Here is a 57,671-nt window from a genome sequence, read left to right as displayed (position 1 = left end):
CCGATTTCCCCCAAACCACCAATCGCATAAACCCCAACTTCTTCAGGTTTTAGATTGATTTTTGATGCCATGGTCTTAGAACTCCGTTACTTCAAAAACGCCTGTTTCTTTTTCGTATTCAAGGGCTTTTTCTGAGAGGAGCTCGATGAATTCGATGTTATAGGCAGTGTTTTTTTCGATGATTTGACGAGCTTGGATACGTCCCTCAAGTTCAGTTTCTGCATCGATATCTAGGTAGAGTGATTTTGTCTGTTCACGGCGTGGATTACGCTCTTTAGTTTCTTGGTAAAAGACTTTATAAATCATGGTTTTCCTTTCTTTCCAAAAGGCTCTGCCATTCTATAAAAAAACCGGTCAAGTTAATCTTTCTTTGATTTACTTGACGTTATGATATTCACTTTATGAGTAATAGCTAGTAGCCTTGATTCGTTTAACAATTACTATTATTGTACCATAAGATAAGGGCTAGATAAAGAAAATGGCGGAAAAAGTTGGAAAATGTTCGTTTCTGGGAAACAGTGACTTGTGTTATAATAGAAAAGCATAAAAGGAAACAAGGAAAAAAGATGAAAATATTAGCATTTGATACTTCTAGCACTGCTTTATCAGTAGCCTTGTTGGAAGAAGAGAAACTAGTGGCAGAGACAACTGTCACAGTAAAAAAGAACCACAGTATTAGTTTAATGCCCACCATTGATTTTTTAGTTGCTCAGGCAGGCTGGCAGCCGTCTGATTTAGAACGTATTGTGGTTGCACAGGGGCCTGGATCCTACACCGGGCTTCGTGTGGCTGTCGCAACAGCTAAGACGTTAGCCTATGCGCTTGACATTGATTTAGTGGGGGTTTCAAGTCTACAGGCGCTGACAAACCTTTCGGTTGTCGGTGTTGTGATTCCTATCATGGATGCCCGTCGTAATAATGTTTACGTTGGTTTTTATGAAAATGGTCAGGCTATCGTCCCTGATTGTCATGCTGCCTTTACAGATGTTCTTGAGCAAGCTAAAGTTTATGAAAAGGTGACATTTGTCGGTGAAGTGGCTAATTTTGCGGATCAGATTAAGGAAAATCTTCCAGAGGCAACGATCTTGTCTAGCCTTCCATCAGCTCAGTTAATTGGTCGTTTAGGCTTGTCCTTGCCTTCTGTTGATGTGGATGCCTTTGTTCCACATTACTTGAAGCGGGTTGAGGCAGAGGAGAATTGGCTTAAGACGCATGAGGAGATTAACCGTGACAACTACATCAAGCGCGTCTAGATTGAGTAGTCAGGAGCAAGCTCAACTGATTTATCAGATTTTGTCGGATGTTTATGACAAATCTCCGTGGACGATAGAACAAGTGGTAGCAGACTTGGCTTTGGATACTACGGAGTATTTCTATGTTTATGATCAGGAAGAAGTTGTTGGTTTTTTAGCCCTTCAAAATTTGGTGGGTGAGCTTGAGGTGACCAATATCGCTGTTTTAAAAGCTTATCAGGGGCGTGGTTATGCTAGTCAGCTGATGAAGCATTTGGAAGAGCGTAGTGAACCTATATTTTTAGAGGTGAGGGCTTCAAATCAAGTCGCTCAGGCACTTTATAGAAAATTTGGTTTTGAAAGTCTAGGAATTCGGAAAAATTATTATCATGAGCCTCAAGAAGATGCAGTTATCATGAGGCGAGAGGAAGTCTAATGGTAGATAGATATATTTTGGCAGTGGAGAGCTCGTGTGACGAGACTTCAGTTGCCGTTTTGAAAAATGAGAAGGAACTTTTGAGTAATATTATTGCCAGTCAGGTGGAAAGTCATAAACGTTTTGGTGGTGTTGTCCCTGAGGTGGCTAGTCGTCACCATGTGGAAGTGGTGACTCTTTGCATTAAGGATGCCCTTTCAGAGGCGGGCATTACTGCTGAACAACTAGATGCTGTAGCAGTAACCTATGGTCCTGGTTTGGTCGGAGCGCTCTTGGTCGGGATGGCAGCGGCTAAGGCCTTCGCTTGGGCACATGGATTGCCTTTGATTCCAGTTAATCATATGGCTGGGCATCTTATGGCAGCGCGTGAGGTACAAGAGTTGGAATACCCCCTCCTAGCACTTTTGGTGTCTGGGGGACACACAGAGTTGGTTTATGTGTCAGAACCAGGAAATTACAAGATTGTTGGTGAGACACGTGATGATGCAGTTGGTGAGGCCTATGATAAGGTTGGGCGTGTGATGGGTTTGACCTACCCAGCTGGGCGTGAAATTGATGAATTGGCTCATAAAGGGAAAGATGTTTATGATTTTCCACGCGCTATGATTAAGGAAGACCACTTGGAGTTTTCATTTTCAGGCCTAAAGTCTGCTTTCATCAATTTGCATCACAATGCAGAACAGAAGGGAGAAGTTCTAGTCAGAGAGGACCTTTGTGCTTCCTTCCAAGCTGCTGTGTTGGATATTCTCCTAGCTAAGACTAAGAAAGCCTTGGAGCGTTATCCTGTCAAGACACTTGTTGTTGCTGGTGGCGTAGCAGCTAATCAGGGCTTACGTGAACGTTTGGCTGAAGAAATTACGGATGTAGATGTGGTTATTCCGCCTTTACGTCTCTGTGGTGATAATGCTGGCATGATTGCCCTAGCAGCTGCCATTGAATGTGATCAGAAACATTTTGCTGAGTTGGACTTGAATGCAAAACCAAGTCTTGCCTTTGCAGGATTTGAAGAATAAGAAGAACCTCTTACTAGTCTGGTAAGAGGTTCCTTTAGAAAGGAATTGAGTATGTCTGCCTTTCGTTTAGGTGTAAAAGCTGCAGTACCGACAGCCCTAGGATATGTGGCTATTGGCCTAGCCTTTGGTGTTGTAGCGGCGGCTTCTGGTCTATCGGCCCTTGAGGTTGGCCTCATGTGTGCCTTAGTCTATGGTGGCTCGGCTCAGTTTGCTATGTGTGCATTAGTAGTTGCAGGAGCTGGCCTTGGTGAGTTAACCTTGACTGTTTTCTTAGTTAATTTGCGTAACATGTTGATGAGTTTACATGCAACGACGATTTTTACAAAAACAAGCCTCTGGAATCAGCTGGGAATTGGTAGTCTGATTACGGATGAAAGTTATGGTGTCTTGTTGGGAGAATATGTGCATCATAAAGATATTTCTGCGAACTGGATGCATGGGAACAATATTTTCAGCTATCTGGTTTGGATTGTATCATCAGTTGTTGGGTGTTTGATTGGTTCCATGATTCCTAATCCTGAGCTTTTTGGTTTGGATTTTGCCTTGATTGCCATGTTTATAGGTTTGTTAAGTAGTCAGATAGATGCTTTGTTAGGTGAAGGCGTGCGTAAGCTATTCTTGATTTTACTATCTATTGCTATGGCTTATCTGAGCTTTAGTGTCATCTTGTCGGAATCTTTGGCTGTTTTAGTGGCTACTTTAGTTGGATGTAGTGTGGGGGTGATGTGTGATGGCCGTCAATAAGTTTATTCTCATTGCCATTCTACTTGGATTTGTTGTTAGCTGGGTGCCCCGTATTCTCCCCTTTGTTTTAGTGAAATACAAGGGCTTACCAGATATCGTTGTTCGATTTTTGCACTACTTACCAGTTTCTATCCTCTTTGCTCTGATTCTCTCTAGTCTCACGACTGAGAAGATTGGTCACTTGCCACAGTTTAAGTGGATGGAAATACTGGCTACTGTGCCAACGGTAATTGTAGCATTTAAGAGCAAAAATCTGCTCTATGCAGTAATCGTCGGTATAGTGTCTATGGCCCTGATTCGTTTAGTGTTTTAGTAAATGAAAAGACTTGGAGTTGCTCTTAGTGAGTCGCTTTCCAAGTCTTTTTTAGTTATTGTTAAAAAAAGCAGCGATATCGTCTTCACTGAGACCAATCATTGGATCTATAGTTGACCAATTATCTTCAGTTAAACGATAGTTTTCTTCGGTTTGCACAGGTTTGTTAACAGACTTATCCACAGGTTGTGAATAAGTGTTAATAAGAGCTGGAGATGGATTTAGATTTCCCGAAATGTCTTTGTTTTCAAGGGGTTCTGAGGATTCGTTGTTTTCCTTTTTTGTTTGATTGGATGCGTCTGTTGCCTCGTTTTTAACAATCTTTTCGACAGACTTATCAACAGCTTGTGTATAAGTTTGTTCAAAACGTTGGATGAGATAAGTATTTCGTTTAGCTCCCTCGTTGTGAACAGCATAATCGAAGGCTACGATTTCCCCCAGCATGACTAGTTTACTCTTGGCGCGTGTGATTGCGGTGTAAATGAGGTTACGTTGTAGCATACGCCCACTTTGGCGTGTGATGGGAAGGATAACGACTGGGAACTCACTCCCTTGGGATTTGTGGATTGACATAGCATAGGCCAGAGTAATCTTATTCCATTCGTTACGAGGATAGATAACCTCATTGCCGTCGAAGGACATGTAAATTTCGTCCTGTTTGCTTTCAGTATATTTACCAGGAATGAGATCAGTAATGATTCCGATGTCGCCATTGAAGACATTGAGTTCTGTATCGTTGACCAGATGGAGAATCTTGTCGTTTTTGCGGAAGAAGATATCATTAAAGGCGAACTGATTGGCCTTTTCTTTAGGATTAAGTAGGTCTTGCATAATGGTATTGAGATTGTTAATACCAGCCTGTCCTCGGTACATGGGGGCTAGAATCTGAACATCCTGAGCTGCAATCCCACTCTTTATCGCAGCAGAGACGATTTTAGGAACCATCTGTGGAATATGGTTGGCATTGGCCTCAAAGTAAGAGCGGTCAGCCTTTTTCTCTGTGAAATCAGCGGGTAGTTGGCCTTGGCGCATCTGGCTAGCTAGGGTAACGATAGTGGAATCCTCGGATTGTCTGAAAATTTTGGTTAGGGAAACTTTAGGCAAGTTATCAATCTGCAAAAGGTCAGCCAAGACTTGGCCAGGGCCTACGGAAGGTAGTTGGTCTTGGTCACCCACAATGATAACTTGGGTTGAATCAGAGATACTTTCAAAGAGTTGATTGGCCAACCAAGTATCAACCATAGAGAACTCGTCGATGATAATCAAATCGCAATCGAGATAGTCCTCTAAGGTCTTAAAATCGTCCTCGCTATTGAGGCCTAAATGTCTATGAATAGTGGCGCTAGGGAGTTGGGTGAGTTCGTTCATCCGACGAGCAGCCCGTCCCGTTGGTGCTGCTAAAATAATAGGTAAATCAGACTTTTTGAGATCTAGGCCATGGAGGTCAGCATAGGTTTTAATAATGCCGTTAATAACAGTGGTTTTCCCTGTTCCGGGACCACCTGTCAGGATGAAGACCTTGCTTTGTAGGGCTTTGATAATGGCATCTTTTTGAACCTGATCATAAGTAATACCAAGCTCCTCTTCCACCCCTTCAAGGCTGTCTAAGATTTTGTCTTCAGAGCTGACGTCAGGTTGGTCCTTCATGATACGAGTTAGGTGGGTATAGATGCCCTGTTCCGCAAAATATAGGGTATTATCAAAGATTTTAGTCTCTACATTTTGCACCTTATCCTCTTGGATAAGATTGGTTAATTGGTTAGCGACCAAGGCGGGGTCAAGTTCAATCGGACGAGCACCTTCCAAAAGAATGATGGTACGTTCAAGCAAGGCTTTGGCTTCTATGTAGGTATCGCCTTCTTCCATACTGGCTTCTAGTAGACAATGAATCAAGGCAGCTCGTAAACGCTCAGGAGCATCGCTAGCAATTCCGAGACGTTCGGCTAGTTGGTCAGCCATTTTAAAACCGATTCCTTGAATCTCCTCTACTAATAGATAAGGGTGTTCCTCAATAAGATTTAGTGACTCTTCCTTATATTGATTGAAAATTTGTGAGGCGGCCTTTGGTGTGAGTCCATAGCTAGAAAGTTTGGACAGGATTTGCTCGGCTCCATAATTGATTTTTAACTTCGCAACAAAGGCTTCTCGATTGACCTTGGAGAGGTTGGGAATCTGCTCTAACTCGCTAGAATCCTCGAGAATCTTGTCAATAGGGTCTTCTCCGTAAATTTCGACAATACGCTCGGCCGTTTTCTTACCGATTCCTTTGAAATTGTCGCTGGCAAAATATTTGATAAGACCGCTGGCAGAAGGTTTTGAACGCTCGTAGCGGGTCATTTGTAGCTGTTCCCCATATTTAGGGTGATTGGTTAGTTGGCCCCAGAAGGTATAGTCTTCACCCTCCATGACATCCCCCATAGTTCCTGTGACAATGATTTCGTAGTCTTCAAAATCACTGTCCGTTTCGTCAATCTCTAAGAGTAAGATACGAAAAAAATTACTAGTGTTTTCGAAAATGACGCGTTCGATAGTTCCTGAAAAATAAAATTCTTGCATGTGTTTTTCCTAGATACATAATAAGGCTGGGTTTCCCCAACCTTATCTTATTTAGTGGTTTTAGTTGTCTTCAACGGTACCAATTTTATTAAGTGGCCAGAAGCGGAATTTGACTTCCCCTACAAGAGCACTCTTGTCAAAGTAACCAACTTCGCGGCTATCTTTTGAAACGATACGGTTATCTCCAAGTAGGAAATATTTGCCTTCAGGAACAGTGACAGAGAAAGTAGTGTTTTTGTCCGCGTTGACAGTGAAGGCCTTAGATTCTTTAGCCAGTTGTTGGAAGTAATCGCGGTATGCATACTCTTTTTGTAGCTTATCTTTGGCAAAGGCAGCCTGGAATTCTTTGAGGTATTCTTCCTTGACTTCTTTACCGTTGACAGTAAGTTTATCGTTTTGATAGGTAATGGTATCACCTGGCATCCCAATGACACGTTTTACGATTTGTTTCGTCTTACCATTTTCAACCTCTTTGGCAACGACAATATCAAAGCGTTCAATGGAAGTGTGTTTCAAAACAATAACACGCTGGTTATTGGCGAGAGTTGGATCCATTGAGTGGCCGTCAACCTGAACAGGAAGCCAGAGGAAGAGGCGAGTCAAGAGGAAGAATGTGATAAAGAGGATAAAGAGTCCCCATTCACGAAGGAAAATGAGAAAGTATTGGGTCCATTTGTTTTTCATAGTTAAGGCCTTTCAGGATTATTTTAAGCGTTGGTAGGCTTTTTTAGTATTGGCGAAATGATATTTAGCAGTAGCTTGGAGTGCCTGATCTCCGTAGGCTTGAAGAAGCTTGGCTGCGACCTGGTCGGACTTGGCACCAGCACCTGAAGGAAGAGTATAACCTACTTCTTGGCTGAGTTTATCCAGATTTTCCAGGAAGAGATTGCGGGCGATGATAGAGCTCACCGCGACAGCTAGGTATTTACCTTCGGCTTTTTCTTCTAAAGTAATAGGAAAGTCAAAGCGATTACGTTCGTTCTTGAGGTATTTTTGATAATTCTTCTCACTGGTAAAAGCATCAATGACAATCTTATCTGGTTTAGCACCTGATTGTAACAATAGGAAGATAGCCTGATTATGGAGGGCTACTTTAACGGACACAGCATTATGACTCTTACCGTCTCCAACCACTTCATTGTACTTTCTAGGCGAAAGAAGGAGTGCCTTGTGAGGAATTTTCTCCTCCAAAATAGGTGCAATCTGACGAATCTTGATATCGTTAAGATTTTTAGAATCATCAACTCCTAGAGATTTCAAAAAGGCATGGTCAGCTGGGGTAACTAGACTAGCTACAACAGCTAGACCACCAAAATAGGAGCCATTTCCGACTTCGTCTGATCCAATTAGGGCTAGGTTTTGCCCATCAGGTGAATGCTTAGGTTCAGCTTGGTATCCAAAACGGCTAGCTAGGATTTCTGGCTTAGCACCTTGGAAAGTTACCTTTCCTGAAGTATAGGCGATGACACTTATTCCATCGACCTTGGCTGAAAAACTTGCATAAGGATTTTTAGTCGCAGTCGCATAGCTTGAAAGGTCCTTCTGGAGTGTCGAAATCTGTTCTGCTGTCATTTTTAATACGATTGTGCCCATGAAATCTATTTTAGCACAAAAAAGGAGAATTGGTAGATATTTTACAGACTCGGAATCCCTGAAAATTATTTTTCTAGAGAAGTGCAAAGTCTAAAATTTACGAAAGTTAAAATTTAGGATATAATGATTAGAAAGAGAATGCCTAACCTTGCTCTTTTTTCCACAATTAGAAGAAATAGGTTGGCATTTAAGTGTCGAACACGCCTCAGAGTAAGTGTCTGAATCTTGCTAAAACATGGCGATATAAAAGCAATAAAATAAGGAGAAGCTGCGGTGGCGAATCCGTGACCACCATTGATTGGCAGTTAACAAGCAAATGGCAAATAAGAACCGTTACAAATTTCATTTTGGAGAGAAGAACCTCACGCTAACAACTGATAAGGATAACCTATTCATGGAAGAGGTTGAGCGTGTTGCCCACGAGAAATATAAAATTATCAAAGAGCAGATGAAAAATGCTGACAATGAAACGATTGCTATCCTAATGGCTATCAATTCTTTGTCGACTCAGTTGGAACGTGAAATCCAAGTTGAAGATATGGAAAAAGAGTTGGAAACGTTGAGAGCTAAGCAACTTGAACAACTTAAGGTCAAGGCGACAGCTACAAATGACGATGAGGATGACGCATGATTGGATTCCTTGTCTTAGCTATCGTGGCTTGGAATTTCTACATTGGCTACCGTCGAGGCCTTTTTATGCAAGCTTATTACGTGGTTTCAGTCATTATTGCCATGTGTGTGGCGGCCTACTTTTACCGGTCGCTAGGAGAGGCTATCAATCTTTGGGTACCTTATACCAATCCAACCAAAGATGCTAGTATAGCTTTCTTTAAAGATCAGAACATCTTTTCGCTTGACCGTGTCTATTATGCAGGTGTGGCTTATTTTGCCATTTACTGTGTGGCTTATTATGGTTTGCGCTTTCTTGGGATTTTCTTCCATTTTGTGAGAATTGAGCGACTTGATCAGAGACGTTACCAAGTGGTAGGTGGTGTCTTGGCCTCCTTAGTGAGTCTTGTGCCTTTGACTATGTTGGGGAATATTCTTGCGACTGTTCCCATGAATAACATTCAAACGGTCTTGTCATCTAGCTGGGTTTTGCGCCTTTTGATTAATTGGAATTTTCCAGTTAGTCAGATTATCCAGCACTTGTGGACAAGTGTGATATAGAAAATAGAAGTCTTCCTTGATTAAGGGAGGCTTTTTTGTTCTTTGTTTTGGTAACATATGAAAAAAGACTGAACACAAGGTCTCAGTCTTTCTTATCTATTTTTACCCTAAGGTTGCAATGGTACATCCGGAACCACCGGCACTTTGTGGGGCATATTCAAAACTTTTAACATGGCGATGACGGCGGAGATATTTGGTAACAGCATCACGGATGACACCTGTACCAATACCGTGGATGATGTCCACCTGACTCATGTTATTAAGTAGGGCTTGGTCAATAAAGGCATCAAGCTCTTGCATGGCTTCTTCGTAACGTTTCCCACGAAGGTCTAGACGGGCACGAGGACCGCCAGATGTCTTCTTGGCTTTTTTAACCACGTTAATCTGTTTCTTCTTAGGTTGTTGGGCTTCAGCTTGGGCACGAACCAGAGTGAATTCGTCTGCCTTGAGGGTCATCTTGATGAGACCGACCTGAGCTTCCCAGTTACCATTTTTGGTTTGACTGGTAAGGGTACCCCGTTGCCCATAGGCGGTAACGATGATATCATCTCCAACACGAGGGGCACGCGCAGCCTTTTCTTTCTTAGCCTTACGAAGGACCTTATTCTTAGAGAGGTCCACTTGTGGGGCAAGTTTCTTGAGTTTTCCTTTGGCGTCGATAACTTCATGAGGTTTGAGTTGACTCTTATCGTGGAGATTTTTGAGGATACTATCGCTCTCAGCCAAAGCGGTATCAACCATCTCTTGAATTTCTTTTTGAGCCTTTTCGAGTTCCTTGTCGTATTCATGGGAGAATTCGTTATAGAGTTTTTTGACCGCACGGTTGAATTTAAGGTTCTCTTGCTCCACGTCCTTGATGTGTTCCAGACGTTTTTGTGTTTCCACAGTTTGGGCTTCAAGTTGCTCGATGATACGGTTGACATCACTATCAGTATCCGTGAGGTTTTCTGCTTCCTTGACAATAATCTCATTCAAACCGAGGCGTCGAGCAATTTCAAAGGCATTAGAACGACCAGGAACCCCTTGCATAAAACGATAGGTAGGGCTTAAAGTCGCTGTGTCAAACTCCATGCTGGCATTTTCCACATGTTGCGTCTCAATCCCATAGGCCTTAAGCTCAGGATAGTGAGTGGTAGCCATGGTCTTAATCTGACTTAAACGGAGGTGCTCTAAGATTGCCATGGCTAGACTAGCTCCTTCCTGAGGGTCGGTACCAGCCCCAAGCTCATCGACCAAGACCAGGCTGTTACTGTCGGCAGCATTCAGAATCTCAACAATGTGGGTCATGTGACTAGAGAAAGTTGACAAACTTTGTTCGATAGACTGTTCGTCTCCGATGTCCGCAAAAATCTCTTGGAAAATGGCGACACGGCTGCCCTTATCAGCCAAAATTGGAAGACCAGATTGAGCCATTAGTTGTGCTAGTCCTAGCGTTTTAAGCATGACCGTTTTACCACCAGTATTGGGACCTGTGATGACAATGGCCGTGAGGTCCTCATCAAAGTGCAAATCGTTGGCTACAGGATTGGCCAAAAGAGGGTGACGAACGTTAAGTAGTTGTAGTGTTTGGTTGTCACTAATCTTTGGAATAACCGCTTTTTTATCATGGAGATAGAGATATTTTCCTCGAATGAAGTCCATGTGGCCCAAAATCCAAGCGTTGTTGGCAATTGCAGCAGCCTGTGGACGGAGTTGATCAGACAGTTCATGCAGGATACGAGCCATCTCGTGGCGTTCGTCTGCACGTAATTGTGTAATTTCTTCGTTAAGCTGGATAACGGCACGTGGCTCGATATATACTGTGTTTCCAGAGCTTGAGATGTCATGCACAACTCCAGCAATACGGTTACGGTAGGTATTTTTGACAGGAAGCACCGAACGGCCGTTACGACTAGCAATCAAACTTTCAGCCAACATGTGACCAGATTTCTTGAGAATGTCTTGCAAGGTCTGGCGAATGGCATCATCACAAGATTTGAGTTGACGACGGATGTTTTGCAACTCTGGGCTAGCAAAATGCTCAATAAAACCACCGTCATTGATGCTCTGAAGACTGCCTTGTAGACTTGGGAAGGCTTCAATCTTTTCGAAAAGACGTTTAAGGGCGATGAGCTCTACATTTTCAAGGTCAGCGTAAAAGCGACCAAGGTCAGCAGAAGCTTGTAGCACCTTCTTGATGGCAATGAGTTCCTGGATGTTGAGGTCAGCATCTAGTTCCAAGCGACGCAAGGGCTCAGAAATATCTCGCAAGCTACCAATGGCAAAGCCATGGTGCTCTACGAAAATCTCAGCCATTTCTTGAATTTCTGTAAATTGATTTTGAATTCTTTCTGGATTGGTCATAGGCACCAAGTCACGCAACTCCGCCTGAGCCTGTTCAGTCTGCAGGTATTCTGTGAACTGGTCCTTGACCTTGTTAAATTCTAATTGGTCTAAAATCTTTGTGTTCATAGCTCCTATTATAACACATTTGACTATAGGGGGGTGGAGGTGGGAAATGCTTGAGATAGTTTTATAAGCGGGCTTTTGTCATCAGATGTTGACTGGCTATTTTTACAGTTTATCTCTGAACAATTTTCCTTGAAGTTTTTTATTTTTGAACGACTATTTTACAAAAGAGTCTCCCTAAAATAAGAGATTTTCAATTAAAACCAATGCTCCCATCTATGCTATAATAAACCTATGACTAATCAGAAAAAATTACTCCTAATCGACGGTTCATCCGTTGCCTTTCGTGCCTTTTTCGCACTTTATAATCAAATTGACCGTTTTCGTAACAATAACGGCCTTCATACCAATGCTATCTACGGTTTCCACCTCATGTTGGACAACCTGCTTGAGCGTATCCAACCGACCCATGTTTTGGTAGCCTTTGATGCGGGTAAAACAACTTTCCGTACAGAGATGTTTGCGGACTATAAGGCTGGTCGTGCCAAGACTCCAGAGGAATTCCGTGAGCAGTTCCCTTATATCCGTGAGATGTTGGCTGCACGTGGCATCGCCTATTATGACTTGGCTCAGTATGAAGCAGATGACATTATCGGTACCTTAGCTAAGATGGCTGAAAATACCAGTGAGGACTACCAAATCACAGTTGTTTCTGGGGATAAAGACTTGATTCAGCTGACTGACGAAAACACAGTCGTTGAGATTTCGAAGAAAGGTGTAGCCGAGTTTGAGTCCTTCACACCTGACTATCTCATGGAGAAAATGGGGATTACCCCAACGCAATTCATTGACCTTAAAGCCCTTATGGGTGATAAGTCTGATAATATTCCAGGAGTGACTAAGATTGGTGAAAAGACAGGTCTCAAGCTCCTCTTGGAACACGGTTCCCTTGAAGGTATCTATGACCACATCGATGAGATGAAGAAGTCTAAGATGAAGGAAAATCTCATCAACGACAAGGAACAAGCCTTTCTTTCTAAGACCCTGGCGACTATTGATACCCAGTCACCTATTGAAATTGGTCTTGATGACACGGCGTTTACAGGGCCTGACCTTGAAAAATTGGCAGCCTTTTATGACGAGATGGGCTTTGTTCAGTTTAAAAATGCCCTTGGTGGCGAGGCTGTGCCAAAAGATTTTGATGTGGCCTATGAAGAGCCTAGCCAAGTAACAGCGGACCACTTCAGCCCTGACGATTTCTTCTATTTTGAAATCCTTGGTGACAATTATCACACTGAGCCTATCATCGGTTTTGCATGGGGTAATGATAAGCAGATTTATGCGTCTACAGATACTGACCTCCTCAAATCAGAAGCCTTCCAAGCAGCTCTTTCTAAAGCTGTTAATATCTACGATTTCAAGCGCAGTAAGGTCCTTTTGAGTCATCTAGGTATTGACTTGCCTACGGCTAATTTTGATGCACGTCTGGCCAAGTATCTCCTCTCAACCGTTGAGGACAATGAATTGTCAACCATTGCCCGTCTCTATACAGACTTGCCGCTTGAAACAGATGAAGTGGTCTATGGTAAGGGGGCTAAACGTGCCGTTCCTGAAAAAGAGGTCTTACTCAACCACCTAGCTAAAAAAGTCAAGGTCCTTCAGGTAGCTAAACCTGTCATGCTTGAAAAATTGGCTGAACACGGCCAATCAGAGCTTCTCTTTGATATGGAGTTACCACTGGCAAATGTGCTAGCTAAGATGGAAATCGCTGGTATTAAGGTTAAGGGACAAACCCTTAACGAGATGGCAGTGGAAAATCAAGTAGTCATCGATAAATTGACCCAAGAAATCTATGAGATGGCGGGCGAAGAGTTTAATATCAACTCGCCAAAACAGTTGGGTGTCATCCTCTTCGAAAAGATGGGACTACCTTTGGAATACACTAAGAAAACCAAGACAGGTTACTCAACGGCTGTGGATGTCCTTGAACGTTTGGCACCAATTGCTCCAATCGTAGCTAAGATTTTGGAGTACCGCCAAATCACCAAGCTTCAGTCTACCTATGTCTTGGGGCTTCAGGATTATATCCTTAAGGATGGCAAAATCCATACCCGTTATGTGCAAGATTTAACACAGACAGGTCGCCTCTCATCAGTGGATCCAAACTTGCAAAATATCCCTGTTCGCTTGGAGCAAGGTCGTCTCATCCGTAAGGCTTTTGTCCCATCGACTGAGGACGCAGTGCTTTTAAGCTCGGATTACTCACAGATTGAGTTGCGCGTGCTTGCCCACATTTCGGGAGATGAGCATTTGATTGCTGCTTTTAAAGAGGGAGCAGATATCCATACCTCTACAGCCATGCGTGTTTTTGGCATTGAAAAGCCAGAGGATGTCACACCTAACGATCGTCGTAACGCCAAGGCTGTTAACTTCGGTATCGTTTATGGCATTTCTGACTTCGGCCTTTCTAACAACCTTGGCATTAGCCGTAAAAAGGCCAAGGAGTATATCGACACCTACTTTGAGCGTTATCCTGGTATCAAGGCCTATATGGATAATGTGGTTCGTGAGGCCAAGGATAAAGGTTATGTAGAAACCCTCTTCCATCGCCGTCGTGAGTTGCCAGATATCAATTCTCGTAACTTTAATGTTCGCAACTTCGCAGAGCGTACAGCCATCAACTCACCTATCCAAGGAAGTGCCGCTGATATCCTCAAGATTGCTATGATTAACCTAGACAAGGCTTTGGTAGAAGGTGGCTATAAAACCAAGATGCTCCTCCAAGTGCACGATGAAATCGTCCTTGAGGTGCCAAACGATGAACTTGTAGCGATGAAAGCCTTGGTTAAAGAAACCATGGAAGCTGCAGTCAAACTCGCTGTCCCTCTCATTGCAGATGAGAATGACGGCCGTACATGGTATGAGGCAAAGTAAAACATGAAAGAAAATTTTCCATTTACCTACTTTCTCTTGCGTTACATGCTAGGATTTCTGGCTGTTATCCTAGGTATTGTAGCAGTATTGGTGATTATCACCTACTTTATGACCAAGTAGAAATAGACAGATGAAAGCTGGACTGAGGTTCGGCTTTTTTTGATGCAGATATTTGTAAATGAAAAAAGAATCACTAATTAATATCTAGATATTTTAATCATAACTCTAATTTAATTGAGGATGGAATTGTTGGATCATAGTGAAATCTATGATTATATAAGTGTTCTTGATAAATAAATATAAATTAATTTTTCAAAAAATACTTGACTTATCAACCATACAATTGTTAACATAATGTCAGAGAGATTTAAATGATTTAATATTTATATTAGGTCGTTTCTTATGAAAGGATAGTTATGAAAAAGAAATTAACAGGATTTGCGCTCTTATCAAGTTTGTTCTTGTTGACAGCTTGTAACGCAACAAATACGGACGTTCCAGGTTCAGGCGACAGTACCTCTAAGTCTGAGCAAGTGAGTAGTGATTCATCTGAGACTGGGGAAGTGAGCTACGATGAACTCTACGCTTCGGTCTTGGACCTCTATCGTCCGATTGCTCTGAACGGCGATACGTCAGCTGTTCCAAGCAACCTCTCAACTGAGGAAGCTTATTCAACTAATACGATTTTTGAAGCCAATAGAGTGGGTGAAAAAGTCCAATATAGCTATGTAGACATCAACGATGATGGCTCAGCTGAGCTTTTGATTGGTACTCCTGACAGTGTTCACGCGCTATATTATCTTGATAATGATGACAAGCCTGTATTTGCAAAAAGTGCTGGAACCTTTGCCAAGGGTGGTTACTTGAGTACCATGAAATTTTATAAAGATGGTACGATTTACTGCCAACAATTCCAGCGTATGAGACCTGAGGCCAAGGCTGAGACCTATGAAATCAAGGATGGCGCCTTTAATCAACTTCAATCAGTTGATTTCAGCATGTCTGAGACAACTGATGGTGCAAGTAAGGTTGGCTTAGGTGACGCCCAGACTCTGGATTTGTCTTCCGAAGATTGGTATGACTTTGACGACTCAGGTAGCGACGAGACAGAAGCAAGCAGTAGCGACAGCAAATCAAATAAAGAGACTGGTATGGACATCAATGCTATTCAGAATGGTGATTTCTCAAGCATCGCTGGAACTTGGAAGAATGGCAAGGGCTATACGATGACCTTTGATAAAAATGGGTTAGTAAGTGATACTGAGAAGGTAGGAATTGAATATGGTAAAATCACTGATGGCTTTTTTAAAGCAGGACTTGTACCAAAAGAAGTTGGTCCTGGAGGTGGAATGATTGCATTCTTACCCAAAGGAGTAGCCTTGACCGGTTCTGTAACATCATCACCAAATGAGAAAGCTGATGATCAGTCAGATAAAAGTAAGGACCGCATCTGGAGTGGTCAGTCAATTTATGGCACCACTGACGACAGTTACTTCTTCTACAAAGTAGATTAATAATTCTCAAGCTGAAACTTGCACGTTTCGGCTTTTTTGTTTCCCATAGTGACATTTATGTCACTATTTTTTATTGGTCATCTTACCTATAATAGAAGCATAACTGAGAACAGCGACAGGAGTTCTTAATAAAAAGGAGTGTCGTATTATGATTGAATTTTTGATGTCAAAAAATGTAACTTATTTGGAATTGTTTTATATCTTTTTGGGAGTAGTTCTTTCAAAAGTATACCTTGCTTTGCGAGGCCGTAAGCACGATAAACTTGATGTATAAGAAAAAGGGTAGCACTCAATGCTATCCTTTTTTACTGTCTTCATAAGTTTTAATCATCTTCTTCTGTGGTGTGGCCATTGGGAACTGGTCAAAGTCTTGACTAGCCACCCAGCGTAGCTCCTTATCGGAAGTAGGTTTATCGTTCTTAACGCTACCTTCTACCATCTCTATAGTCCATTTTTGGTGGCTGAAGGTATGCTTTACGGGTGTAAAGCTATTGTTTGTCCACTCTGGTTTGAGGGCATAATTTTCCTCAAAAATAGCCTTTTGAGAGACTGTTTCGAGAATACTATCATCCTTTTCAAAAAGGCTGAGTTGTTGGCCAATAAAGTCTGTTTCCATGATAGGGAAGGACCAGAAACCACCCAGCAGACGTCCCTCGATATTTTTTTCGAGCAGAAATTCACCCTTTACATTTCTGATAATAAAAGCCTGAATTTGCATAGGTTTAGGCTTTTTCTTAGGCAATTTGATGGGGTATTTGTCATAGGTTCCATTGAGATAGGCTGCACAGAAAAAGCGAATAGGGCTTTCGTCGGGTCTTGGATTTTTAGCTGATTCGATATCAGTCCCAAGGTCCATAAGCGCCTGGTTAAAGTCACCTGGACGGTCAGGGTCAATCAAAATGTCCATAATCGCTTGGAAAATCTTACGATTTTTGGCGTCTCCGATATCGTAGTTAACCTCAAAGAGACGAGCCATAACCCGCATAACATTACCATCAACAGCAGGTTCTGGGAGCCCAAAAGCGATGCTAGAAATAGCACCAGCAGTATAGGGTCCGATGCCCTTGAGTTTGGCAATGTTTTCATAAGTATCTGGAAACTGGCCATCAAAGTCATTCATGATTTGTTGCGCAGCCTTTTGCATGTTTCGGACACGTGAATAGTAACCTAGCCCCTCCCAAGCTTTGAGAAGCTTCTCTTCTGGGGCTTCGGCCAAATATTTAACTGTTGGGAACCAGTCTAAAAAGCGCTCGTAATAGGGAATAACAGTCTGAACCTGGGTTTGTTGTAGCATGATTTCACTGACCCAGATATAGTATGGGTTTCTAGTCCTACGCCAGGGGAGGTCTCGTTTCTCTCGATCGTACCAGTCCAGGAGGGTGCGACGAAAAGACGCGATTTTCTCAGCATCCCACATGACAATGCCGTATTCTTTTAAATCTAACATGTCTCTATTGTAGCAAAGAAATCTTTTTTCAAAAAATTATGCGTTTTTCCGACAAAAGGATTGACAAAAGTAAGCGTTTACATTATACTAAAAGTGTAAAGAAGATAAGGATTCATCAAGGAGGTAAGAGCCATGGTGAGAGTAAATATTTCAAGGTACAAAAATGGAGACTAAAATCTCTAAACAAAACAGTAGGCAAAACAAATAACTTTACCAATCATCTCTGAGGAGCGTAACCACATGACAGTAGGGCGTTACAAGAACGGAGATTAATTCAGTCGCATAAAATAGCTACAAGGGAGTGATACCACCAGAAGTCGAAAGCCAAACTCAAATCTGTTAACTTAAGAAAAGTGAGGTAAAGCTCATGAGAAATGTTAGTAGGTATAAAAATGGAGACACATAGGTTGTTGCGTAAAATAGCCTAAGGAGTGATACCCATGCCATACGAAACGTAAATCCTATATTCTTAAGATGAACGAGGTGAGTTCATGAAAAATATGAGTAGGTATAAAAACGGCGATTAATAATGTTGCATAAAATAGCTACAAGGGAGTGATACCACCAGAAATCGAAAGCTAAACTCAAGATTAACGTCAAAAAGTGAGGTAAAGCTCATGAGAAATGTTAGTAGGTATAAAAATGGAGACACATAGGTTGTTGCGTAAAATAGCCTAAGGAGTGATACCCATGCCATACGAAACGTAAATCCTATATTCTTAAGATGAACGAGGTGAGTTCATGAAAAATATGAGTAGGTATAAAAACGGCGATTAATAATGTTGCATAAAATAGCTACAAGGGAGTGATACCACCAGAAATCGAAAGCTAAACTCAAGATTAACGTCAAAAAGTGAGGTAAAGCTCATGAGAAATGTTAGTAGGTATAAAAATGGAGACACTTAAGTTGCTGCGTAAAATAGCTTAAGGAGTGATACCAATGCCAAATGAGTAATCTATCGACAAAAGTTAAATGCTTAAATCTTGTAACAAAGTACCGAGGTGACGCTTATGTTGATGTTTGATGTAAGTCGTTATAAGAACGGCGACAAGTAAACCTCATTGAGTGGTCAATGGGGAGATAGGTCTCAAATCATAAGAATCGGAGGCGATTACTATGATGATGAATTTAGGACGTTATAAAAATGGAGACACTTCAAGTTATTGCATAAAATAGCTTAGGGAGTGATACCGATGTAATAGAAAATTTACAATGCTTGAAAGTTGTTTGTAAGTTGATGGAGGTAATCTATGATTGCTAGGTATAAAAATGGTGACACACAATGACTCCTCCTTATGAAAATATTTTTTACGAAATTCCAAAAGGATGTTCTAATGACAATTGAAGAATCTTAAAAGCTCATTCTAGCGTGTAAGAATGAGCTTTTTGATATGTTGAATATTAGTGGATTTTAGTGAGAGACTCTTAGTCCTTTTTGTTCAACCGAACCTTCCGTAGGAGAGCAAGCCTTTTTTGTTCTTTTACTAGAGTCGTAAAGATTTGGTATTGATTTTTAAGATGCGGTAGGAAACTCTTAGGAATTTTACTATCGAAGTTTAGGTTGTTCAGAAATATGGGGGCACTACTGTCTCTATAGATTTGTCCTTGGAAGAAGTAGTTGTCGGTCACGATATCAACTGAGATACGTGATGAGCGCCATCGACGTTTGCGCATGTACTTGGGTTTCCAACGAATCTTAAGTTGCTGGTCCTTGATATACCACCCCATGATGTCTATTTTGGCGGTCTGTTTCGTTTTGTCATCAAAGTAGGTTACTGGTACGCTTAAAACCTGCTGGCTTCTTGGTGAGGTTAAGAAGGGGTGAAAATCAGGAATGAAGTCGTAGTCCTTGCTAGACACTTCCGCTAGACCGTCTTCTTCTCGTATTTTGCCACGACTGACGTACTTGAAGAAGTCAAAACTCTCACCTTGTCTTTCTAGTCGTTCAGCCTCTAATTGATATCTTGTCACCTGATCACCGGTATTTTTAGTCGTCTTGAGGTAACGTATGATTTCTGCATCCTTGTAGTAAAGAGCAACGAGATTTTTTAGACGTTGACTAGGGTTCAGAGAGTGTAACTTGTCTGGAAAGGACAAGATTTGTATGCTTTGGACAGCGGCTAAAGGAACAGCAGCGATACCAGATAAGAGCTTGTCTAGTTCAAAGAGGGAGACGGTATCAAAATGACTGGTATGACCAAGCTGATGTGTTATGTCAACAACAAAGAGGTTATTGTCCTGTTTGAAAGTGATAATGTAGACGTCACTCGGACCTAAGTTTTTTAAATCATATTCTAGTGAAGTAATAGGAATATTATAGTAGTGGTTAAAGGTTGGAAGCCCTAGTTTTTCTCCTAATTTCTTTTTATGATAAAGCATTCTCTTATTTTAGCATGAAGTTTGGCCGGAGAAAAGACGACTCATAAGGCTTAATTTTTTTCTTAGCGATTCAAATTTCTATCTATTCACATATGTGTCCCGATTTGGGAGATTAGAAAAATTACAAAGAGAGCGTTAAGAGCGTTCTCTTTTATTTGTTTAAAAAAATCTAATTTGGAGGTTAGGAATGACACCTAGCGAGCAAAATTCACGAGAAACTATTATTTCTTTTTTGATGGAACAAACAGGGTTATCACGTCAGGAAACTGTCACCAGTATTGAAGAACTTGAAGCCTTTGGCTTAGTCGGTTTTGCTTCCAACGGTGATTTCAGACTGAAAGAGGTATAAGTAATGACAAAAATTCAGATGAATACAACAGACGAATTTCAAACGTCAGAACGTTTCTATGCATTACCCAAAATTCTTTTTGAAAGTGACCGCTATAAACAAATGCGGGTTGACACTAAAGTTGCTTACGCAATTCTAAAACTGAAAGAGGTATAAGTAATGACAAAAATTCAGATGATTACAGCAGACGAATTTCAAACGTCAGAACGTTTCTATGCATTACCCAAAATTCTTTTTGAAAGTGACCGCTATAAACAAATGCGGATTGACACTAAAGTTGCTTACGCAATTCTAAAAGATCGCTTGAGTCTTTCCCTGAAAAATAACTGGATTGACGAAGCAGGATATATTTATCTAGTTTATTCAAATGCTAATTTGATGGAAATTTTGAATTGTTCAAAATCAACACTTCTAAGAATTAAAAAGCAATTGACTGAGTACGGCTTGATTTATGAAGTTAAGCAGTCAAATAGTCAAAAAGGTACCCTCGCAAATAGAATATATCTAGGTCAATTAATTGACGACAAATCTACTAGAACCCTTGTAAACACTGATTTTTCTAAACCAGATACCCCCCAGGTGTCAGATTTAGACCAGGGGGGTACCAGATTCAGACTAGGGGGGTACCAGATTCAGACTAGGGGGGTGTCAGATTCAGCCACTAATGATACTGATAACAGTGATACTAATATTAGCGACACTGATATTCCTTCTGACGATGACGAGGAGATGGCTCACTCTAGTCAAGATGATAAATATCAAAATACGCTAAACCGAAAAGTTGATGAAGCGACACAGTACGATAGAGATTATATCTGGGGACTTGTATATGATCGTCTAAGACAAGAGGGGTTCTCAAGAGCTTCAGCAGACTTTCTAATGCGTCATTTTGATGAACGTTATCAATATGCTCTTGATAATATGCGTTATGCAGCCTCGACAGAGAAAGTCGCAGAGTTCGTTTTTAATGGCATTCTAGCTGTCTTTAATCAAGAAAAAAGAAAGCAGGATAATACGTGAGTTTATCATGCGCTTCAAATGCAAATAACTCTTGAGAATGTGATCTGGGCACGTCGTTAAACTGTTACATAAATACATTTTCAGGAGGTAGCAAAATGAAATTTGCTAACAAACTTACAACCAAAGCTATGCTTGCAGTCGCTCTTCTTGGAGTGGGTGGTGCAACAATCAGTGCTGTTCAGCACAAGACAGGTGATAATGTCGCACACGCAGACACTCCTGTTCGACGTTACTATGAGTACCGTCGAATTGGTGGCAGACTCTATTACCGTAGTGTCCTAAAAGGATATGCTAGAAATGTGGGATGGGTCTACGATAGTGTAGGTCCTTGGATTTCAACTGGTATGTAACGAGTTGCTTTAGCTTTGACCTTAGCAGGTCTTAAAACTGCTTGATGTTCCTTGAAAACTGAATAATAATCTTTCGTCCTGATTAGTGATACTGAAGGCATAAAAAAAAGAAATGGGGGCGAAAGCGTAGCTAGTAGAAGTATATCTAGCGCCTGGTATCAAGTATAACAAAGGCACACTTACAGGAAGTAAGTGCTAACGAGGTAGGACCCACAGTTAAAATTGTGTGGTTGGTCAAGCGGGCCGTGGCTACCAGCCTTAATGAGTTCGAGGTGAACAAAGCTATAAACCTTACGTCAAAATGCAGATTTAACTATTTTTAGTTAAACAAAAGCAAAAAAAGGAGTTCGAAATGAATGATACTCTTTTGAGATTATCTGATCTCAGGCAACTCGGTCTTGAAGGTGGTGTAATGCTATATCTTCAAGACGGCACCGTTGCCAAATGTCGGCCAAAGTTCGCAGCAATTCAAAAAAAAGAGCGAAAAAATGGACGACTTGTAAACGTGGAAGAGATTGTATCTTTTGCAACGATATTTCAAGCAATATCAGTCGTTAAACGGAATAATTTAGTTATTGCAAGAAAATTTGTGCAAAACAACCAATCCTTCCTTCGCTTAAGCGGTGTCGGTTATCACCGCAAGGAAAAGAAAAGAGAGGTATGAGACTTTGAATAAAGCAAAATTTATTTCACTTATCTCAACAGCAGTGCTTGCAACTGCATCATCAGGGGTTTTCGCTGATGAAACAACTCCTGTTAGTGACGGGTCAACTAGCCCAACGGTTAGCGTGACTGTTCCTGTTCCAACAGATAAGTCAACAGACAAGGCTCCTGATACAAGTGCTAGTCATGTATCAGACGGGACTTCTGGTGTTACAGCACCTACAACACCTGTGACACCAACCCTTCCGACAACACCAAAGTCTGAGGAAAAGCCATCCACTTCTGAGACGGTAACTCCTACTGTTCCAACAGATAAGTCAACAGACAAGGCTCCTGATACGAGTGCTAGTCATGTATCAGACGGGACTTCTGGTGTTACAGCACCTACAACACCTGTGACACCAACCCTTCCGACAACACCAAAGTCTGAGGAAAAGCCATCCACTTCTGAGACGGTAACTCCTACTGTTCCAACAGATAAGTCAACAGACAAGGCTCCTGATACGAGTGCTAGTCATGTATCAGACGGGACTTCTGGTGTTACAGCACCTACAACACCTGTGACACCAGCTCCTCCGACAACACCAAAGTCTGAGGAAAAACCATCCACTTCTGAGACGGTGAAGTCAAAAACAACTGCTTCTAACAGTCAAATTCCTGACCCAAATAAGGTAACGGATAAAGCCCCTGAAGCTAAAACGTCAACTGACAAACAAGCAGTAACCCCTGAAACAGAGGCATTACCACACACTGGTGATGATACTGCCCTTACAGTCAGCCTATCAAGCCTAGGCGCATTCCTTATTGCAGCAGGACTTGGTTTCTTGCCAAAACGTAAGAAGGACTAGATGGATTACCTAAAACCAATTCTAGGAATTCTTTTATCATTTGTAATTTTAATTGGTCTTAATATGCTATACATTTTAATTGGCCGTTATATTACAAATTTGAAAAAATTACCAGGACGGTTTGAATGGCTTGATAAACCCGTCTTTAAAAAGAGGTCCACTACAACCTCAACACAAAAAAACCCCGACGGCCATCGGGGTTAGTTAAAAATTTAAAAAAATTTAAAACCTACGGAGATATTATAACATAATGATGTCAGAAAATAAATCTTACACAGTTCGTAAATCTAAAAAATATCGCAATTTGTGTGGTGCTATTTTAGCAGCTGCCTTACTCTTGGCATTAGGTGCAGCAAATGCTTCAGCAGATGAAGTAACACCTTCAACTACCACAACAAATACTACGCAAGTAGCACCAGTAAATACAACTGAAAAAGTTGAAGTCTCAAAAGACGCTACGTTTAATACAGAAGTTCCTACGACTACAAAACTTAATGAAGCTGTTTCTAACGCTAAAAATGCAGGTGTGACAGTCAATGAAACGTCAGCGACAACCGTTGATAGTGACAAAACAGCTCACAACGATTACGACAAACAAGCAGTAGCGATTGATAAAGCTACACAAGATTATCAAAAAGCAACAGAGGCTTATAACAAGGAAGTTGAAGCCTACAACAAAGCTACAGATGTAGCGACTGAGGGCAAAGGGGAGTCTCAAACTACCCAAGACCAAGGGCAATACAAGACGTGGCAAAAAGTTACTGTCAACAATGACGGTACTTTCACAAGCACACACGATCTAAACGACGGTGCTTCATCATTTGCACAAGGAACACTCTCAGGAAAAATCAACTACACAGTGTCTAATAATGGTGATGGTAGCGAAAAAATCACAGTATCAACCGTAGATTTGAACAGCTACAATTTCAACGTTACAGGGCCAAACACAGCAGTTAATAAGGATATTCGCTATGTAGCGAAATCTCCAGACGGAACAGAATGGTTTGCATGGAGCCACAATGGTCTTGAGTCAAAAGATAACTCAATCAATAAGTCATTTGAACTCAACCAAACATTCAATGTCAAAGCAGGTGAATACACTCCTTGGGTCAACTTCTTGAAGATTGATGACACATGGATTGAAGACACATTTGGTCAGCTTTACTTCCGTATTCAAAACAAAAACTCAGCACCTACAGCGCCAGCAGTTGCTTCTGTGTCATGGCACAAAGACAATGTTAAGAAACCAATTTCAGTTTCTAAACAAGTAGTGGACGCTAATGGTAAAGACATCAACAATGGTACTGTTCAAGTAGGACAAGAAATTGCCTATGTTCTTAATGGCGCACGTATTGAAAACCAATCAGCAGAAGCTATCAAGAAATGGAAATTGATCGATTACCTTGATGGCGAACATGACGAGTATCTAGGTTGGGAACCAATCGCTGACTCAATCAAAGGCGTTAAATATGCTGACGGTTCAGCAGTTACCGTGGACGACATTGTAAAAAATGCTAACGTTACTTACAATGCAGAAAATCACAAGTGGGAACTCGACTTGCCACAAACATTCTTTGCTAAACTTGACCGTAAGAGCGCATTTGATCTTGATGTTAAATTGAAAGCAAAACGCATTGCGTCAGGTGACGCTTATAACGATGTGGTGCAAGTTGTTAATGATAAGACTGTTATTTCTAAAACAGTCGTAACACATACACCTAAGGAAGAAAAACCAGTGGCACCAACTGAAACGAAGACACCTGTTGTCCATACTCCTGAAACGCCACAAGCCCCACAAGAGCCTGCGGTTACTAATCACCTTCCACAGACAGGTGATCAGAATTCTTCAGGAATTTTACCATTAGGGGTAGCATTGTCTCTGTTTGGTCTGGTTGGAGCCTTTGTACTTAGGTTGAAAAGTAAAAAAGACTAAACACTAAAACATAGTCCAGTTAGATTTCATTTAACTTAACCAAAAATTACGATAAGACATTGGTTAGTGACGAGTGCTTTTAGGAGCGTTAAGGGGTTCGAGTCCCTGACTCGTTGTTGCTTTAGACATTGACCTAGATAAGTCAATAAACTGTCTATGAAATCTAACTGACTGTTGTATAGATGGGGGTTTATAATGGTTGAATACAAGCAAGAAGACCCACAAGTTATCTTACTAGAAGATGAACCTTGTGTGATTATTGAAGAAAACTAACTAGAGGCTGATGCCTCTTTTTTGCAAAACAAAGGAGAAATAAAAAAATGGAAGTTGTTACTAAAATTATTACTATTATGGGTGGTTTAGTTGCTATTGGCGGACTAGGATGGTGTTTTATTGGCTCAATTGACTTTTTCCAAGGAAAGAAAAATCAAAATGCACAACAAACTGATAACGGAATGTCAAGTATGATCTATGGCGGAGGTATAGCTGCTGTAGCATCAGGTATTGCAGCTGCAATTGTTGCTGCAATCAACGCAATTCATTTTTAAAAGGTATTTAGAGAGATATCAAAGCATTAGTAATTATGATATAATAAGAAAAAGATTAGGAAAGAGGTTGATAATTATGAACAGAGAAGAATGGATTGACTATTATGAAAGTATCAACGGCCATAAACCATCTGTCTTGGAGGTTGCTAAAGCTGAAAAAGACGGTGAAATTTTCGTTCTCTATGAGTCATCTAATCCATCAGTAATTGATGATGACAACTATACCTCTTATAATGATAATACCTACACACATAAAAAAACTGGTCGAAAAACAATCACTTCAGTAATAGGCATGTTTTTCAGATGTATCTGGGCAATCTTACTAGGTCTATTTACAGTTGCAACTTGGCTATTTTCCATTGCATTATGGATTGTAGGTTTTCTTATTCATATTGTATCTTTAACTTTAAGTTTCATTTTTACTTTTGCACGTTTTTATTAACTAAAGAGTGTCATTTAATTGATGCTCTTTTATTTTATGCCTAATCGCAAGAGAGGAGGAGTATGGACGAATTAGTACAAAATATGACCAAAAGTCTTCGGCAATACAACGGTGAGGCTAACCGTGCAGTGATAAAAATTAACACAAGTTTTATGGTAGTTGGTTTCATTATCGTGAGCTTTTTCTTGTTGGTAGAAATGATGTCATGGTACAAATACTTGAAACAACAAGGTGGAGAAATGACGTATCGCCTCATGTTAGAAGTAGCCTTAAAATACCTTATTGCTTACTTTTTAGTAGCCATGTCTAGTCAAATTATTGTAGCTATTATACAAATTACCAATTTACTGACACGTATGGTTGGAGCAAATATAACAAATAATCTATTTGAATTTGAAGCCCTCAAAAAGGGAAACTGGGCGATTAGAATTGTTGTAAATTCACTAGCTTATATTGCAGGTGCAATTGCACTTATGCTTACTAATATTATGGTCTTTATGAGATTTATTGAGTTGTACGTTCTTAGAGCAGTATCACCTTTGATAGTTGCCTTTTGGATGTCTGATGATACAAGAAGTATTGCAACAAATCTATTGAAGCGTACAGCTGCAACAGCCTTTCAGGGAGTCCTAATAGTTGTTCTATTGGTCATCTGGCAGGCTTTCAAGTTAGATCAAAATGTAGAATTAGCTAAAGCTGACTGGTTGAAAACTTTTGCGGCTGGTTTCTCATATATTGGTAAGTGTGTGATATTTATATTGATATTATATCGTTCACAATCAACTGCAAAATCTCTTTTACAATCTAATTAAAGGAGGCTAATCGATTGAATAAAAGTAAATTAGGGTCGATTTTCCTAAAAGAAATTGACCAGTATGAAAGGTCGGTAGTAGGCGGTATGACGGCCCGTATTTTTATAATGGTCTTAGGTGTAGGTGCTGTCGTTATGATTGGTGTCTTACCAACAGTTTTTTGGTCTATTCCTGACTTATACATGTATATGGTGGTTGTTCTAGGAACACCGCCTTTTATTGTCTATGGGCTTAAGTTAGACGGGATTGTTAAAGAACGGTTGATATTTATTTTAACAATTCAAGAACGAAGCTATCAAACTGATGATGATTTCACAGCATTTGGAAATAAGGAGGTAACTTATGGCAATTCTGCCTTTTCACAAGCAAAAGATGTCCACGAATGGAATTAAGTCATCTCTTACACAAGAGGAGCTAGCGGAACTTTTTGAAGAAGCCGAAGTTTGGAAGCTTGGACTTAATTGTCAACGTGATCTGAATACACCTTCAGGTGTTATTCTTGGGAGCTCAGGAAGTGGTAAAAAGGTAACAGTTAGATCAATGGAAATAATTCCAACTTTATCGAAAAACATATATGATAGATGATTTCACAGCATTTGGAAATAAGGAGGTAACTTATGGCAATTCTGCCTTTTCGCAAGCAAAAGATGTCCACGAATGGAATAAATCCACCTCTTACACAAGAGGAGCTAGAACGTGGGAAACAGTTACAAAGAGCGTTAAAAAAATCAACTCAAAATACAATTAAGTATACAAGTCTTTTTGAAGATGGACTCATGCACATTACAGGTCGTGAGTTTTCACGGACTTATGCTTTAGGGGATGCTAATTACATTACTGCAAGTGATGATGAAAAATCAGATATTATAGATTATTATGCTGATGCTTTAAATGTCTTAGACAGTGATAACACCTATCAACTCACGGTCATTAACCGTCCTTTACCTGATAACGCAGTAGAGCAAATTTCTTATGATAGAGTAGATGATGGTTTCAATGATTACCGTGATGAATACAATAAAATAATTAAAGATCGTTTTGATAAGGAACAAAATAACTTTGAGGTCAAAAAATTTGTTACAGTCTCTACAATAGCTGAAGACAGGAAAATGGCTTATCGTAGGCTTAATGACGTTGAAAACAACTTTACAGCTCAATTCCAGGCGGTAGACGTTGATTTCAAGGTATTAAATGGCTCAGAGCGATTAAATATCTTCTCTGATATTCTTAGAGGTAATCCATACATGAACCTTGATTACCGTGACCTTATCCGAAGTGGTCTTGGTACCAAGTCATTTATTGCACCTGGTTCAATTTGGTTCCAACCTAAAATGATGAAGATTGATAATCAATTTGGACGTGTAATGTTTGTCAGAAATTATCCGAATTTCCTTAATGATCGTTTGATTAAGTCGCTCGTAGATGTTGGTATTGAATTAGTTATCAATGTTTTAGCACGTCCTTATGATGTAGGTGAGTCTTTGAAGAAAATCAATAACGCAGAGGCAGCTATCAAAATGGATATGGTCAAAAGTCAAAAAGCAGGGGCTCGTGATGGTATTTCACAGGAACTTGCTACTGGTGGGGTTGCTGCGGAACTTGCTGAAGAAGCCGAAGTTTGGAAGTCTGAAATACAGGATAATGACCAAAAAATTTATTCAGGCATTTTCACAGTCTTCTTTAAAGCGGATAGCGAAGAAGAGCTAGAAGACTTTACAAGTCGAGTTAAGGCTGCTGGACGTAAGCATGGCGCAGAATTTGATGTAGCCTCTTACCAACAAGAAAATGGTCTTAATTCAACTTTACCGATTGGTATTCCGTTCCTTGAAGTGAAGCAAAATTATATGCGTGACATGACAACCTCTAATATTGTGACACAGGTCCCTTTCACGAACGTTGACCTTCAAAGTAAGAGCCCCTGGGCAGTCTATTATGGGCAAAACCAATTAAGCCATAATTCGATTACCCTTGATCGTCAACGTGATTTGAATACACCTTCAGGTGTTATTCTTGGGAGCTCAGGAAGTGGTAAGTCGGTAACAGTTAAATCAATGGAAGTAATTCCAACATTATTGAAAAACATATATGATAGAGTCATCATAGTAGACCCTGAAGACGAGTATAGCGATATCGGACGAGAATTTGGAGCGCAGATGATAGATATTTACCCAGGTTCTCAGACTCACCTTAACCTACTAGATTTGCCTGATATGGATAAACTGGATGCTGAAGATGGAGATCCAATCGCTCAAAAATCTTCATTGTTGATTGGTTTCTTTGAAAACGTACTTACAGAAGTTACAGATGCCCAGGTGTCTATTATTGACCGTGTAACTCACTTAACTTACGAACGTTTCCAAGATAAAGGACGTATGCCAACCCTTAAAGATTGGCATGATATTATGTTAGATCAACCAGAACAAGAAGCTAGAGATATGGCAATTGCTTCTGAAACCTATGCTAAAGGTTCTCAGGATATTTTCTCTTATGAAACAAATGTAGATATCAATGACCGCTTTGTTATCTTCAATTTGAAAAAACTTGATGGGAAATTGAAGCCTTTCGCACTGATGGTTATTCAGGATTATATTTGGAATATGGTTGTTAATAATCAAGGAAAATTCACTACACGTATTTACTTTGATGAAATGCAAAACCAATTTCAAACTGATAATCAGGCGCTATTTTTCACTAACCTGTACGCCCGTGTCCGTAAATATGGGGCAATTCCTACGGGAATTACTCAGAACGTGGAAACGTTGCTTGTTCGTACTGAAGGACGTAAGTTATTAAACAACTCAGAATTTGTTGTACTTTTGAAACAAAAAGGGTCTGATGCCCGTGAATTGGCAGCTATGTATGAATTGACAGAAAGTCAATTAAGATACGTAACGAAACCTAAAGCAAAGGGAACAGGTCTTATTATTGCAGGCGGAACAGTGGTTCCTTTTGAAAACCCAATCCCAAGCACTACGAAATTATTTAAACTAATTGCAACAGATGCTTATTCTGAAGCAGGTGCATAGAGGTGATAGATAATCACCTCTTTTTTCATATCAATAGAAAGGGGTGATTATTTCTTGAGTAATAATCAATCGTCAAAAAGTAGATACTCTCAAAGAAAACAAGAAATCAGTCAGGCTGTTCAAAGGCATAATAACAATAGAGGCCGAATTGCACAGCGAGGTGCTAATAAAGAGTATAAACAAGCTAAGGCCGCCTATCGGGAAGCCGCTAAAAACTATCGTGAAGGAGGGGGGGCTGAAGCTCTCAAACTTAAGAAGAAGAATAAAGATAACTTAAGGATTGCTCGTAAGACAAAGAAGATAGTTAAAAAGACAAACCCTACAAAAACCCGTCAGACTGTAAGAATGGCTGGAAAAACAGGTTTAAGTATGGGAAGCTCTTATATTGAGACTGTTCTTAATCAAAACGAAGACACGGCTGAGGGAGTTAAAGCGCTACGAACAGCTAATAGCATGAGACATAGCGCTCGTAAGGCAGGGCGTAGTTTTGGAAAAGTCGCTAAAAAAACTGGAAAAGGGGTTGTTAAAGCCCCTCGTTTTGCCAAACGTTCAACCAAATCAGCGGGAAGAGTCGCAAAGAGGACAGCGAAGAATGCCAGGCGTGCTGCTCAGGCAAGTGTCAAAGGGTTCAGAAGAGCCTTGCAAGTAGCTCAGTTAGCCATTAAGGCTGCTGCTGCTACTGTCAACGGAGCGATTGCTTTCTTTGCGACACCAATTGGTTGGGGGGTGGCTGCTGTTGCAGCTTTGCTTCTTCTAATTGTCATTATATCAGGGGCATTTTCTTCAAACATTGTCCAACAAACAGATTTCAGTTTAAATGACTCTTGGGTCCAATTATCTAAGACAGACCGTAAAAAATCGAATGATAAGGTTGAATACTACACAGATATTGATGAAATTCTGTTGTATATGAATTACCGTTACGGAGGAGAATGGGAACCATCTGCCAAGTGGGAAGATGGTAATGGTGGAAAATGGGCAGGGAAATTTGGCCTAAACCATTTCTCAGATGCTCTTGATGATATTTGGAAGCAGGAAAACGAAGATCCAAACAACCTGAAGACAATGAAAGATGTCTATACAAACGGGAAAGAGTGGACCAAACTCAGTAAGTCTGATCGTGAAGAATATGAAGAAATTCTTGAAAATGCAAAGGAGTCAGGGAAATACCCTGGAATGCAAGAACTTCAAAACCCTCTATATAATGCTGATGATGATAAAAGTCAGTCTGAAGGAGTCATGATAGAAAAACGATATGGTTATACAGCAAAAGATAAGTTTAGCTATAACACGACTATTAAGGCCTCTTCAGGTCAAAAACTCTATGCTCCTATGGATGGAAAAGTTGAGGTTGGAAAATCGACCTTAAAGACATTTAAAACGAACCTTCCAAAGGATAAGAAGGAAAGTGAAGAGAAGGAGCAGAAGACTAATATCATTGTCTATACAGATGATGCGGAGTTTATTTTCTATAATGTGTCAGGAACTCGTGTCAAGTCTGGAGACAAGGTTGAAGAGGGGACTGAATTAGGTTCTGTTCAAGGTAACGGACAAGAAATTGCTTATGCTAAACGCAAGGAGACTTTGGACAAAGACGACAAAGATGACAAACGAGATTATGACGAAGCCAAATTTCTTGAAAAACGCCCTGATGATAACGAGGATGCCAGAACCTTCACCCGTAACGTAGATAAAAAAGGGAAGAAGATTGATAAATGGCAAATCGTCAATCCTGGTTTTTATTTCCCCTTTGTTGCTTATAGCCAACACACTCAGGTGACAACGACAGAGACAGCAGGTGAAATGAGTGGACGAGCAAAACAACTTTATGATTTAGTTAAGAAGTACCTCCCCGAAGCAACCGACAACGGAATTGCTTCAATGTCTGGGTGTTTTGGTGTAGAGTCACTAATTGAGCCTAAACGTGCTGAAGGAGATTATCTCTCCCCTCCTGTCGGGGCTTCTGCCGACTCATGGGAAAATGAGGAATGGTTGAATATGGGAGGCCCTGCTATTTATGGTGGAGGTTTTCCAAACATTCTTCACCGTGGACTCGGTCTAGGTCAGTGGACAGACACAGCAGATGGGGCAACACGTCACACACTCTTACTTGAATATGCTAAGAAGATTGATAAAAAATGGTACACGCTTGAAGCTCAAGTTCGTTTCATGCTTGAAGGTGACAACCCTTACTATATCAATATTCTAAAAAGCGTATTGACAAGCAATGATGACGTAGATACCCTGACAAGTCGCTTTCTTTCTAAATGGGAAGGTGTTCCAGGTGATAAAATCAGCGAACGTCAAAAGATTGCGAAACAGGCTTTGACCTGGTTCCATCAAACACCTAAGAGTTCAGGAACAGGTTCAGGACCAGGAGGCACTAAGGCCTCTTCTTGGGACTTCCCTAGTGAATACGAAGGAAAACTAAAATGGGGTCAACCGTCTAGCAACACTATCACAGGTTACCCAGGAAACAATTACCCTGCAGGACAGTGTACCTTCTATGTTTGGAACCGAGTCCACGAAACTTGGGGACTTGATGTAGCTCCACAACTTGGAAACGGTCAAGATTGGGTTGCTAACCTTGTTGCTCAAAACGGTTGGCATACTACCTCAACCCCTCAAGTTGGGGCCGTATGTTCAACTGCTGGTGGCTTTGACGGTACTTTAGGTATCTATGGGCATGTAATGTTTGTTGAGCACGTTAATGATGATGGTTCATTCTTGATTTCTGAGCTTAACTATACCTTTGTCCAAGATAAAGTCCATTGGAGGGTTGTCAATAATGCAAGCTACTATAGTTTTGCTATGCCTCCTGGACAGTAAAATACAACTAAAGAAAGGTTTATTATGATTGATACATTTAAAGTTAAAATTTTAAAAGGAGTAGGAGTTGCTATTATAGTAATTCTGATCTTTGTTATTGGGTTCGGTGTTGGACATATTGGTAAGTCAACACAGAAAGTGTCAGCCCCTAAAACAAAAAAAGTTGCTGAAGGAACTGAATTGACTCAGGACTATATCAGGAAATTCTTGATTGCTTATTATACGAAGAAGGACCTAGAGGAGAACCGTTCTCGTTATAAACCTTTTATGACTGATGGTCTATATACGTCTGTTGTCAATATGGAGAACGAACCTGTTAATCAAACTTATAAGGGTTATGTGGTTGACCAGGCTTTCAAATCAGCCGATATCTTTATTGATGAAAAGAACAATACAGCCATTGCTACAATCAACTACACAAATACACTCCTAAAAAATAAGGGTGACTATAAAGATGCTCAGAAGAATGTTGCTAGTAAAAATACATTGCGCCTAACATTTACTAAAGATGGTAAAAAGTTTAAGGTAAATAACATGAGCTACCTTATTGTCACAGACTCAGCAAATGTTACAGACACTACTAATAGCTATGGCGCACTAGAGAGTGCCTCAAGCTCTGGAAGTAGTGCCTCTACTTCTACTGGCACTAGCGGAAGCAGCAATGCTACTTCACCAACCTCTACAGACTCTTTAAACAGTGAGGAATAATCAGATGGAATTTAAAGATTTTAAACAAAGACTTGATGAACTATCCAGAACGTTACCGAGTCTGTATAGGGATGAGAATAGGGAAGGAGTACAGGCTTTAATTCCTTATGGTACCGCTTATATCCAATTTGAGAGTTATCTAGGTGAGGGTATAAGTCATTGTATGGTTGTTAAGGGGCAGAAAGTGCTAGAACGTCTTTATGATTACATTATAGAGGCGTGGGAGGACAATAATCTGGACTACAATGAACCAAACTTGGAATTTATTGAAAACAACACAGTGATCAGGATGATTGTATTCATTTCTAACAGTGGCTTGTTAAAACCACGAACAGCTAACAGGCTAAAACAGACTTGTGATCAACTTGAATGCTTGCTAGTAGATGTAGATGAAGGTGGTGCAGTTTTATTAAACAATGATGCCAATGAGTTTTTATTTTACAATGAGTATATTTACCCAGAAAAACTAGCTGATGCTCCTGTTTTTGCTAACTGTAATATCATGCTTGAACGTAAACAATGAAAGGAAATATAAACAATGAACGACTATCAAGAAAATTTACAAGTAGAACAAACTGAAACAAAACCTAAACGTAAAAAGAAAACTATTCAGGAACGTTTAGATAGAGCTTTAGAGTTAAAAGCAAAGACGGAGAAACAACTTGCTGCCATTCAGAAGCGCCTGGATGGTTATAATAAGCAAGTTGAAGAACTCCAAGTTGAAGCACGTCTTGAAGTAATCAAGCGTTATGATATAAGTCCTGAAGAATTAGATGCTGCTCTTAAGAATTACAAGGAGGGTGATTGATAATGACATTTCAAGTTACAAACCTACAGACAAACAAAATTAGCGAATTTGCAAATAGAGCTCAATTTCTCTATGAAATGGAGCAAATTGAAACAAGACACCTGGCCACAAACACTATGGGGCGCTATAAATTAACTCATTTAAACGCTAAAACAAATGAAGTCCTAGAAGAAAAGACTGTAGAAATTCCGCCAACGGAAGGCAATCTTGAACAATCTCTGAAAGACTTTGGTTTAGCCGCTGAAGGAGGAGGCTTGTTTAGTCGTCGGAAACCTAAACAAGCCCTAAAGGTTCCTCCTCAATCAGTATCAGAACCAGAAGAGAATAACCCAGTGAATATTGATGAAGTGGAACAAGTGTCACCTATTTCAGACACAAAAACAAATCTTCCTACTAGCAATAATGTTGTTCCTTCATCATCTTATGCAGGAAGCAAACTTAACATTGTAAGTTTTGGTAAAATTGTGGCTTGGTTGGTTGTTCTCTTCTTAGCCCTCTATGGAGCAGGTGTTTCACACACTATTGCAGTAGGTCTTAAAACGGGAGCAATTAAAACAACACAGTCTACACCAAAACAAACCTCAACTGTCAATGATATGTCAGATGAACATGAAGTAGATGTTTTTAGTCGCTACTTTATTGGAGCATATCTTACAAATAGTGACCTTAATAATTTCATTAGCTCAAAGGTTTCTAACAAACCTTTTGACAAGGTGACTACAACAGCGGTCCTGCTTGAAAAGGCACAAACCAAAGATAAGCAGACTTATGAAATGACTTACGTTGTTAGTTATAACAAAGATGATAAGACTAAATCATCACGTTTCAAATTTACTGTAAAAAAAGCCAAAAAGGCTATGTATGGCTATGAGGTAACTAAGTTGCCGAAAGAGTCAGATTATCCAGGATAAAGGAGAAGAAAAATGGTTGTAGATCAAGAAGCTGTTATTAGAGAATTCAAAAATCAAGGGGGGATGAGTGCCAGACTCCTATACAATATCAGTTGCGTTCTAGCAAAATCATTAGCAGATAGAGCTGCTGATATACGCAAGATGGTTTCTACTAAAATTGAGACAATGCCTGGGGAGAAAAAATCTATAGATGCCCTAAAGAAGAGAGGCGATACATTAGATTACAAGCAATTCTCAAATAATGAAATGAACCTAGACAAGTTAAAAGCCTATTTGAAAGAATATGGTATTCAATTTCACGCAGAAGAACTAGCAAATGGCAACTATAACTACTGGTTTAAATCAAAAGATCAAAAACAATTTCAAGCAGCTCTTGAAAGAGTAAAAGAAGATATTATTAACGACAAAAAACAAATTAAATCTCTTCAGAAGACTCCTAAAGACCTAAAACCTCAAGAACAAATTGCTAAGCATAAGGCAGCAGCGCCAAAACAATCAGTAGGAACTAAAATTAAGAAGCCTACGAAGTCAGTTTAGGAGGGGCTTATGCAAAAGAAAAAACCTAAATTCTGGCCATTTGCAGTATTAGGGCTTATCTTTGCCCTAGCTTTAAACCGTGGCTACACACTTTTCTCAATGTCTCCACCTGCAACGGCAGAGCACTTATTCATGCCTTATGAGTATACAGTAACAAACTATTTCAACCCTCCTTATTTTCTCTTTAGTTCCAAGCCTTTAGGGTTTGCTGCAATGACTATAGGTTTCTTTATTGCTCTTGCTCTTTATAGTAAAATGAGTACCACAAAAAATCTAAGGTCAGGAGAAGAAGCAGGGTCGGCCCGCTTTGCGACTCCAAGAGAACTTCAGGGGTTTCAGGACAAAGAGCCTGAAAATAATATGCTTTTCACTCAAAATGTGAAAATGGGTCTTTATAACAAACGTCTTCCCTTTGAGTGGCAACTAAACAAGAATGTGCTTGTTTGTGGTCTCCCTGGTGACGGTAAAACCTTTACTTATGTTAAGCCTAACCTGATGCAGATGAACGGTTCTTATGTCGTTACTGACCCTAAAGGGTTGCTAGTGCATGAAGTGGGTACAATGTTGGAAGAACATGGTTATCAGGTTAAAGTGTTTGACTTGGTAAATTTATCAAATTCAAATACGTTTAACCCTTTCAAGTATATGCACTCAGAACTAGATATAGACCGAGTAACTGAAGCTATCATTGAAGGAACTAAAAAATCAGACTCTCAAGGTGAAAATTTCTGGGTACAAGCCAACTTGCTTTTAACCAGGGCATTGATTGGTTATCTCTATTTTGACAGTCAGGTTCGTGGATATGAACCTAACTTATCTATGATAGGTGATCTCTTGCGTAATTTGCAGCGCAAAGAGGAAGATGTTCCTGCTCCTGTAGAACTAATGTTTGAAGAGTTGGAAGAAGCACTTCCTGGAAACTATGCTTGTCGTCAATGGGACCTATTTAATGCAAACTTTCAAGCAGAAACAAGAAACTCAGTGCTTGCTGTGATGTCTGCACAATACAGTGTATTTGATCACCAAGCCGTGACTGATATGATTAAGACGGACTCAATGGATATTAACACATGGAATACTCAAAAGACGGCCGTTTTCATTGCTATCCCAGAAACAAATAAGGCTTTCAATTTCTTAGCCTCAACATTCTTTGCAATCATGTTTGAGGAGTTAACCCACGGTGCTGATGCTATTCTTCAAGGAAGACGTGAAGGTTATAGCTATAAGGATCTTCTTCATGTCCAATTCTATATTGATGAATTTGCCAACATTGGCCGAATTCCCAACTTTAATGAGGTTCTAGCCTCTGTTCGAAATCGTGAAATGTCTATTAAGATTATCTTACAAGCTATCAACCAATTAAAGGCCCTGTATAAGGACGACTGGAAAACAATCTTAAACAACTGTGCAACTTTACTTTATCTAGGTACCAATGATGATGATACCATGAAGTATTTTTCAATGCGTGCAGGTAAACAAACAATTGATATTCAGAACTATTCTGAAAGTCGTGGACGTGGCGGTTCAAGCAGTACGTCCCACCAACGTCAAGGCCGTGATCTGATGACACCTGACGAAGTTGCTCGTATCGGAATTGATGAAGCCCTAGTTTTTATTGCCAAGCAGAATGTTTGTCGAGATAAAAAGACAAGTGTCAATCTCCATCCTATGAAAGACTGGCTTGCGGATAGTCCTTCTGATAAAAACTGGTATGATTATGTCCGCTATGGGTCTGATATTGAAGAATTTTTGGCCAATATCGAATATGAAACAGTCGTTGATTTGACTGCTGAACTTGAAGCTGAAATTGCTAAAAATGAAGCTCAAGCAAGCAACGAAGAAACAGGGACTAACCAAGCTGAAATGACCTCTGAAGATAATGCTGAGATTGCCTCTGAGAGTGCATTTCAAGAAACTGTCTTACCAATTCATCATGAAAAAGTCGTAGAAGACGACCTAGAAGAAACTGAAGATGTTTTGCCTTTTGCATGGGATGAAGATTGATAGTGATATAATACAAGAAACGGAGGTGATTATATGACTGAAGATATCAAACAAAAACCACGAGGTTTTAAGGGCCTGATGGAAGATTTAGGGGTAAGTACCTTTGATGAACTTATTGACTATATGCAAAACAATCCAACTAATCCACTTGTCCAGGAGTTGGAAGAACTTTTAAATAAATTTTATTAGTCTAACTAAAGATAAAAGCCAGGTCAATTAAGACTTGGCTTTTTCTATTACATAAAAAATGGAAGGAATAACAAATGAGCTTATATGATTACTTTGGCGTGACGACTGCCCAAGAACTTTATGACCTGGTTACGAACGACGATCCACGAGTTGATGACCTTCAGAATTTCTTGACTTATGCGAAACAAGAACTTGAATATGATACAGCAAAAGTTTTTAATTCTGATGCGTTGCTTCGTTTTGTAAATCAGGAGCAAGTGGTTCCAGGAGAAAACGAAGCCTATATTATTGGTTTCTCGACTCAACTCCACCCTACATATTACGCTAAAATTTCTGCGGATATGTCAGATAAAGAAGTCCTAAATACAGCATTTAAAGCAGGTATTAGGTCTTACGCTATTGTAGATCACCCTAATATCTTTTCTAAAGAAGGTTTAAGCCAAGATATAAAAAATAAAATAAATTTACTTGAAGCAGTTTATGAAGATACTACTAGAGTTTGTATTGATAGAATATCAATCTTGGGTGAAGAAGGGGTACTTCCGCTAAGACTCTATTCTCAGGAAGCTGATTCATCTGAACCATTGGACTTTAAAGGATATGAACATACGACTGATTATAAAGAATTTATTATAGGAAATGATAGTATTTATGACTTACCTGAAGAGTTAACAGAAGCATCCGAACTCAGTGACTTTGTTGGTTACTATGTAGCAAAAGAACTCGAAGGTTTAAACGTCTATTATGATGAACAAAAAGTTGAGTCATTATTGTGTATGAAGGCCACTATGAATAAGCAGGAGATTTTCACAGTTATTACCTATGACGACCAATTGAACATTAACGGTGTTAAGGATATGTTTATGGGTACCTATAATAATACAGCCGTTGACCTTGCTTTTATTATGGACCAAGTCAATAAAGACCAAAATAAAGGATTTATCGTTAGTCATAACCACCCTTCTGGCGGATTAGGTGCATCTAAAGCTGACCTAGAAACTACAGAAGCTCTAGGTCGTTTAGGTGAATTATTTGAAAAGCGACTTTACGATCACTATATTGCATCAAGTCGGGGAGTAATATCATTAGCTGAAGAAAATACTATTGGTAATGAACCTAGAATGCGATTTCTTGCAAAAGCTAAAGAAAGAGAGGTAGATAAGTATTTGGTCAAACTTGCAGATACTCTTGAGAAGCAAAGTGCTAAATTACAAGATAGCCCTAAAAAGAAACAAGGGCGGAGCATATAAGGGAGGAGTGAAATGAAAACAATACTACTTCTAGCAGAAAAGCCCGATCAGGCAAAAAAATATGCCAATGCTTTGGGAAAACCCAAGAAGACTGATACTGGTTGGGATGTTTATTCCGAGCAACTATCTGCCCAGGTCCTTGTCCGTCCTGCGGTTGGACACTTGGTTGAACGGTCTAACCCCTGGACTAATTTTGAAAATTGGGAAAGCGTAGAACGACTTCCAATGTTCCCCGATCATTTTGATTTTGAAATCAAAAAAAATACCAAGAAGAATTTTAACGCCATCAAGAATGCTATTAAGAACGTTGACAGTATTATGATTGGAACGGACCCAGACCGTGAAGGAGAAGCCATTGCCTATTATATTCTCAACAAGATACCAGGTAGTTTGAAAAAGGTTAGTTATCGTTTATGGGCCAACTCACTAACTCAAAAAGGGCTAGACATGGCATTTAGAAACTTAAGAAGACCTGAAGAAACAGTCAACTATTACCATGAAGCAGAAGCACGAGGGGAAGCCGACTGGCTAGTAGGTTTTAATTTGAGTCCATTTACAACTCTTATGATGCGAGATCATGAACTTATTCCTGAAAAGTCCAAAGGAATGACGGTCGGACGAGTACAGACCCCTATTGTTTCGCTAATTGTTAAAAATAACGAGGAAATAGAGAATTTTGTTTCAAAACCATTTTGGCAACTCCGATTATTTGAACAGACAAACCAGGTCGCTTTCTCTCATGAAGCCAAGTTTGAAACTGAAGCAGAAGCTGTAGAAGCCCTAGAATTATTGTCAGATAGGGCAACGATTACCCAGGTATCTTCTGAAAAAAAATCAAAGACAGCTCCTAAACTCTATAACCTTACAGATATTCAAGCTGAAATGTCTAAACTCTATAAATTTGATGCTGATAGGACAAAAAGCATCATCCAAAGTCTCTATCAAAAAGGTTATATGTCCTATCCACGGACAAACTCAAATCTTATCACAACTAATGAATTTGATTACCTAGTAGAGCATATTGACGACTATCAAGCAGCTATTGGTAAGACCATAGAAACGCCAAACAGAAGCCCTAGAAAGTCTTTTGTCAATGATAAAAAAGTGGTGGAACACTATGCTATTATTCCTACCGAGATCATCCCAAATATGGAAGAGCTAGAAAAAGAAGAACGTCTGATTTATCAGATGGTGACCTTCAGAACGTTGTTGATGTTTGCACCAGATTATGAGTACACGTCAACAAGTATTACCCTGGATAATAACGGACAGGAGTTTAAAACAACTGGCTCTGTGACTTTATCTAAAGGTTGGCAGGTCTATCTTCCTAGTCAAAGTAAGGAACAGGTTTTACCTCCATACCAGGAGGGACAAGAAATTGCCGTAGAACGTCAATTGAAGGAAGATGCAACAAAACCTCCTCAACGTATCACTGAAAACAGCCTTTTGAAAAAATGGCTACCTAAGTACAGCTTGGGAACACCTGCCACACGGGATGCCATGATTAAGTCTGTCCAGGATAAAGGGTATATCACAAAGGACAAAAAGAGTGGCCAACTATTCCCAACTGAACGAGGAATATTACTAATTCATTATTTGGATAAGCTCAATATAGCTTATACCAATCCTGAAACAACTGGTAAATGGGAGGTAGCGCTTGCCAAGATAGGTGAAGGGAAAATGAAAAAAGAGGACTTTGTGGCCAAAGTTAGACTGGCCATAACAAAACAAATTGAACGAGGGAAAGAAATCGGATAGAAAGGAAATTAACCTATGTCAAATGCAGCAGAACGAGGACAAGCACTATCAAACCTACTATCAAACAAACAACTCCACTCAGCAAAGGCTAAAGATATTCTGGCTGTTGCTGAAGGTCTTGGAATGAAACTTATCCCAGAACGTGGAAACGTCTATCATTGGGAGGAACACGACTCTTTGAAACTCTACCCAGACCGAAATACATTTAGATGGTGGTCTCAAGAAACTGGTGGTGACACTATTCACCTGGTACAAGTTATTCAAGAATTAAACACTGGAAAACGTCCAAATTTCAAAGAAGCTGTCAACTACCTAATTACAGGAGAGTTTGAAACCATTGAAGTCGAGCCCCTACCAGAAAGAGAACCATTTAACTATTATCTTAAGCGTTTTGAGTCAAAAAACTTTGACCTGGGACGTGATTATCTAAAAAATGAAAGAGGGCTATCAGATGAAACGATAGACCTCTTTTTAAAAGCGGGAGTCTTGGCCCAAGCTAATCATAAGACAGGAGATTTGATTGAGCCTGTAATAGTCTTTAAGTCTCTTGATGTAGATGGTTCGCTTAAAGGAGCAACACTTCAGGGAATTGAAAATCATCCCGATATTCACGAACGAGGGCGCTTGAAAAAAATCATGACTCACTCTGACGGAATGATGGGTTTAACACTTGATATTGGCCAACCTAAACGCTTGGTCTTTGCAGAAGCACCTATTGACCTTATGAGCTATTACGAGGTCCACAAGGAAAGTCTGAAAGATGTCAGACTTGTTGCTATGGATGGGCTTAAAAAGGCCACTGTGAGCCGTTATGTGGCTGATATGGCCTCTTCTGACCCAACTGGACCCAATCGCCCGTCACAAGTCCTAAAGGACAACAGAAGGGAGCTAGGACAGCTTATTGATCGTCTGCATATGCTCGATAACGTTTCTCAACGCCTAGAAGATGGTTTAATTACTCTAGCCGTAGATAATGACGAAGCAGGCCGAAAATTTATAAAAGAAAAATTTCAAGATATGAATATTCCTGTTAAAGTCGATATTCCCCCACTTGCAGACGGTCAAAAGAAAAACGACTGGAACGACTATCTAAAAGCTGAAAAAGGACTTATCAAACTAGATAAAAAAGCTCCTGAGAAGGCCCAGGAGCATACAAAAAAGGCTGAGAACGAATTCGGGGATTTACCTGGAAACCAGGAGGCAGCACCTCTACCTGAAGCGGATGAACCGCAACCTTTGAATGAGTCGTCACCGACTCAAACTCAGTCTCAACCTTTACTTCATTTTACCATATCTGAAGCGCCAAAGTCAATTTATAAGGTGGGTTATCACCCTATTACTGCTAGTGAATTAAATAGGTTAAATAACTATGTACAGCATCTTCAGGAAGCAGCCAAGTGGTATGATGAAACACTTGCGGATAGTAAGGTAACCTATTTTGTCAAAGATGAAGATGAAATCAATTCTATTGAAATTACTTTTGAGAAAAAACAATTCATGCACTTAACAGGTATTTATCTTGTTAAGCAAGGCATTACTTCGAGCATAGCCCTAGATAATATCATTCAGGGGCAAGGTCACTATGATAATATCTATCTTGCTAATAGAAATGCTGCGTTCTCAAAACTTCAAATTATGCCAGAGCTTAAAGCTATAGCTGACTCAAGTTCATTCTATTTCAATGATGTAAGTGACATTAAGAAGTTCCAAAGACTGGATGCATCGAAGGCTATTCGTACAAAAGGGAATGAGCTGGTACTTGCTTTAAGGACAGATGACGGCAAAACGTTTCCTGCTTCTTTGATGAAGCCTGGTAAAACGTTAAATATACTAATGGACGAAACTGCTGAAGAAAGAGCTATTTTAGGTATCTATCGCAAGAAGGGTGGAAAAATTGATACCCTTTCTGTTAACGAGCGTTATATTTCAGATGGTGGTAAAGAAATGTTAGAAATTATGAAAAACAATGATTTTAGTCTAGTACAGTCTGAGTCACAAGGGATCAAGCGAAAACAATCATTAGCCACACTCGACTCAGATGGTGACGGTTTAAGTGATGAAGTAGAAATTGCAAGAGGTACTAACCCTTATTCTCCTGACTCAGATGGTGATGGAGTACCTGATGGTCAAGAGGTCGCAGAAGGCACTGACCCACTTAACGCTTCTGATAATAGCTACACTAAGCAGCAACGTGATATGACTGTAACCAACATGATTAAGAATAATGATATCAAGGCTCTTAACGAGCATTTGAAAGAAGGAATTAAGTCCTATTTTAATTCGGACAATTACAAAGAATTCCTCAACGGTATGGCCGACTTTAACAATTATTCTCCTAGAAATATCCAACTAATAAAAGCACAACTTCCTCAAGCAACATTGGTTGCCTCTTTCAATCAATGGAAAAAGCGTGGTGGTTCTGTTAAAGGACAAAAGGCTATTTATATTCAGGCCCCTGTTAAAGTTACAATCAAGGATATATACGGGAACCCTAAAATAGATCCTAAGACAGGTGAAGAACTTAAGCGAATAATCTTCAGAAGCGTCCCTGTATTTGATGTGTCTCAAGTAACACCGCAAGAAGGAAAAACATTAGATATTCCAAGTATGAGTGGGGATGCTACAACACCACTCAGCAAAGAAGACTATAACAATATGTATCGTAGTCTGAAAGAAATCTCACAAAGCAATGGTGTTCCAATTCGTTTTGACCAAACAGAACCAGGTGTAGGTGGCTTTTACGATACAAAAAGAAATGAGATTGTTATTTCTAACCAGGCAAAACGACAACCTGCACAAGTTATAGGAACACTCATTCATGAAATGGCTCACTCAGAATTACACAATGACAAAACGATTGCTGAAAATTATCCTGACCTTAAATATTCGACTGGTGAATTACAAGCGGAGTCTGTCGCCTATGTCGTTTCAAGACACCTAGGTATTGATATGGGTATAGAGCGAAGTTTTGGTTATCTAGCTTCATGGGCTGTTGCTGAAGGTGGTTTGGAAAGTTTGACTGCTCAACTTGAGATTGTTCAAAAAGAAAGTGCTAGTTTGATTGAGCGTATTGACCACGCTATGACTAAATATCAAAAATTATCAGAAGATAAGGTTGTTAGCCGTGATAAGGTATCAATGAAAGAAAATACCTTTTATGATAGCCTAGCACAAGCAAAAAAGCGCACTAGCGGAAAAACTACTGAAGAAGATGAAGCCCCAAAAAAATCACAAGGAATTCAAATGTAATGTCCCGCAAGAATTCCTTAACAAGAAGGGACAGAACAAAAACACTGACACAAATTGAAAGAAGAGAGGAAGAGAAAGATGACGATTACTAAAGAACAAGGAACAACTGTTGAAATGACACTCATGGATTATCTTCTTGATATGGAAGATTTTATCCAAGGTAATAAGACACTTAATGTTATGAACGTCCGTAGACCGAAAGCAGCACTTATTAAAATCTTAGAAGCTGACCTAGACGATTTTAAACAAAATGGCTTTGAAGATGGAGGTGAAGATTTCGCCGAAAATCTTACACAAACTATAACAGCTCTTGAAAATATGACTGATGATGAATATACCAAAATCAAGCAAGATATCCTTGAGTTTGAACCTGGTTCTTAAATGGGAAATATATTTTAAATGGTCATCTTAAAAAGATGTCCATATTGTCAAAGTGTGCAAGTTGTAAAACTGCACACTTAAAAAGAGTGTGCAGTTTGAAAAAGTGTCACTCGTTAAAGAGAGCGCAAGCGACAAAATCAGGGGTTTGGGGTCTTCCCCAAGATTAAAAAAGTATCGCAAAAACAGGGCCTAAAATTGGGGCCTGGTTCGAGCGATTTCTTTTTTATTTCAGTATGTGGCTATCCACATACTAATCTTGCCAGATGGGAGATTAACCCTCCTGTCAGGGGTGTCCTGGAATTATTGAGGGGGCCTTATTAAAGTAAAGTAATGGTTCCCAAATAGCTTCATATATGATTAAGCCACACTACATTGAAGGCCCTGAATTATCATAAAGTCCACTTAACCATGTCTGTCAAAATTGAAATACTGTCCCTATACGAAAGGAAAAAGAAGATGGCAAATAGAGTAAGAGCAAAGATAAAGACACTTAGAGTTTCACCAACGGACGAAACAAAACTTAAACGTAGAGTTGCTGAGTCGGGAAAAACTATGCAAGAATTTCTATTAGACTTAGCCCTTAACGGAAAAGTGAGTACCTACGACTATTCCGAGCTAATGGAATTACGTAAAGAAGTTAATGCTATTGGACGTAACGTTAACCAAATTGTTAGATACATTCATGAAACAGGAACAGTTGAACCCGAAGCCTTCGAGATGTTACGTCAAGAAATAAAAGAAATGAATAAGGTTATCATGACTGAATTTAAAGAAGGGAATTTATTGAAAGAAAATGCCAATTACGAAAGTACTACAAATCAAGAAGACTGAGAACCTAAAGAGGTCTATCAACTATATCACACAAGATGCAAAGACGTTAAAAGCAGAGACTAGCACTTCTGAACAAGAGTCATTTCCTATGGAACTTGTTGATGGAACTTTGTGTAAACGTCTAGTCAGTGGTCATAATCTTACTGATGAGTCTGATGCAGAAAATATATTTGACGACTTTGTTTTGATGAAAGAAAGTGCAGATATATTTAATGGCCGTTCTGGATTGAACGCCTATCAATCTGATTTACATGATCCTAAAAAAGTTTTAGCACACCACATTATTCAATCCTTTTCGCCTGATGATAATTTAACCCCAGAAGAAGTACATGAGATAGGACGTAAAACTGTTATGGAATTGACGGGTGGACAGTATCAGTTTGTTATTGCAACGCACATGGATAAAGGACACTTGCATAACCATATTATTTTAAATACAACAAATAGTGTTACTATGAAGAAATTTCAATGGAAAAAGAACACAGCTAAAATGTTGTATGAGATTTCAAATAAGCATGCAGAGATTGCAGGTGCTAAAGTTATTGAACCAAAACTAAATAATAGCTATACAAAATATTCTGCCTGGAGAAGACAAAACGTCTATAAGGTTGAAATAAAAGAACGTCTTGACTTTTTATTACGGCACTCTCTTTCCCTGGAAGATTTCAAGGAGAAAGCCAAGAGTCTAAATGTAACTGTTGATTTTTCAGGTAAGTATGTTAAGTATCGTTTAGATGACAAGGGGCAACAAAAGTTTACCCGTGATCGCACACTTTCCAAAAAGGGGAAATATTCTTTAGAGGAGATTAAGAAGGCTTTAGCAAAGAATGAAGTTGTTTATTCCAAAGAAGATGTTGCTGCAATGTACCAGGAAGAGCAAGAACAAAAAGAGGAAGACTTTGAATATAAGTTAGATCTTGAAGAGTGGCAAGTTGATGAAGTGACCTCACAGGGTATCTTTGTGACAGTTGATTTTGGTATTGACCAAAAAGGTCAAATCAAAATACCTGCACGGATGCTAGATCAGAACGAAGACGGAACATTCACAGCTTACGTTAAACAAAAAGATTTCTTTTACTTTCTCAATCCTGACCACTCAAATCAAAATCGCTATATCACAGGTGGAACGGTTATGAAGCAACTTTCACAAAAGAGTGGGGATCTCTTGCTTAAGAAAAATAAATACATTTCTAAGTTGGACCGCCTAGTTGATGAATTGAACTTTTTATCAGATAACAATGTTACCAATTCTCAACAATACGAAGACCTGGAAAATAAACTCCTGGAACAATTAGAAGAAACCGACTTTGAATTGGAACGTTTGGATGACCGTCTCTCAGAAGCCAATAAAATTATTGGAGCCTTATCAACTTATCAAGGTCAGTTAGCTAATGTAGAGGTTGCTGAAGAGATCCTGGAGAAAAATCATATTGATAAGAATACAGACCCTTACCAAATGAAGAAAGTCCTGGAAGAAGTACAGTTAGAAAGAGCTGCTCTTAAACAAAAACGTGACGACGTTGTTACTAGCTTGACTAAATATCAGAGCATAGATCAAGAACGTCAACACAAGAAAGAAGACAAGGAATTAAAGAAACAACTATAATTTCTTCAAAAAAACAAAACTTTTTACGAATATATAAATAAAAAGAAAAGGAGTTTGAAGATGATTACAGTTGATGAATTGAGAGAAGCCATTGAAAAAGGCTTTATAAAAGGGAAAACAGTTAGTGTTGTACGTAGGAATAACCAAATACATGACTATGTATTACCAGGTGAAAAAGTAGAACCCTGGGAAACTGTTAAAGAAGAATATATAGAAAACATTCTTGAAGAATTAAGAAATACAAATTTGAATTAATTTATGACTACAAGTCCTCTTTACGTACACTATAGTAATAATGTATACTATAGTACATATTATATTAGGAGGAAGTTATGGATAAATTAGTTACAGAATTATATGAACAAATGAAAGAAATTGAAGAAGGTTATGTTGAATGGGAAAAAACGTGTCAGAAAGAATTAATATGGAGCCGAATTGGTTTTTTTGCCAGCCTTATCGTTCTATCTATTCTGATTTTTCTTTGTGTACCAGGAGTAATAGAAAATATTTGGGGAAACACCTGGAAATGGATAATAATCGGAGCTACTCTATTTTTCATAGCACTTACTGTTTTAGCCTATAAAATATTTAACAAAAAGTTTAAGGAGATACCTACTAAATTTGATATTGTTTGCACTAATGCCGCAAAAAAGATAAAAGAAGTTTATGGAGATAATAATGCATCGAAGTTCATTGATCTTTTAATATCTGATTTAACAAACAAAAAATCAACTGCCTTGAAAATATATGACAACACAATCAAAGCAGTTACTTCATTACCAATGTTGGTAGCCACTACTGCGCTTGGTTTTATTTTGAAGGGTGGTTTTGAGTCTAAATTTAGTGAGTCTGATTTAAATTTGATTTTTGGAATTTCCTTTCTGATTCTATTGTTTAAGATAGTAAGTCATGGTATTGTCTCAACCATTAATAACCCTATTTGGGGTAAATCATATAAAGAAACCTATCTTTTAAGAGTTCTTCAGGTAGCTAAATATGAAGTCTTAAAAAAATAAAGAACAAACTTAAGGACAATAGGCTGTAGCCTATTGTCCCTTTTTTATTTTATTGTTATGATAGGCTTTGATAGACGGACAATAGGGTTAGGCAAAACAAGGAGGACAAAATGGCAAGAATTGGTTACGCTAGAGTAAGTACAATCGATCAGAATTTAGACCGACAGCTTGAACAACTGAAAGATACAGAAAAGATATTTAAAGAGGCTGCAAGTGGAGCGAATAAAGAACGTCCGCAGCTTAAAGCCTTACTAGATTTTATTCGTGAAGGTGATATTGTTGTTGTGACTGAGTTGGAAAGACTAGGCCGTAATAACAAGGATCTAACGTTTATAATGAACTATATTCAAGAGAAGGGGGCAACTCTGGAAGTTTTAAACCTTCCAACTCTTAGAGGGATTGAGGATGACAATTTAAGAAGGCTGCTTAACAACCTGATCTTGGAAATATACAAATACCAGGCACAGGCAGAAAGAGAACGTATTAAGGAACGTCAAGCCCAGGGAATTGCTCTAGCAAAAGCTCAAGGAAAGTACACAGGTAGAAAAGCATTATTTACAGAAGATGATGAACGACTTAAGCACGCATTTGATCTATATTTATCGGGTTATTCAGACAAAGATGTTGCCTCTATGACAGGGATCAATGAAAGAACCTTCAGAAGGTATAGAGAGAAGTACAATATAGTAAGATAATTTTTCTAAGAGCTGCGTTTCTATTTTTCAACAGTAGAAGAGATATAATCGTCTTGCTATCCCTTTAGGAACCCCCAAGCTCACAAGCTTGGGGGTTATGCTTTCCGTTATTTACTATCTTCATGCTTCAGTAAGTACATGAGGACAAGTATCAGAATTACTTGTTCCATGCTATCACCTCCTTTCGTCAGTAATAACCACGCTTGCGTGGTAAGCTGAAAACGAAAGAGGGGGAGCTTGGAACATAAACAGTACAAAGATACGGAAAGCGTAAGAGTTTATCAAAACAATAATTACAAACATAAATATATTTATAATTATAAATTATTGACAACTTAGTGAGGTTTTAGTATAATAACAGTATCAGAATTACTTGTTCCATGTCACCTTATAGGTTCATGGAAGCGTTATGAAATTTTAACGTAACGTAGTAGAACGCAGGATAACTCCTGCGTTTTTTTTATGATGAATTAGATTACGTCATTTTTCTATTAACAGCAGGGAAAACTTAATCGTCTTGCTGTCCCTTTAGGAACCCCCAAGCTCACGAGCTTGGGGGTTATGCTTTCCGTTATTTACTATCTTCATGCGTCAGTAAGTACATGAGGACAAGGATCAGAATTACTTGTTCCATGCTATCACCTCCTTTCGTCAGCAATAACCACGCTTGCGTGGTAAGCTGAAAACGAAGGAGGGGGAGCTTGGAACATAAACAATACAAAGATACGGAAAGTGTAAGAATTTATTAGAACAACTGACAATCAATATATTTATAATTATATTGATGTTGAAATTGTGTTATAATGTCATTATAACTTGATTAGGAGGAAGTTAATATGAGAAATACACAACGAGTTGATAGTTTGCTTGTCCTCACTTCTGATATAGCAAGGATAAATCAAATTGTTGCCCAATCACATGATTGGGAACTTAAGGAATTAGATGAATTCCTGGAAGAGTATGTTGAGGGAGACAAATTAAAGAAAACTAACCCTAAACCCGTCTTTGTTTCGACTAAACAAAGTTTTAGTCTTTTTACGGTTGAGACAAAAACAATTCATGGGAAAAGCGCTTATCTTTTGACATTAGTTTCAGGGTATAGCCCTATGAATTGGGATCCAGAATTTTTTGCTGCTGCTGAAAGAGAAGTTGATTTGAGTGGAAAACCAGTATATATGAGGTTGTACAAAGATCCTGAAGATGGTATTAATTATCCTGTAAGGTAGATAGCAATATTGATTTGAGAACAGTGTAGCGACTACACTGTTTTTTATTGTCAAAAATCAACATCAATATAAATATCATTATAATTATATTGATGTTTATATTGACAAATATAATTATAATGATATAATAGTAATATAGTTAAACAAGGAAAGGAAGCATCAAAATGAAAATCGTTACTTTTGCTGCTATTAAAGGAGGGGTGGGAAAAACCACTCTAGCATATAACCTGGGGGAAGACCTAGCTAAAAAGGGGAAGTCTGTTCTTTTTTTAGACATTGATCATCAATGCAACCTAACACAAACCTACAATATTTTTGAAGCTGAAGGAACGATAGCAAATATCTTCAGACAAAAAGGTGAGGTAACTATCCATCATGTTAAAGATAATATTGACCTTATCCCTGGTTATATCCGCCTAGACAATATTGAAAAAGACCTTGAAACAAAGTCTTATAAAGATATGCTACTTTACATGTGGTTAGAGGATAACTATGAAAGTAAGAATTTAGGACAATACGATTATATTATAATTGATTGTCATCCTGACTTTTCGACAGCAACTAGAAATGCGGTAATTGTTAGTCATGCGGTTATAAGTCCTGTTATTCCTTCTGAACACGGTTATCATGCTAAGTTTAATCTCAAGGAGCGTCTGGAAGAGTTGAAAGCTGAGACTTTTGATTATAAAACAAGAGAAAGTTTTGTGACAGCCAAACTATTCTTTGTCGGCAACATGATTAAACATAACACAAAATCTTCTAAAGAGTTGATAGAAGCACTTGCTGAAGAAGATGATGTTATTGGATTTATTCCACAAAAAGAACTTTTTAACCGTTCAACGATGGATAAGATTTCCCTTCCTGAGATGAAAGAAGATAAGGTGATTTATCAACATAATAAAAAATTCTTTGATGATCTTGACGTGACTTTTGAAGAAATTGCTGCTAAACTATAAATATAAACATAGATATAATTATAATTATAATTATATCTAAGAAAGGGATATCTAATGGCATTTGATAAAAACAATAAAAATATTAGTGAAATGTTGAAGGCTACTGAAGAAAAAGAAACAAAACAAGAAGTAGTGAAGGTAGTAGAAGATTTTGAAAGAACAAAGCAGTTCCAATTCACGTTACAGCCCTCTGTACGTGAGAAGATAAATCGTTTAGCAAAAGAGAACGGTTATCGCTCTGCTTCATCATTTCTAAATGACTATTTCAAAAACTTATAAACATAAATACAAATATAATTATAAATATAAACATAATGACCTATTATAAGTAGGTCTTTTTTAATATATTGGAGGAAGAATGACAGCATCATTTAGTGAATTAGAGTTTCATCAAAAATTGAGGGAAAATAATCAGCAATTATTCCTTAAGATGGTAGCTTCTTACGAGAAGACGATAGCAACTAGCATGAGGGCCCAAGGCTTCAAAAGAGTTAACCAAAAAGAACGAACAGTAACCTTTTCATTTGGAACTATGACCTTTTCAAGAAGTCGTTGGAAAAAGGGAAATGTCATTAGGATCCCTTTAGACGAACAGTTAGGACTTATCCCACGGCAGCGCTTTTCGCAAGAGTTTCTATACTTGGTGACTGTTTTGGCCTCTTTCATGCCTTACCGTAAAGTCGTTGAGGTATTTGATTTATTACAAGATATTGGTATTTCAAAGAATGTCGTTCATAGGGCAGTGTCTGAAGCAGGCAACCTCATTAAGCAAAAAGAAGAGTACGATTCTTGGGCTTTATCAGAAAGTATAGAACGAAAGGAAAAAATCAAGACCGACATAATTTATATTGAAGGTGATGGTGTTTGGGTGAGAAAGTCGGAACAATCCTCCATAGAATTAAGCCATTTTGTCGTACACACGGGTTCTGATAGTAGTTGTAGAAAGAAACTGCAAAATAAATTTGAAGTTATTAACTCAAAAGTGAAAAAAGCAAAAGATACACTGCTTGATTATATAACAACTAATTTTGAGCTTGCACCAGGAACAACTATCATCACAAACTCAGATGGAGGAAAAGGCTACACCCCGTCATCATTCCGTGAATTTGTGAAATTTTGTTCAAAGGGTGAGCATATTCACTTTTGGGACCCCTATCATGTTAGTGAGTGTATCAAGAAAAATCTTACTCCTATTTCCTGCGATTTAGCTGATGCTGCAGTCAAGAAAATTAGGAAAAGAGACAAGATAGGCCTAAAGGTAATCTTAGATACAGCAGAGTCGCTATTAGAGACGGATGCTAAGTTAGAGTCATTTCAGGCCTTCAAAAAACGTATCATCAATGACTTTAACTATACGGCATCACCAAAGGATAGAGGTCTAGGGTATTTAACCATTGGTGTGATGGAGTCGCAACACAGAAAAATGACATATCGAATGAAAAAACGTGGTATGTATTGGTCAGAAGAAGGTGCTGTTGCTATGGCTCAAATAATTTTGTTGTATTATTCAGGAGATTTACGAGATATATTTTTTGGTAGTTGGAGAAAAGAATACAAAAAAATAAAAAAACTAGATCATTTTGATCTAGTTAGGGGAGAAAATAAAAGTGAGCATTTGATTCCTGGAGCAAGAGTTGCACGTGATGGCTTGACTCCTATGATTAGGAAATTATGATAATAGAAAATTAAAAGAACCCTTGATATTATAGGCTTTTAAGAAACTTTATTTAGCAAAAACACTTGTAATATGCTCTAATTGTGGTATAATAATCTTATAGATAAAACACGAGAAAAAGACGGAAGGTGTTCGCGCACCTACCGCCTTACCGATTAAACAAGTAGTAGTTGCTTAATCAGTTTAAAATTATTGTATCATCAAGATAACAGTAAAGTCAAGACTGAAATGAGTGAAAACGCTACACTTTTTCGGTCTTTCTTTTATGTTCTCTTGGTGATTTTAATTTCTCCCAAAGTGGGACACATACTCTATTCACTTTTCCCTTGCATTATCCTTCAAACTTTGGTAGAATTATATCTTGTGAGTGCACCTCACTTACTCGTGGCGAAAGACCATGAGTCATTAGACCAAAAGAGGAGGAAAATATCAATGGCTAAATACGAAATTCTTTATATCATTCGTCCAAACATTGAAGAAGAAGCTAAAAACGCTTTGGTAGCACGTTTCGATTCTATCTTGACTGACAACGGTGCAACTGTTGTTGAATCAAAAGATTGGGAAAAACGTCGTCTTGCATACGAAATCCAAGATTTCCGTGAAGGACTTTACCACGTTGTTAACGTTGAAGCAAACGACGATGCAGCTCTTAACGAGTTCGACCGTCTTTCAAAAATCAACGGTGACATTCTTCGTCACATGATCGTTAAACTTGACGCGTAAGAAGGTAAATTATGATTAATAATGTCGTACTCGTTGGTCGCATGACCCGTGATGCGGAACTTCGTTATACACCAAGCAACGTTGCTGTTGCAACATTTAGCCTTGCGGTTAACCGTAACTTCAAGGGTGCTAATGGTGAACGTGAAACAGACTTTATTAACTGTGTTATCTGGCGCCAGCAAGCTGAAAATTTGGCTAACTGGGCTAAGAAAGGCGCATTGATTGGAATTACAGGTCGTATTCAGACTCGTAACTATGAAAATCAACAAGGTCAACGTGTTTACGTAACTGAAGTTGTCGCTGATAATTTCCAAATGTTGGAAAGCCGTGCGGCACGTGAAGGTCACAGTGGTGGTTCTTACAACGCTGGAGGATTTGATAATTCAAATTCATTCGGTGGTGGAGCTTCAACTGGTGGTTCATTTGGTGGATCACAACCTGCACAATCTACACCAAACTTCGGTCGTGATGAGAGTCCATTTGGTAATTCAAATCCAATGGATATTTCAGATGACGATCTCCCATTCTAAGAATGGACAAAACGAATTAAATATATAAAGGAGAAATAAACATGGCTCAACAACGTCGTGGCGGATTCAAACGCCGTAAAAAAGTTGATTACATCGCAGCTAACAAAATCGAATATGTTGATTACAAAGATACTGAGCTTCTTAGCCGTTTCGTTTCAGAACGTGGTAAAATTCTTCCACGTCGTGTAACAGGAACTTCAGCTAAAAACCAACGTAAAGTAACAACAGCGATTAAACGCGCTCGCGTTATGGCACTTATGCCTTACGTAAACGAAGACTAAAAATAATGCCCTCGACTGAGGGTATTTTTTTCTGCCTTGATTTTGTAGTTTTTTGTTATTTTTAGGCTTGTGTGCTGAGTTTTATTTTATACTTTAGAGAAAAAGAAAAACCAACTGGTCTTCTCATTTATCTTGAGGAGCTAGCTGGTTGTTTTGTGGTATATAGAGTGTGTTTTCTAAGAAATCATCAAATTTTTGGTCGTTAACGAGGATATCGATATTGTCTTTGAAGACCTTGAAGCGGTTGGATAACCAGTGTGTTTTGATGTCTGCCCAATTGTTGAAGCGACTCCACCTGTAAGGAAGTGTAGGGTCCTGTTTTTCAAAGACATAGATACTGCCGTCTTTTTCATAAGCTATAGCCGTGTGGAAATTGCTGACATCACCAGGGCTATTTTGAAAGACCGATAGGAGTTTAACCTTCTCTGGAAACTTGAGTCCAGCTTTTTTCCAAGCTTTAAGGAGATCGTCTGTAGTCTGATAGCTGATATTATCACCAAAAAGGAGACTGTAGAGAGCTTGATCCTTGGCAGTTAACTCTTTGTGGTGTGACTTAAGATCTATAAATTCGTTTTGAAGGGGGAGGTCTAATTTGATAAGGTCCTCTGAGCTTGTAATAAGGTTATGAAGGAGCAGGAATGATGTTCGTCGGCAGTTTAAGTCATCAGTAAAGTGTGATTTGTTATCTTCAAAAGTTTTTTCATTAAGGAAGGTGACGAATTGGTTTTGGTCCTTGCCGATTTTACTTTTGGTCCATTTTTTGACAACTGGCTGAAGGTTTGTATTTTCCTGATTGTAACGAGTAATATAAGGGGCTAGATTGTCCCAGTCTTTGGTCGGTATGCCTTTGCTTTTTAAGGCTTTGGCTAGCTGTTTTTCCTGAGTGGGAGTCGTCACGTTGTTGAAACTATAGTAAGCTTGATAGTTTTTCTGAGTATTCTTGTGGCTGCATGCCATAAGTAATAGGCAGCAAGCAATGATTAGTAGAGGGAATTTGATACGCATCTATTGGAATTCTTTCTTTTGTCTATTAACTTTAACATTTTAGTATAGAATAGCCAACTGTGTCAAGATTTCTGACGTAAAAAAGCACCCATAAGGGTGCTTGAGGTTGAGATTGATTAAGATGCAGGTGCGTAAGTACTTTGAACGTTGTAGTGACGTTTGAAGAAGTATTTGGCAACACCAGCGATGACACCAATGATAAGGATCACAATTGGTGAAAGACCAGGGTTGAGGTAGCTTGGAAGAAGGGCTGTAAGACTAAAGAGGGCAAACCATGCAATAAAAGAGAGAGTGATGATGGTCATGCTGAACCACCATTTTGGACGTTCTTCCTTTGGTTTGTTATTGTGACGGTAGATGTAGTGGTAAGGGGTATACATAGCAAGACCGCCAATGAATGACACTGAAAGCAGGGTTGTGAGGCCGTAGCTGGTTTGTGTACCTGAGAAACCAAAGATTGCGTTCATGATAGCAACGATGGCTAGAAGGAAGAGTGAGGTATCAAGCCACATCTTCCAAGGTGTTTTATCTGTTTCAGGCACTTCTTTGCTAGGCTTACCAGTTTCAGGTTTTTGGTGTTTTTCAGGAGAGAAACTAGCTGCCCAAACAGTTGGAGCACCAAGGAGTCCACGTCCTGTGATTCCTTTTTTCTGGTTTTCGATAAGTTCAGGAATAATATCGCCAAGGATATCTTTGATTTCTTGGTCTGACTTACCATCTTTGATGAGTTGGTTGGTTGCGATGTGGATAAATTCTTGGTTTTTCTTGGTGAGTTTTTGGATGTCCATGAGATGACCTTTCGATAAATAGTATTATTTTTTAGTTTTGTAGTTTAGGGAAAAGAAGAGGCTCTATGTTAGAACCATTTTTTCCTGATAAAGTAGATAACAACGCAGGATGACCCGAAGGCTGCGATGAAAAAGATAACCCAAAAAGCATTATCTAAATCGTTTAGAGGCATAGAATTATTTTTAAAGTTCATGCCGTAGGCGGAGAAGATAACGGTTGGGATGTCCAGAGCCATAGTCATGAGAGCGAGTGTCTTCATGATAGTGTTCTGGTTATTGCCGATGATAGAAGCAGCGGTTTCAGCCATGGCATTCAAGACATTTTCATAGATGCCTGCCATCTCAATGGCCTGTTGGGTTTCGACCAGTGTATCTTCCAAGAGATCCTCGTCCTCGATATATTTCTTCAAGCTAGAGGCGTTACCTGTTAGCTTTTTGACAATTCGCTCATTCATCTTAAGTGAGGCTTTTAGATAGACAATGGATTTTTCCAATTCCATCATGTCAATCAAGTGCTCGTTTTTAGTCGCATTTTCCAACTGAGCTTCCAATTTATCGCTCTGACGGTCGATAGAACGTAGGGCGGTTAGGAAGAGTTGAGCATTGCGATAGAGAATCTGAAAGACAAAACGGGTCTTCATAAAGGTGTAGAAGTTACGTACACGGTGGTTGAGGAAGTTGTCCATGAGGCTGATGTCCTCGAGACAGGTTGTAACAACCACCTCATCGGTAACGATGATACCCAATGGAATAGTGACGTAGTAGCTTTTGTTATTACGCTCTTCTTGGGTTGGGACGTCGACCAGAATCAGGGTGTAGTCATCTTCGACATCGATACGTGATGTTTCTTCCACGTCCAGAGGGGCACGGAGGTCTTGAATATCAATGTTAAAACGTTCTGCGACCTTCATGGCTTCTTCTTGGGAAGGGTTCACCAAATGAATCCAAGCACCAGGCTCGAATGTTTCAATTTCTTTGAATTCTTTTCCGGTGGATAAGAACATTTGTTTCAATGGGAACCCCTCCTTTGTCATTAGGTAAGCGCTAGCGCCTTGATTACAAAAGGATTTTTACAATCGCTTTTAAGTAAAATAAACACTGCTCTTAGCTTTTTTTAGTGATGTCAAATGAGGCTTGGGACGATGTTCCTTGCCTTTTTTAGACACTCCAATATTATACTACATTTGAAACATTTTTGGGCTGGATAAATTGAAATTTTGTTATAATATGAGAGAAAGTCGGGATGGATTTTCCCTCCGTCTGTAGAAAGGAGTGGCCGTAGCTTCTGGGTTAGGGCCTCTTAAAATATGCAAGATAAGTTAGTGATTCATGGAGCAAGAGCTCACAATTTAAAAAATATCGATGTGGAGATTCCACGTGATAAACTGGTAGTGGTTACGGGTTTGTCAGGTTCTGGGAAGTCATCCTTGGCTTTTGATACCATTTATGCAGAGGGTCAGCGACGCTATGTTGAAAGTCTCTCAGCCTATGCCCGCCAATTTTTGGGAAATATGGAGAAACCTGATGTGGACTCGATTGATGGTTTGAGTCCTGCCATCTCCATTGACCAGAAAACAACAAGTAAAAACCCTCGTTCGACGGTCGGAACGGCAACGGAGATTAATGACTATCTCCGTCTCCTTTATGCACGTGTGGGTGTCCCCTATTGTCCCAATGGTCATGGAGCCATTCAGTCGTCCTCTGTGGAACAGATTGTGGACGAGGTCCTAGCTCTTCCTGAGCGTACGCGTATGCAGATTTTAGCACCGATTGTTCGTCGTAGGAAAGGGCAACACAAGGCCGTTTTTGAGCGTGTACAGAAAGACGGTTATGTTCGTGTTCGTGTAGATGGTGAGATTTTCGATGTCACAGAAGTGCCAGAGTTGTCCAAGTCTAAGATGCATAATATCGAAGTGGTTGTGGACCGCTTGGTGAATAAGGAGGGTATCCGTAGTCGTCTCTTTGATTCGGTGGAGGCGGCCCTTCGTTTAGCAGATGGCTACT

General features: G+C 39.3%; 58 protein-coding genes and 1 pseudogene (2 of these 59 only partly in view). 48 read left to right on the top strand and 11 right to left on the bottom strand.

Annotation, left to right across the window (positions count from 1 at the left end; genetic code table 11):
- A protein-coding gene (locus NYE32_RS09030; RefSeq protein WP_002884294.1) for a ribonuclease J crosses the window boundary here: on the bottom strand, nucleotides 1-71 show its beginning. 1,612 nt of this gene lie to the left of the window's left edge; 71 of the gene's 1,683 nt are visible here — the first part of the coding sequence; it begins with the start codon at nucleotides 69-71; its stop codon lies beyond the left edge, outside the window.
- Between the two features lie 4 nt (nucleotides 72-75).
- Complete coding sequence (locus NYE32_RS09025; RefSeq protein WP_002884752.1) at nucleotides 76-306, bottom strand: DNA-dependent RNA polymerase subunit epsilon; 231 nt, start codon at nucleotides 304-306, stop codon at nucleotides 76-78.
- A gap of 260 nt (nucleotides 307-566) precedes the next feature.
- Here NYE32_RS09025 and tsaB point away from each other — a divergent pair, with 260 nt between their 5' ends.
- The 5 genes from tsaB to NYE32_RS09000 are packed head-to-tail and all read left to right on the top strand — an operon-like array spanning nucleotide 567 to nucleotide 3,738.
- Complete coding sequence (tsaB, locus tag NYE32_RS09020) at nucleotides 567-1,253, top strand: tRNA (adenosine(37)-N6)-threonylcarbamoyltransferase complex dimerization subunit type 1 TsaB (protein ID WP_110981011.1); 687 nt, start codon at nucleotides 567-569, stop codon at nucleotides 1,251-1,253.
- Nucleotides 1,213-1,668: a ribosomal protein S18-alanine N-acetyltransferase gene (gene rimI / locus NYE32_RS09015; protein ID WP_045769118.1), complete on the top strand. Its 456-nt coding sequence runs from the start codon at nucleotides 1,213-1,215 to the stop codon at nucleotides 1,666-1,668. Before tsaB ends, rimI begins: the two co-directional genes overlap by 41 nt.
- Nucleotides 1,668-2,681: a tRNA (adenosine(37)-N6)-threonylcarbamoyltransferase complex transferase subunit TsaD gene (tsaD, locus tag NYE32_RS09010; RefSeq protein WP_110981010.1), complete on the top strand. Its 1,014-nt coding sequence runs from the start codon at nucleotides 1,668-1,670 to the stop codon at nucleotides 2,679-2,681. Before rimI ends, tsaD begins: the two co-directional genes overlap by 1 nt.
- A 51-nt stretch (nucleotides 2,682-2,732) precedes the next feature.
- Nucleotides 2,733-3,425, top strand: coding sequence for an AzlC family ABC transporter permease (locus tag NYE32_RS09005; RefSeq protein ID WP_073688624.1), 693 nt, complete (start codon nucleotides 2,733-2,735; stop codon nucleotides 3,423-3,425).
- A complete protein-coding gene (locus NYE32_RS09000; RefSeq protein WP_037599077.1) occupies nucleotides 3,412-3,738 on the top strand; it encodes an AzlD domain-containing protein in 327 nt (108 codons plus the stop codon). The genes NYE32_RS09005 and NYE32_RS09000 overlap by 14 nt, the downstream gene beginning before the upstream one ends.
- A gap of 51 nt (nucleotides 3,739-3,789) precedes the next feature.
- Here the strand turns inward: NYE32_RS09000 and NYE32_RS08995 are convergent, their stop codons facing one another.
- The 3 genes from NYE32_RS08995 to rnhC are packed head-to-tail and all read right to left on the bottom strand — an operon-like array spanning nucleotide 3,790 to nucleotide 7,887.
- Nucleotides 3,790-6,294: an ATP-dependent RecD-like DNA helicase gene (locus NYE32_RS08995; protein ID WP_073688625.1), complete on the bottom strand. Its 2,505-nt coding sequence runs from the start codon at nucleotides 6,292-6,294 to the stop codon at nucleotides 3,790-3,792.
- A gap of 60 nt (nucleotides 6,295-6,354) precedes the next feature.
- Nucleotides 6,355-6,978 (bottom strand): signal peptidase I, encoded by a 624-nt coding sequence (lepB, locus tag NYE32_RS08990; RefSeq protein ID WP_013991198.1) that lies wholly within the window; start codon nucleotides 6,976-6,978, stop codon nucleotides 6,355-6,357.
- An 18-nt stretch (nucleotides 6,979-6,996) separates the two neighbouring features.
- The gene (gene rnhC, locus NYE32_RS08985) at nucleotides 6,997-7,887 is read right to left on the bottom strand and encodes a ribonuclease HIII (protein WP_156685215.1); all 891 of its coding nucleotides are present in this window, start codon (nucleotides 7,885-7,887) and stop codon (nucleotides 6,997-6,999) included.
- A 316-nt stretch (nucleotides 7,888-8,203) separates the two neighbouring features.
- Here rnhC and NYE32_RS08980 point away from each other — a divergent pair, with 316 nt between their 5' ends.
- The gene (locus NYE32_RS08980) at nucleotides 8,204-8,518 is read left to right on the top strand and encodes a hypothetical protein (protein WP_004183554.1); all 315 of its coding nucleotides are present in this window, start codon (nucleotides 8,204-8,206) and stop codon (nucleotides 8,516-8,518) included.
- A complete protein-coding gene (locus NYE32_RS08975; RefSeq protein ID WP_156685216.1) occupies nucleotides 8,515-9,057 on the top strand; it encodes a CvpA family protein in 543 nt (180 codons plus the stop codon). Before NYE32_RS08980 ends, NYE32_RS08975 begins: the two co-directional genes overlap by 4 nt.
- A gap of 102 nt (nucleotides 9,058-9,159) precedes the next feature.
- On the opposite strand, the gene NYE32_RS08970 is transcribed toward NYE32_RS08975, so the two are convergent.
- The gene (locus NYE32_RS08970; protein WP_156685217.1) at nucleotides 9,160-11,508 is read right to left on the bottom strand and encodes an endonuclease MutS2; all 2,349 of its coding nucleotides are present in this window, start codon (nucleotides 11,506-11,508) and stop codon (nucleotides 9,160-9,162) included.
- Nucleotides 11,509-11,739: 231 nt separating this feature from the next.
- Between NYE32_RS08970 and polA the strand changes: the two genes are divergently transcribed.
- The 3 genes from polA (at nucleotide 11,740) to NYE32_RS08955 (ending at nucleotide 16,167) form a co-directional block, all read left to right on the top strand.
- Entirely contained in the window at nucleotides 11,740-14,379 is a 2,640-nt protein-coding gene (gene polA, locus NYE32_RS08965; protein WP_156685218.1) for a DNA polymerase I, read from the top strand.
- Between the two features lie 416 nt (nucleotides 14,380-14,795).
- Complete coding sequence (locus NYE32_RS08960; RefSeq protein WP_155198302.1) at nucleotides 14,796-15,893, top strand: DUF6287 domain-containing protein; 1,098 nt, start codon at nucleotides 14,796-14,798, stop codon at nucleotides 15,891-15,893.
- Between the two features lie 148 nt (nucleotides 15,894-16,041).
- Nucleotides 16,042-16,167, top strand: coding sequence for a hypothetical protein (locus NYE32_RS08955; protein WP_021143609.1), 126 nt, complete (start codon nucleotides 16,042-16,044; stop codon nucleotides 16,165-16,167).
- 21 nt (nucleotides 16,168-16,188) lie between these two features.
- Here the strand turns inward: NYE32_RS08955 and mutY are convergent, their stop codons facing one another.
- Together mutY and NYE32_RS08945 are read right to left on the bottom strand one after the other, a co-directional pair.
- On the bottom strand, nucleotides 16,189-17,340 hold the full coding sequence (gene mutY / locus NYE32_RS08950; RefSeq protein ID WP_070437975.1) for an A/G-specific adenine glycosylase: 1,152 nt from the start codon (nucleotides 17,338-17,340) through the stop codon (nucleotides 16,189-16,191).
- Between the two features lie 1,426 nt (nucleotides 17,341-18,766).
- Nucleotides 18,767-19,720, bottom strand: coding sequence for a hypothetical protein (locus NYE32_RS08945; protein ID WP_070437972.1), 954 nt, complete (start codon nucleotides 19,718-19,720; stop codon nucleotides 18,767-18,769).
- Nucleotides 19,721-19,907: 187 nt separating this feature from the next.
- Between NYE32_RS08945 and NYE32_RS08940 the strand changes: the two genes are divergently transcribed.
- The 37 genes and pseudogenes from NYE32_RS08940 to rpsR all read left to right on the top strand — a co-directional run bounded on the left by NYE32_RS08940 (nucleotide 19,908) and on the right by rpsR (nucleotide 53,874).
- Complete coding sequence (locus NYE32_RS08940) at nucleotides 19,908-20,069, top strand: hypothetical protein (RefSeq protein ID WP_048788320.1); 162 nt, start codon at nucleotides 19,908-19,910, stop codon at nucleotides 20,067-20,069.
- A gap of 12 nt (nucleotides 20,070-20,081) precedes the next feature.
- Nucleotides 20,082-20,210 (top strand): annotated as a pseudogene (locus tag NYE32_RS08935) (replication initiator protein A); the annotation flags it as partial.
- A gap of 27 nt (nucleotides 20,211-20,237) precedes the next feature.
- A complete protein-coding gene (locus tag NYE32_RS08930; RefSeq protein WP_339157126.1) occupies nucleotides 20,238-21,089 on the top strand; it encodes a replication initiator protein A in 852 nt (283 codons plus the stop codon).
- A 95-nt stretch (nucleotides 21,090-21,184) separates the two neighbouring features.
- Complete coding sequence (locus NYE32_RS08925; RefSeq protein WP_339157013.1) at nucleotides 21,185-21,439, top strand: hypothetical protein; 255 nt, start codon at nucleotides 21,185-21,187, stop codon at nucleotides 21,437-21,439.
- 352 nt (nucleotides 21,440-21,791) lie between these two features.
- Nucleotides 21,792-22,103 carry a hypothetical protein gene (locus tag NYE32_RS08920; protein WP_339157012.1) on the top strand — a complete coding sequence of 104 codons (312 nt, stop codon included), beginning with the start codon at nucleotides 21,792-21,794 and terminating at the stop codon, nucleotides 22,101-22,103.
- 4 nt (nucleotides 22,104-22,107) lie between these two features.
- Nucleotides 22,108-22,950, top strand: a complete 843-nt coding sequence (locus tag NYE32_RS08915; protein WP_339157011.1) for an LPXTG cell wall anchor domain-containing protein — start codon at nucleotides 22,108-22,110, stop codon at nucleotides 22,948-22,950.
- Between the two features lie 253 nt (nucleotides 22,951-23,203).
- On the top strand, nucleotides 23,204-24,883 hold the full coding sequence (locus NYE32_RS08910; protein ID WP_339157010.1) for an LPXTG cell wall anchor domain-containing protein: 1,680 nt from the start codon (nucleotides 23,204-23,206) through the stop codon (nucleotides 24,881-24,883).
- A 320-nt stretch (nucleotides 24,884-25,203) separates the two neighbouring features.
- Nucleotides 25,204-25,431 (top strand): hypothetical protein, encoded by a 228-nt coding sequence (locus NYE32_RS08905; RefSeq protein ID WP_339157009.1) that lies wholly within the window; start codon nucleotides 25,204-25,206, stop codon nucleotides 25,429-25,431.
- 76 nt (nucleotides 25,432-25,507) lie between these two features.
- The gene (locus NYE32_RS08900) at nucleotides 25,508-25,873 is read left to right on the top strand and encodes a hypothetical protein (RefSeq protein ID WP_270537434.1); all 366 of its coding nucleotides are present in this window, start codon (nucleotides 25,508-25,510) and stop codon (nucleotides 25,871-25,873) included.
- Nucleotides 25,874-25,935: 62 nt separating this feature from the next.
- Entirely contained in the window at nucleotides 25,936-26,685 is a 750-nt protein-coding gene (locus NYE32_RS08895) for a type IV secretion system protein (RefSeq protein ID WP_049529240.1), read from the top strand.
- 14 nt (nucleotides 26,686-26,699) lie between these two features.
- A complete protein-coding gene (locus NYE32_RS08890) occupies nucleotides 26,700-27,077 on the top strand; it encodes a PrgI family protein (RefSeq protein WP_339157008.1) in 378 nt (125 codons plus the stop codon).
- Nucleotides 27,028-27,270, top strand: coding sequence for a hypothetical protein (locus tag NYE32_RS08885; protein WP_339157129.1), 243 nt, complete (start codon nucleotides 27,028-27,030; stop codon nucleotides 27,268-27,270). The genes NYE32_RS08890 and NYE32_RS08885 overlap by 50 nt, the downstream gene beginning before the upstream one ends.
- A 32-nt stretch (nucleotides 27,271-27,302) precedes the next feature.
- Nucleotides 27,303-29,711, top strand: a complete 2,409-nt coding sequence (locus NYE32_RS08880; protein ID WP_339157007.1) for a DUF87 domain-containing protein — start codon at nucleotides 27,303-27,305, stop codon at nucleotides 29,709-29,711.
- 54 nt (nucleotides 29,712-29,765) lie between these two features.
- Nucleotides 29,766-32,540 (top strand): phage tail tip lysozyme, encoded by a 2,775-nt coding sequence (locus NYE32_RS08875; protein WP_339157006.1) that lies wholly within the window; start codon nucleotides 29,766-29,768, stop codon nucleotides 32,538-32,540.
- A gap of 24 nt (nucleotides 32,541-32,564) precedes the next feature.
- Nucleotides 32,565-33,248 carry a hypothetical protein gene (locus tag NYE32_RS08870; RefSeq protein WP_316582198.1) on the top strand — a complete coding sequence of 228 codons (684 nt, stop codon included), beginning with the start codon at nucleotides 32,565-32,567 and terminating at the stop codon, nucleotides 33,246-33,248.
- Nucleotides 33,249-33,252: 4 nt separating this feature from the next.
- Nucleotides 33,253-33,771, top strand: coding sequence for a hypothetical protein (locus NYE32_RS08865; RefSeq protein ID WP_339157005.1), 519 nt, complete (start codon nucleotides 33,253-33,255; stop codon nucleotides 33,769-33,771).
- Between the two features lie 15 nt (nucleotides 33,772-33,786).
- Complete coding sequence (locus tag NYE32_RS08860; protein ID WP_201041049.1) at nucleotides 33,787-34,056, top strand: hypothetical protein; 270 nt, start codon at nucleotides 33,787-33,789, stop codon at nucleotides 34,054-34,056.
- A gap of 2 nt (nucleotides 34,057-34,058) precedes the next feature.
- Nucleotides 34,059-34,967 carry a hypothetical protein gene (locus NYE32_RS08855; protein ID WP_049529246.1) on the top strand — a complete coding sequence of 303 codons (909 nt, stop codon included), beginning with the start codon at nucleotides 34,059-34,061 and terminating at the stop codon, nucleotides 34,965-34,967.
- Nucleotides 34,968-34,979: 12 nt separating this feature from the next.
- A complete protein-coding gene (locus NYE32_RS08850) occupies nucleotides 34,980-35,504 on the top strand; it encodes a DUF3801 domain-containing protein (protein ID WP_339157004.1) in 525 nt (174 codons plus the stop codon).
- Nucleotides 35,505-35,513: 9 nt separating this feature from the next.
- The gene (locus NYE32_RS08845; RefSeq protein ID WP_339157003.1) at nucleotides 35,514-37,508 is read left to right on the top strand and encodes a type IV secretory system conjugative DNA transfer family protein; all 1,995 of its coding nucleotides are present in this window, start codon (nucleotides 35,514-35,516) and stop codon (nucleotides 37,506-37,508) included.
- Nucleotides 37,509-37,541: 33 nt separating this feature from the next.
- Nucleotides 37,542-37,697 (top strand): hypothetical protein, encoded by a 156-nt coding sequence (locus NYE32_RS08840; RefSeq protein ID WP_161800604.1) that lies wholly within the window; start codon nucleotides 37,542-37,544, stop codon nucleotides 37,695-37,697.
- A 74-nt stretch (nucleotides 37,698-37,771) separates the two neighbouring features.
- Nucleotides 37,772-38,947: a JAB domain-containing protein gene (locus tag NYE32_RS08835; RefSeq protein WP_037599287.1), complete on the top strand. Its 1,176-nt coding sequence runs from the start codon at nucleotides 37,772-37,774 to the stop codon at nucleotides 38,945-38,947.
- A 12-nt stretch (nucleotides 38,948-38,959) separates the two neighbouring features.
- Nucleotides 38,960-40,705, top strand: a complete 1,746-nt coding sequence (locus NYE32_RS08830) for a DNA topoisomerase (RefSeq protein WP_339157002.1) — start codon at nucleotides 38,960-38,962, stop codon at nucleotides 40,703-40,705.
- 15 nt (nucleotides 40,706-40,720) lie between these two features.
- Complete coding sequence (locus NYE32_RS08825; protein ID WP_339157001.1) at nucleotides 40,721-43,954, top strand: PBECR4 domain-containing protein; 3,234 nt, start codon at nucleotides 40,721-40,723, stop codon at nucleotides 43,952-43,954.
- A 78-nt stretch (nucleotides 43,955-44,032) separates the two neighbouring features.
- Nucleotides 44,033-44,335 (top strand): hypothetical protein, encoded by a 303-nt coding sequence (locus tag NYE32_RS08820; protein WP_339157000.1) that lies wholly within the window; start codon nucleotides 44,033-44,035, stop codon nucleotides 44,333-44,335.
- 456 nt (nucleotides 44,336-44,791) lie between these two features.
- Nucleotides 44,792-45,166, top strand: coding sequence for a plasmid mobilization relaxosome protein MobC (gene mobC, locus NYE32_RS08815; RefSeq protein WP_175062656.1), 375 nt, complete (start codon nucleotides 44,792-44,794; stop codon nucleotides 45,164-45,166).
- Nucleotides 45,167-45,254: 88 nt separating this feature from the next.
- Nucleotides 45,255-46,772, top strand: a complete 1,518-nt coding sequence (locus NYE32_RS08810) for a relaxase/mobilization nuclease domain-containing protein (protein WP_339156999.1) — start codon at nucleotides 45,255-45,257, stop codon at nucleotides 46,770-46,772.
- A gap of 60 nt (nucleotides 46,773-46,832) precedes the next feature.
- The gene (locus tag NYE32_RS08805; RefSeq protein WP_049546106.1) at nucleotides 46,833-47,027 is read left to right on the top strand and encodes a hypothetical protein; all 195 of its coding nucleotides are present in this window, start codon (nucleotides 46,833-46,835) and stop codon (nucleotides 47,025-47,027) included.
- 77 nt (nucleotides 47,028-47,104) lie between these two features.
- The gene (locus tag NYE32_RS08800; RefSeq protein WP_339156998.1) at nucleotides 47,105-47,788 is read left to right on the top strand and encodes a hypothetical protein; all 684 of its coding nucleotides are present in this window, start codon (nucleotides 47,105-47,107) and stop codon (nucleotides 47,786-47,788) included.
- Between the two features lie 110 nt (nucleotides 47,789-47,898).
- Nucleotides 47,899-48,483: a recombinase family protein gene (locus NYE32_RS08795; protein ID WP_037599279.1), complete on the top strand. Its 585-nt coding sequence runs from the start codon at nucleotides 47,899-47,901 to the stop codon at nucleotides 48,481-48,483.
- A gap of 836 nt (nucleotides 48,484-49,319) precedes the next feature.
- The gene (locus NYE32_RS08790; RefSeq protein WP_037600146.1) at nucleotides 49,320-49,709 is read left to right on the top strand and encodes a hypothetical protein; all 390 of its coding nucleotides are present in this window, start codon (nucleotides 49,320-49,322) and stop codon (nucleotides 49,707-49,709) included.
- Between the two features lie 164 nt (nucleotides 49,710-49,873).
- The gene (locus tag NYE32_RS08785) at nucleotides 49,874-50,665 is read left to right on the top strand and encodes a ParA family protein (RefSeq protein WP_037600145.1); all 792 of its coding nucleotides are present in this window, start codon (nucleotides 49,874-49,876) and stop codon (nucleotides 50,663-50,665) included.
- A gap of 54 nt (nucleotides 50,666-50,719) precedes the next feature.
- Nucleotides 50,720-50,944, top strand: coding sequence for a hypothetical protein (locus NYE32_RS08780; protein WP_037600143.1), 225 nt, complete (start codon nucleotides 50,720-50,722; stop codon nucleotides 50,942-50,944).
- 79 nt (nucleotides 50,945-51,023) lie between these two features.
- On the top strand, nucleotides 51,024-52,340 hold the full coding sequence (locus NYE32_RS08775; RefSeq protein ID WP_339156996.1) for an ISLre2 family transposase: 1,317 nt from the start codon (nucleotides 51,024-51,026) through the stop codon (nucleotides 52,338-52,340).
- Between the two features lie 432 nt (nucleotides 52,341-52,772).
- The gene (rpsF, locus tag NYE32_RS08770; RefSeq protein ID WP_003093185.1) at nucleotides 52,773-53,063 is read left to right on the top strand and encodes a 30S ribosomal protein S6; all 291 of its coding nucleotides are present in this window, start codon (nucleotides 52,773-52,775) and stop codon (nucleotides 53,061-53,063) included.
- A gap of 11 nt (nucleotides 53,064-53,074) precedes the next feature.
- Nucleotides 53,075-53,593: a single-stranded DNA-binding protein gene (locus NYE32_RS08765; RefSeq protein WP_002891844.1), complete on the top strand. Its 519-nt coding sequence runs from the start codon at nucleotides 53,075-53,077 to the stop codon at nucleotides 53,591-53,593.
- A gap of 41 nt (nucleotides 53,594-53,634) precedes the next feature.
- Nucleotides 53,635-53,874 carry a 30S ribosomal protein S18 gene (rpsR, locus tag NYE32_RS08760; RefSeq protein WP_000068665.1) on the top strand — a complete coding sequence of 80 codons (240 nt, stop codon included), beginning with the start codon at nucleotides 53,635-53,637 and terminating at the stop codon, nucleotides 53,872-53,874.
- A 123-nt stretch (nucleotides 53,875-53,997) separates the two neighbouring features.
- Here rpsR and NYE32_RS08755 read toward each other — a convergent pair whose 3' ends face one another.
- The 3 genes from NYE32_RS08755 to NYE32_RS08745 form a co-directional block, all read right to left on the bottom strand.
- Nucleotides 53,998-54,879, bottom strand: a complete 882-nt coding sequence (locus NYE32_RS08755; protein ID WP_002891843.1) for a DUF4300 family protein — start codon at nucleotides 54,877-54,879, stop codon at nucleotides 53,998-54,000.
- A 116-nt stretch (nucleotides 54,880-54,995) separates the two neighbouring features.
- Entirely contained in the window at nucleotides 54,996-55,667 is a 672-nt protein-coding gene (locus tag NYE32_RS08750; protein WP_002891841.1) for a DUF1129 domain-containing protein, read from the bottom strand.
- Nucleotides 55,668-55,735: 68 nt separating this feature from the next.
- A complete protein-coding gene (locus tag NYE32_RS08745) occupies nucleotides 55,736-56,680 on the bottom strand; it encodes a magnesium transporter CorA family protein (RefSeq protein ID WP_004183470.1) in 945 nt (314 codons plus the stop codon).
- Nucleotides 56,681-56,974: 294 nt separating this feature from the next.
- On the opposite strand from NYE32_RS08745, the gene uvrA reads away from it, so the two are divergent.
- Nucleotides 56,975-57,671: the 5' end (the start) of an excinuclease ABC subunit UvrA gene (gene uvrA / locus NYE32_RS08740; protein WP_073949518.1), read on the top strand. The gene runs 2,129 nt beyond the window's last position; 697 of the gene's 2,826 nt are visible here — the first part of the coding sequence; its start codon is at nucleotides 56,975-56,977; its stop codon lies beyond the right edge, outside the window.

This window comes from Streptococcus sp. FSL R7-0248 (genome assembly GCF_037967965.1).
Taxonomy (GTDB): domain Bacteria; phylum Bacillota; class Bacilli; order Lactobacillales; family Streptococcaceae; genus Streptococcus.
This window is presented reverse-complemented; position numbering and strand designations above follow the sequence as displayed.

Coding starts and splice junctions, on each gene's coding strand:
- NYE32_RS09025 (WP_002884752.1), bottom strand. CDS start 306: ATGATTTATAAAGTCTTTTACCAAGAAACTAAAGAGCGTAATCCACGC.
- tsaB (WP_110981011.1), top strand. CDS start 567: ATGAAAATATTAGCATTTGATACTTCTAGCACTGCTTTATCAGTAGCC.
- rimI (WP_045769118.1), top strand. CDS start 1,213: ATGAGGAGATTAACCGTGACAACTACATCAAGCGCGTCTAGATTGAGT.
- tsaD (WP_110981010.1), top strand. CDS start 1,668: ATGGTAGATAGATATATTTTGGCAGTGGAGAGCTCGTGTGACGAGACT.
- NYE32_RS09005 (WP_073688624.1), top strand. CDS start 2,733: ATGTCTGCCTTTCGTTTAGGTGTAAAAGCTGCAGTACCGACAGCCCTA.
- NYE32_RS09000 (WP_037599077.1), top strand. CDS start 3,412: ATGGCCGTCAATAAGTTTATTCTCATTGCCATTCTACTTGGATTTGTT.
- NYE32_RS08995 (WP_073688625.1), bottom strand. CDS start 6,294: ATGCAAGAATTTTATTTTTCAGGAACTATCGAACGCGTCATTTTCGAA.
- lepB (WP_013991198.1), bottom strand. CDS start 6,978: ATGAAAAACAAATGGACCCAATACTTTCTCATTTTCCTTCGTGAATGG.
- rnhC (WP_156685215.1), bottom strand. CDS start 7,887: ATGGGCACAATCGTATTAAAAATGACAGCAGAACAGATTTCGACACTC.
- NYE32_RS08980 (WP_004183554.1), top strand. CDS start 8,204: ATGGCAAATAAGAACCGTTACAAATTTCATTTTGGAGAGAAGAACCTC.
- NYE32_RS08975 (WP_156685216.1), top strand. CDS start 8,515: ATGATTGGATTCCTTGTCTTAGCTATCGTGGCTTGGAATTTCTACATT.
- NYE32_RS08970 (WP_156685217.1), bottom strand. CDS start 11,508: ATGAACACAAAGATTTTAGACCAATTAGAATTTAACAAGGTCAAGGAC.
- polA (WP_156685218.1), top strand. CDS start 11,740: ATGACTAATCAGAAAAAATTACTCCTAATCGACGGTTCATCCGTTGCC.
- NYE32_RS08960 (WP_155198302.1), top strand. CDS start 14,796: ATGAAAAAGAAATTAACAGGATTTGCGCTCTTATCAAGTTTGTTCTTG.
- NYE32_RS08955 (WP_021143609.1), top strand. CDS start 16,042: ATGATTGAATTTTTGATGTCAAAAAATGTAACTTATTTGGAATTGTTT.
- mutY (WP_070437975.1), bottom strand. CDS start 17,340: ATGTTAGATTTAAAAGAATACGGCATTGTCATGTGGGATGCTGAGAAA.
- NYE32_RS08945 (WP_070437972.1), bottom strand. CDS start 19,720: ATGCTTTATCATAAAAAGAAATTAGGAGAAAAACTAGGGCTTCCAACC.
- NYE32_RS08940 (WP_048788320.1), top strand. CDS start 19,908: ATGACACCTAGCGAGCAAAATTCACGAGAAACTATTATTTCTTTTTTG.
- NYE32_RS08925 (WP_339157013.1), top strand. CDS start 21,185: ATGAAATTTGCTAACAAACTTACAACCAAAGCTATGCTTGCAGTCGCT.
- NYE32_RS08920 (WP_339157012.1), top strand. CDS start 21,792: ATGAATGATACTCTTTTGAGATTATCTGATCTCAGGCAACTCGGTCTT.
- NYE32_RS08910 (WP_339157010.1), top strand. CDS start 23,204: ATGTCAGAAAATAAATCTTACACAGTTCGTAAATCTAAAAAATATCGC.
- NYE32_RS08905 (WP_339157009.1), top strand. CDS start 25,204: ATGGAAGTTGTTACTAAAATTATTACTATTATGGGTGGTTTAGTTGCT.
- NYE32_RS08900 (WP_270537434.1), top strand. CDS start 25,508: ATGAACAGAGAAGAATGGATTGACTATTATGAAAGTATCAACGGCCAT.
- NYE32_RS08895 (WP_049529240.1), top strand. CDS start 25,936: ATGGACGAATTAGTACAAAATATGACCAAAAGTCTTCGGCAATACAAC.
- NYE32_RS08885 (WP_339157129.1), top strand. CDS start 27,028: ATGGCAATTCTGCCTTTTCACAAGCAAAAGATGTCCACGAATGGAATT.
- NYE32_RS08880 (WP_339157007.1), top strand. CDS start 27,303: ATGGCAATTCTGCCTTTTCGCAAGCAAAAGATGTCCACGAATGGAATA.
- NYE32_RS08870 (WP_316582198.1), top strand. CDS start 32,565: ATGATTGATACATTTAAAGTTAAAATTTTAAAAGGAGTAGGAGTTGCT.
- NYE32_RS08865 (WP_339157005.1), top strand. CDS start 33,253: ATGGAATTTAAAGATTTTAAACAAAGACTTGATGAACTATCCAGAACG.
- NYE32_RS08860 (WP_201041049.1), top strand. CDS start 33,787: ATGAACGACTATCAAGAAAATTTACAAGTAGAACAAACTGAAACAAAA.
- NYE32_RS08855 (WP_049529246.1), top strand. CDS start 34,059: ATGACATTTCAAGTTACAAACCTACAGACAAACAAAATTAGCGAATTT.
- NYE32_RS08850 (WP_339157004.1), top strand. CDS start 34,980: ATGGTTGTAGATCAAGAAGCTGTTATTAGAGAATTCAAAAATCAAGGG.
- NYE32_RS08845 (WP_339157003.1), top strand. CDS start 35,514: ATGCAAAAGAAAAAACCTAAATTCTGGCCATTTGCAGTATTAGGGCTT.
- NYE32_RS08840 (WP_161800604.1), top strand. CDS start 37,542: ATGACTGAAGATATCAAACAAAAACCACGAGGTTTTAAGGGCCTGATG.
- NYE32_RS08835 (WP_037599287.1), top strand. CDS start 37,772: ATGAGCTTATATGATTACTTTGGCGTGACGACTGCCCAAGAACTTTAT.
- NYE32_RS08830 (WP_339157002.1), top strand. CDS start 38,960: ATGAAAACAATACTACTTCTAGCAGAAAAGCCCGATCAGGCAAAAAAA.
- NYE32_RS08825 (WP_339157001.1), top strand. CDS start 40,721: ATGTCAAATGCAGCAGAACGAGGACAAGCACTATCAAACCTACTATCA.
- NYE32_RS08820 (WP_339157000.1), top strand. CDS start 44,033: ATGACGATTACTAAAGAACAAGGAACAACTGTTGAAATGACACTCATG.
- mobC (WP_175062656.1), top strand. CDS start 44,792: ATGGCAAATAGAGTAAGAGCAAAGATAAAGACACTTAGAGTTTCACCA.
- NYE32_RS08810 (WP_339156999.1), top strand. CDS start 45,255: ATGGAACTTGTTGATGGAACTTTGTGTAAACGTCTAGTCAGTGGTCAT.
- NYE32_RS08805 (WP_049546106.1), top strand. CDS start 46,833: ATGATTACAGTTGATGAATTGAGAGAAGCCATTGAAAAAGGCTTTATA.
- NYE32_RS08800 (WP_339156998.1), top strand. CDS start 47,105: ATGGATAAATTAGTTACAGAATTATATGAACAAATGAAAGAAATTGAA.
- NYE32_RS08795 (WP_037599279.1), top strand. CDS start 47,899: ATGGCAAGAATTGGTTACGCTAGAGTAAGTACAATCGATCAGAATTTA.
- NYE32_RS08790 (WP_037600146.1), top strand. CDS start 49,320: ATGAGAAATACACAACGAGTTGATAGTTTGCTTGTCCTCACTTCTGAT.
- NYE32_RS08785 (WP_037600145.1), top strand. CDS start 49,874: ATGAAAATCGTTACTTTTGCTGCTATTAAAGGAGGGGTGGGAAAAACC.
- NYE32_RS08780 (WP_037600143.1), top strand. CDS start 50,720: ATGGCATTTGATAAAAACAATAAAAATATTAGTGAAATGTTGAAGGCT.
- NYE32_RS08775 (WP_339156996.1), top strand. CDS start 51,024: ATGACAGCATCATTTAGTGAATTAGAGTTTCATCAAAAATTGAGGGAA.
- rpsF (WP_003093185.1), top strand. CDS start 52,773: ATGGCTAAATACGAAATTCTTTATATCATTCGTCCAAACATTGAAGAA.
- NYE32_RS08765 (WP_002891844.1), top strand. CDS start 53,075: ATGATTAATAATGTCGTACTCGTTGGTCGCATGACCCGTGATGCGGAA.
- rpsR (WP_000068665.1), top strand. CDS start 53,635: ATGGCTCAACAACGTCGTGGCGGATTCAAACGCCGTAAAAAAGTTGAT.
- NYE32_RS08755 (WP_002891843.1), bottom strand. CDS start 54,879: ATGCGTATCAAATTCCCTCTACTAATCATTGCTTGCTGCCTATTACTT.
- NYE32_RS08750 (WP_002891841.1), bottom strand. CDS start 55,667: ATGGACATCCAAAAACTCACCAAGAAAAACCAAGAATTTATCCACATC.